We start from the raw sequence: 54838 nt of genomic DNA, 5'->3' as shown, positions 1-54838 counted from the left end.
CCTGGTACGAGCAGGAACGCGGGTTTGGAGAGAAAAACGCCGTCTTTGTGGAGGAGGCCCGTGCCCTGACCCTGCGCCTGGCGCGTGAGGCCTTGGCACGCGCTGAGCTGGCTCCTGCCGACGTGGACGCGGTCGTTCTCGTCAATACCAGCGGCATCAGCGCGCCCAGCCTTGACGCCTACCTGATCGAGACGCTGGGCCTCAACCGGCACGCGGCGCGGCTTCCGGTCTGGGGCCTGGGCTGCGCGGGAGGCGCGGCGGGTCTGGCGCGAGCGGCCGACCTGGTGCGCGCGGGGCACCGCCGCGTGCTGTACGTGGCGGTGGAGCTGTGTAGCGTCACGCTGGTCAAGGGTGACGAAACCAAGAGCAACTTTGTGGGGACGGCGCTGTTTTCTGACGGGGGAGCCGCCCTGGTGGTCACCGCTCCCGACGTGCCGGGTCCGCCGCCCCTGCTCGCCCTGCACGGCGGCTACTCCACCCTGATTGAGGCTTCTGAAGACATCATGGGTTGGGACGTGGTGGACGAGGGGCTCAAGGTGCGCTTTTCCCGCGACATTCCCACGCTTGTTCGCTCGATGATGCGGGAAAACGTCGAGGCGGCGCTCACGGCGTTCGGGTGGCAGCTGGAAGAGGTGGGCACCTTTGTCGTTCATCCCGGCGGCGTGAAGGTGCTGGCCGCCTACGAGGCCGCCCTTGACCTGCCCCCCGGTGCCCTGGACGCGAGCCGCCGGGTGCTTGCCGCGCACGGGAACATGAGCAGTGTGACCGTCCTGTTCGTGTTGGAAGAGACCCTGCGTGCCTCCCCGCAGGGCCGCGGCCTTCTCAGCGCGATGGGGCCCGGCTTCAGTGCCGAGCATGTGCTCGTTGGGTTTCCTGGCCTGTGAGGAGCTTTCCTTTGAGCCGGGCCGGTTGCGCCCGGAGTCAGCTGCTTGCTTCCCCGTCCGCCGTGCGGTCTGGGTCCGTGGTGGCGCCGCTCGCGGGAAGGCCCCCCTGGAGTCCGCCGTAGGTGCTGGGGTTACGGTCGTGTTCGCCCTGCACGCTGGGGGCGGGAGGGTTGGGAGTGCCGGTCACCGGCGTCTCTGTCCCCGCGTCCCGGTGGTCGTCGCTGACCTGGTTCCAGTGGTGGTCCTGCTGTTCCTGACTGGGGGTCTTCTCGCCGCCCGTGTCCCAGTTGGGGTTGGTCTTGATGCTCTCCTGGGGCACGTTGTCCTGCGGGCCGGTGCCATTACTCATCTGGGGCCTCCCTGTCTTCTGCCTGCGGTTCGGGTGTGCTTACCAAGAGCGTAGGCCGGAAAGGGGAGAGGAGGTAGGGGGCCCTGTTGGGAAATCCTAAAGACCGCTGTCCCCCGAGGTCACAAAAGATCAGCCACGGCGCTCACCGGAAGGTCATGGTCCTGCGCCAGGGCCAGCCAGTGTGCGCTGGGCCGAGCACGCACCGCCGCCTCTGGATCCGGCCCGGTGAGTTCCTGCCAGCGCCGGGCGAAATGCGCCTCGAGCGCGGCCACCGCGATGGTGCCGTCCGCCGTGGCATACAGGCGGTAGGTGGGCTGTGTGCCAGACAGCAGGCCGCCCGGCGCGGTGACCCCGTACTCCAGGGGAAGGGCGGCTTGGGCAGCGGCTTGGCGCAGGCCGACCACCCGTTCCCGTTCCGGGGAGCCGCGCTCGCGTCCCAGCAGCAGGGCGAGCGCCGCAGCGTACGCGGTCTGCCCGCCGAGCAGGTCGGCAATCAAGGTGCGCGGCATGACGGGCTGTTTCGGGTCCAGGAGCCCCGACTCCGCCTGGTACGTCAGGTCATGCCCGGGCACCTCCGGGCGCTGCGCGTCACCCACAATCCGCACCCGGCAGAGCTGCGGGGCGCTGGACGCCAGGGTGTGGCCATCCAGCCCCAGCCGGGCGAGGGCGGCGGGGCGACTGCTGGTTAGCAGCAGGTCCGTGGCAGCGAGCAGGGCGTGCAGTTCCCGCTGCCCCTGCGGGGTCTTGAGGTCGAGCGTGTGGATCTCTACCCCCCGTGTCAGCGCTGCGTACCACTCGGGCGCGAGACGTGCGAGGGGATCCCCGCTGGGTGGCTCGATTTTCACGGGGCGGGCTCCCTCGTCCCGCAGGGCCGCGACCGCCAGCGGGCCAGGGAGATTCAGGGCAAGACTGAGAACCGTGAGACCAGACAGAGGTGCGGACATACACCATCTTCGCCTTGATCTTTGTTGTTCCTAAAGTGGTAACACAGTGCCTGGGACAGTAACGGGGGTGCTGAGGGGCGGGGCGGCTTATGATGAACACGTCAATCCCGCTTCGCGGGCAAGGAGGAACCCAGATATGGCGATGAACCTGTTCGGTGCGCGCGACGTGCTCACCACCAAGGCTGGACAGAAGCTGTACTACTACAACCTGAACAGGCTTCAGGTCCCCGGCGCGGACATCAGCCGCCTGCCTTTTTCCATCAAGGTGCTGCTCGAAAGCGTGTTGCGCGAGGCCAACAACTATGACGTGCGCGAGGAGGACGTGCGGGCCGTTGCGAACTGGAAGCCCGTGAATGAGGAAGTCGAGATCCCCTTTAAGCCCGCTCGGGTGATTCTGCAGGACTTCACCGGCGTGCCCGCCGTTGTGGACCTCGCCTCCATGCGCGCGGCGATGGTGAAGCTGGGCGGCGACCCCAAAAAGATCAACCCGCTGATTCCTGTTGACCTGGTGATCGACCACTCCGTGCAGGTGGATGAGTTCGGCACCGAGCTGGCGCTGCAACACAACATGGAGCTGGAGTTCGAGCGCAACCGCGAGCGCTACGAGTTCCTCCGGTGGGGTCAGCAGGCCTTTGACAACTTCGGGGTGGTGCCCCCCGCCAGCGGCATCGTGCACCAGGTGAACCTGGAATACCTCGCCAAGGGGGTGCAGAGCCGCCCCGAGGATGACGGCGTGGTCGTGTACCCCGACTCCCTCGTCGGGACCGATTCTCATACCACCATGATCAACGGCTTGGGGATCGTGGGCTGGGGAGTGGGCGGCATCGAGGCAGAAGCCGTCATGCTGGGCCAGCCCATCTACATGCTGATGCCCGAAGTGATCGGCTTTAAGATCACGGGTGCGCTGCCCGAGGGCGCGACCGCTACCGACCTCGCGCTGCGCGTCACCCAGATGCTGCGTGAAAAGGGCGTGGTGGGCAAATTCGTCGAGTTCTACGGTGCGGGTCTTTCCAACATGACCCTGCCCGACCGAGCGACCATCGCCAATATGGCCCCCGAGTACGGCGCGACGATGGGCTTTTTCCCGGTGGATGAGGAGGCGCTGCGCTACCTGCGCCGCACCGGTCGCCTGGAAGACGAGATCGAGTTGGTGGAGATGTACTACAAGGCGCAGGGCATGTTCCGCACCGACGAGACGCCCGACCCCGTCTTCACCGACACCATCGAACTCGACCTCTCCACCGTCGTGCCCAGCCTTGCCGGGCCCAAGCGCCCGCAGGACCGTGTGAACCTCACGGACATGCACACGGTGTTTGCCGAGGCCCTCACGGCGCCCATCAAGCAGCGCGGCTTTGAGCTGCCTGCAGAGAAGCTCAACGCCCGGGGCACCATCGGCGGCACCAATATTCAAATTGGACACGGTGCGGTGACCCTCGCCTCCATCACCTCCTGCACGAACACCTCCAACCCCAGCGTGCTGATCGCGGCGGGGCTCGTCGCGAAGAAGGCCGTTCTGCGCGGCCTGAAGCCCAAGCCCTGGGTCAAGACCAGCCTGGCGCCCGGCTCCCGGGTGGTCACCGAGTACCTCGAAGCCGCCGGGTTGCAGGACTACCTCGATCAAATCGGCTTCAACACGGTGGGGTACGGCTGCATGACCTGCATCGGCAACTCCGGGCCACTGCCCGAACCCGTCGTGCAGGCCATTCAGGAAGGGGACCTGGTCGTCGCCTCCGTGCTTTCGGGGAACCGGAACTTCGAGGGCCGCGTGAACCCGCACATCAAGGCGAACTACCTCGCCTCGCCCCCCCTGGTCGTCGCCTACGCTCTGGCGGGCACGGTGGTCAACGACATCGTGAATGAGCCCCTGGCTGTAGACAAGGACGGCCAGCCCGTGTACCTGCGCGACCTGTGGCCGACGGGCGCTGAGATCCAGGCCATCATGGACCAGGCGATCAACGCCGAGATGTTTAAGCGCGTGTATGACGGGATCGAGAAGAGTAACGAGCGTTGGAACGCGATTCCGGTGACGGGTGGCGATCTGTACGACTGGAATCCCGACTCCACCTACATCCAAAACCCGCCCTTCTTCGAGAACCTGGCGGGTGGCCCCTCTGAGATCACTTCTATTCAGGGGGCGCGTGCGCTGGTGAAAGTCGGTGACTCGGTCACGACCGACCACATCAGCCCCGCCGGTTCCTTTAAGGCGGATACTCCAGCGGGCAAGTACCTGATGGAGCACGGCGTTGCTCCAAAGGACTTCAACTCCTACGGCTCGCGGCGCGGCGCGCACGAGGTGATGATGCGCGGCACCTTTGCCAATATCCGCCTCAAGAACCAGCTCGCGCCCGGCACCGAGGGCGGCTTCACCACCGACTTCACCACTGGCCAGGTCACGAGCATCTATGACGCCGCGATGAACTACAAGGCGCAGAACATCCCGCTGCTCGTCTTTGCGGGCAAGGACTACGGCATGGGCTCCAGCCGTGACTGGGCGGCCAAGGGCACCTTCCTGCTGGGGGTCAAGGCCGTCATCGCGGAGAGCTTCGAGCGTATCCACCGTTCTAACCTTGTCGGCATGGGCGTCCTGCCACTGCAGTTCAAGAACGGCGAGACGGCCGACAGCCTAGGGATCCGGGGCGATGAGACCTTTGACATTCTTCTTCCCCAGGACCTGAAGCCCCGTCAGGACGTGACCCTGCGTGTGACCGGCCAGGACGGCACGGTACGCGAAGTCACCCTGCAGTGCCGCATCGACACACCCGTCGAGATCGACTACTACAAGAATGGCGGCATCCTCCAGACGGTGCTGCGCTCCATCCTCGAGCGCAGTGGGCAGGAAGCCGGCGCGCAGGCCTAAGGCGAGCGCTCTGGCTCAGGAGAAGGCCCCCGCCCGGTGGCTGGGTGGGGGCCTTTAAGCTTGTGGTCGTCAAGCCGACCAGACAACGCGGCCCGGGGATGGACCCGGGCCGCGCTCGTCTCCCCTCCTGCTCCTACTCTTGCCGGACCCGTTCGGGGGCGAGTTCACGCTTGGGGGTTTGCAGGCCGTGCAGCAGCAGGGCGAACACAACCAGAGCGTGCACGGCGAGCAGGCCAAAGAGGGCGGCACCCGGCTGAACGCTGTAGCCGTACCCGCCCACCAGCTGGAACAGGATCACGGTGAGCAGGACGTTGGGGCGCCGCGCCGGAAACCGCAGGTAGGCGTAGGTGCCGACCAGCATGCTGAACAGCAGCGGCAGAGCGAGGATGTTGAGCATTTCTTGGCTCATGGCTCATTCTTACGGGAGCGCGCGGGGGACAATTGTGCCGTCGCCCAGACAGGCTTGGCCAAGGTCGGCCGTCACAACCGGTACCGTTCGAGTTTTGCCGGGTCCAGCTCGGCTCCCCGCAGGGCCGCTACGTCCAGCCAGCCGTCCTGAAAGGTGATGTCCCGGTTCAGCAGGTCATCTTTCAGTTTCAGCACGAAGCTGAGCTCACACGGCTCGCTCACCTCGGGCTGGGTAGCGAGGAGGGCGGCGTGCAGCGTGCCCAGGCCGGTGCTCGCCTGCGAGCCGACCATACCGCGCTTGCCGTGCGCGGCAGCGGTACGGAGCATTCCCAGGCCGTCGGTAAAGCCGTTGCGGGCGGTTTTGACATTCAGGATGTCGAAGGTATCAAAGTCGAGCTCGCGGTCGAGGTCGGCGGGCGTGAAGCAGGAATCGTCCGCGACGATGGGCAGGATGGCGCGGGCATGCAGGGCGGCGCGGGCACGCAGCTGACGCACGGGGAGCGGCTCCTCCACGTAGGTCAGCCCTGCGTCGCGCATGGCGGCGAGGGCGGCAGGGGCCTGCTCGGGGCTCAGCGTCTCGTTGCTGTCGGCATAGAGCTGCACGGCCTCCCCAAAGGTGCGGCGCAGCTCCGCAAGCACGCGCAGGTCACGGGTGTGGTCGCGGCCCACCTTCACCTTCAGGCAGCGCACCCCCGCCCCGACCACCCGCTCGGCTTCTGCCAGCATCCCGGCGGGCGTGTCAATCCCCAGGATGAAACTGACCCGTACGCGCGTCTTCGTCCCAAGGAGCGTGTCCCACAGCGTGAGCCCCTGCGCTCGGGCACGCGCGTCGTGCAGGGCCATGTCCAGTGCCCCCCGCGCCGTGTGGTTGTTCGCTACGCTGTTGCGCCCCTGGGTTAAGGCGGCCTCGTCGGTGATCTCCAGCCCGGTCAGCGCCGCTTCGAGGTGCCGCAGGATGGCGACGACGCTCGTGGAGGTCTCGCCGTAGATGGTCGGGCGCGGGGTGGCTTCTGCGGTGCCGACCGTGCCGTCGTCCAGGGTGACCCGCACGAGTACGTGCTCGGCGGCACGGAGGGCGCTGCTTGCCCCCCAGGCCAGGGTTCCCTTCAGCGGCAGGCGGTAGGGGAGACCCTCGACCCGCACGACTCGCGGCGCACTCATGCCCACTCCCGAATGGCGGCGGCCACCTCTGCGGGCGAGAGGGCCACCGTGTTCAGAATCAGCGCACGCCGGGGCGGGAGGGTGCGCAAGAAGGCCGCCGCTGCGTCCGGGTCGTAGTGCTGGCGCTCCGTCACGACGATGCGGGTCTTGGCGAGGATGTCCTCGGGTGCGAAGCCCTCCGCCTCCAGTGCCGCAAGGCCACTGAGTTCGCTGGCTGTAAAGACCTGCGCGGCTCCGGGCAGGGCGGCGAGGTCAGCCCGGAGGTCGGAACTCGTGCTGGGCCGGTCCAGTCGGTCAAAGGCGTCGGCGCGGCCCAGCAACCGGCGCACACGAACCGCGTCGGGGGCCAGCAGGGCCACGAAGCGCCAGGCGGGAAAATGCTCCGCCGCGTACGCCACCTCCTCCCGTCCGCGCAGCCCGTCAAAGAGGAGCTGCGTGCCCCAGTGGCGCGTGTCGGCACTCAGGGTGCCCAGCGCGTGGGCCATGCCGCCGGGGTGCTCCTCGCGGTAAAGGGCGGTCAGCCGAAAGCGTTCGGCGCGGTCGGTGACGGGGCGGCCCGCTCGCGGCAGGATCATCACCTCGTCGGTGAGGGCGCGGCGGTCGGGCAAGACACGCACCCCCGGGTCGGCCGCCCGCAGGGCCGCGAGGGCTGTACTTTTGCCCACGCCGGTCACGCCGACAAGCACGGTGAGCGGCAACTGGGCCAGGGGAAGCTCATACGGCGTTTGGGGAGAAGACGTGTGGAGGTGGGGAAGGGCCATGCCCGGAAGTGTAGGGCGCAGGACTGCCTTAAGGCTGACGTAAGGTTCAGTCAACCTGGCGTGAGCGGGGATCCCGCACTTTGTGCGGACGCCCTTTCTAGACTCGAACGTGGAGGATTTATTTATGGCCCGATTGCAAGGCAGCGGCGGCAGTGGCGGCAAGACCGCGCTTCTCATCATCCTGATCCTGATCGTGCTCTTCCTGCTCGCCTATTTTCTGTACCTCAAGCCGCAAGGGCTCCTGAATCTGGGGTTCTGAAGTTGCCGGTAACGTCTTAAGGTCATTCCAAACCTCGTCCCCAACGGAGTACAACCTATGATCAAAGGCAAGGAACTGCTTGGACAGCCCATCGTCGCCCTCAGTACCGGCGAGCGTGTGGACAATGTACGTGACCTGGTGTTTGACCACCAGGCCAACCAACTGCTGGGCCTCCTCGTGGATGAGGGCGGCTGGTTTCGTGCGGCGCGCGTGGTGCCCTTTGAGGCGATTCGCTCGATCGGAGAGGACGCCATCATGGTGGATAGCCCCGAGTCGATCACCAGCACCCGCGAGGACGGGCGGCTGGCCGAGGTGCTGGACTCCAAGGTCAGCCTGGTTGGCATGACCCTGCTCACCACCGATGGACAGAACCTGGGCAAGATCGCCGACGTCTTTTTTGACGAGCACACCGGTCGGGTGGAGGGCTACGAGGCGACCGGAGGCATCTTCAGCGATCTCAGCAGTGGCCGGACCTTTGTGCCGGCGCCGGAAAGCGTGCAGATCGGCGCAGATGCGGCCATCGTTCCGGTCAGCGTCGCCGCGGCGATGGAGGAACAGGAGCCGGGCGGCCTCAAGGGAGCTTTGCAGACGGCGGGGCAGAACCTCAGCGAGGCCTATCAGAACGCGGCCAGCAACGTCAAGGAAAGCTACGAGAACATCGCTACGGCCACCAAGGAACGCCAAAAGGAGTACGTGATCGGCAAGACGGCGGGTGCCGACGTGACTCTAGAAGACGGCACCGTGATCGTCCACAAGGGGGACACCATTACCGCCGAGCAGGCCGAGCAGGCTGACCGCGCCGGGAAACTGACGGCGCTGGCGACGGCGGCCACCGGGGGCGTGCTGAGCGAGACCTACGGCACCGTGCGTGACCGGGTGCAGAGCAGCTATGAGGAGATGCGCAACGCGGCGCCGGCCCGGCAGCGTGAGTACGTGGAAGGCAAGATCGCTGCGCACGACGTGACGGTCGAGGTGGCCGACGGTGTTCAGGAGGTGATTGTTCACCGTGGTGAGCCCATCACCGCCTTTCAGATCGCACGTGCCGAGGAGGTGGGCAAGCTGGGCGAGCTCGTGGCGGCTGCCAGCGGCGGAACCGGCCCGGGAGCAACGGGAGCGTCTGCAGCCGCCCCCACAGTCGAGGCCACCATCGGCCGCCGGGTCCGAACGGACGTGCGCGCGCCTGGGGCGGGCATCGTCGCTGCGCAGGGCCAGATCGTCACGCCCGCGATCGCGGAGCGTGCTCGCCGCCTGGGTGCCGAACAGGCCCTGATCAATGCCACCATGGGCAGCACGGGGGGGGCGCAGGGGGCGACCGCCGCGCTTTCCAGCGGCGTTGCCAGCGTCAGCGAGGGGGCCAGCAGCCTGCTGGACCGCGCCAAAGCCTGGTTCAGCGACAAACGCGAGGAAGCCGGGCAGGCACTGGAACAGCGGCAGGAGGAACTGCAGGAAAAACGTATCCGTGACGCGCTGGGCCGTCCCGTCACCCGGGTCATCCTGGCCCCTGATGACAGCATCATCCTGAATGTGGGTGAGATCATTACCCACAAGGCGGTTGAAGCGGCGCGAGCCGGGGACGTGCTCGATATCCTGCTCGACAGCGTGAGCAAGGAAGAAGTCAGCATCGATCCCCTCGCGGCTCGCCCCCACGAGACCGGCACCGCGGCCCTAGAAGGCCAGCCGGACCTCAGCGCCGAGCCGGCCCGGCAGGATGAGGACGAGCGGCCCACCCAGAGCCGCATCATCACCGACCCCGATCAGCGCTGAGGAAGCTGAGGAAACAGGGACCGGGTGGGCCTTCTCCGCGAGGAGGCCCACCCTTAATTCCTGAAAATGACCTCTTCGCGCCCGAACGACCGCAGCGCCAGCAGTCCAATGAGGAGCGCCCCGCACAGATTGGCGGCGATAGCGGTCAGGGCGTGAGCGGCCGTGAGGTTCCCGCGCACCGTGTTGAGGATGGCCACCATGCTGCCGAAGAGGGGAATGGTGTAGATGCCGTCACTCAGGGTGAGGAAGTCACTAAATTGCAGCATGACCGCGGGAAAGACGATCACCAGGCTCAGGGGCGTGACGTAGGTTTGTGCCTCCTTGTAGGAGCGGGCGTAGATGCTCAGGGCGATCAGGACGGCGCTGATGAGGAGCGCGGCGCTGACGACGGTGCCCAGCAGGGCCAGCGCGCTGGCAGGGGTGAGGGTGAGCTGACCCCCAAAGGCCTGGGTGAGTTCGGCGGGTGTCCCCTCTGTAGCGAGCACAGCCCGCGCGAGCATGCCGCTCAGGAGAAAGCCCAACACACTGCAAAGAGCGGTGGTGAGGGCGGTGAGGGTGGTCGCGAGAAGTTTTCCGGCCACGACCTCGCTGCGGCGCACTGGGGACACAAGCAGGCTTTCCAGGGTGCCGCGTTCCTTTTCGCCCGCAGTGGCGTCTAGCGCAGTCGCCATCGCGCCGGTCAGGATGAAATTCAGCATCAGAAGCGGAATCAAAAAGGCCAGTTGTCCGCTGCGCCGCTCCTGCTCGGGGCTGGCATCGATGGGGGCAAGCGTGACGGGCGTGAGGGTCTGCGCGCCCAGCCCCAGCGTGCCCAGGCGCTGCACCGCCAGCTCCCGGTTGTACGCTTCCACCACGCTCTGCACCTTGGCAAAGGCGCCCGTCTGGGCCCGCAGGTTCCCCAGCTTGGCGTACACCTCCAGCGTGCCGGTGCCGTCGCCCGCGCGGGCGGGCAGGGGCGAGGGCGCGCGCAGGGCGGCGTCCACTTCTCCGGACTGCACCGCGGCCCTGGGGTCGGTGACGGGCACGAGTTCTACCCCGGCGCGCGTCACCGTGCCGTTGGGCAGCTTCTCGTCGCGAGTCAGGGCCGTGCGCAGCGACTCGGGCAGCGTGCCCACCACCCCCACCTTTTGCCGCTCCTGCGCCTGCCCGCCGATAAAGCGGCCCAGCAGCAGTGGGAGCCCCAGTGTGAAGAGCGGGATCAGCAGCAGCGGAATCAGGATGGTGCTCGTGATGGTGCGCCGGTCGCGTAGAGTGGAGAGCAGGTCGCGCGCGGCGACACGCCAGATGAACTCAGGACGCACGTGCCACCTCCTGCCCCCGAACCAGGGCGAAAAAGGCCCGTTCCAGATTGCGCTCGCCGGTGCTGGCGAGGATGTCGGGAATGCTGCCTACCGTCACGAGTTCTCCCTTGTGGAGAATCGCGACTCGGTCACAGACCTCCTCGGCCTCGCTCATCACGTGCGTCGAGTAGAGGGTGAGCTTTCCCGGCTGCCGCGCTGCCGCGACGAAGTCCAGCAGCGTCCGGCGCGCGAAGATGTCCAGGCCGCTGGCCGCCTCGTCGAGAATCAGCACCTGTGGGTCGTGGAGAACGGCGCGGGCGATCACGACCTTCTGCTTCATACCGGTGGAGTACTCTCCCGCACGGACGTCCAGCGTGCGGCCCAGGTCCAGCGCCGCGTCCAGCTCATGAATGCGGGCGTCCGCCTGCGCCCGGTTCAAACCGTACAGCCCCGCAAAGGAGCGCAGCACCTCCCGCCCCGTTAACCGGGCGGGCAGGCCCATCCCGCCGTTGACGACCCCGATGGCCCGCCGCACCGCCTCCGGTTCGCGCCCCACGTCGTGCCCAGCCAGAACCGCTGTCCCCGCAGTGGGCCTGAGCAGCGTGGCGATGATTCGCAGCAGGGTCGTCTTGCCCGCGCCGTTTGGGCCAAGCAGGCCAAAGACTTCGCCCTCTCGGGCGCTGAGGGTCACGTTCCGCAGCGCCGCGTGCCTGCCGTAGGTCTTACTGAGGTTGTGAATGTCGAGCATGCCACCTCCACGGGTGAGGGTACGCGAAGACGGGGCCAAGCGTTGCCGGAGCGCTCCGAAAGGCGGCTCGGCTTACGGTACCTCCCGTCTGAACCGCTTACCATGGGTCAACCTCCCTTGGGCTGTTGTTCCGCCCCTCTCCTGTAGACCTCCATTGACACGGTGTCAGGTTGCTCATGCAAAACGCATGGAGACCTGTCACAATAGGAAAGTTGCGCTTCCAGGCGCACTTGTACCCAGTTCACGCTCTGACCGGAGCCGCCCACAGCCGCTCCTGGTTTTCCCGGAGGATAGCGCATGTTTAATCCCCCTACTCTGGAAGATCTGCAAGAAACTCGGCGCGCCAACGAGAAGCTGGTGCTCAAGGCGCTGGAAAGCAAGCCCGAATGGGTTGAAACCGAACTCGCCAAGACGACCGGCCTGGCCCTCTCGCACCTGCGCGCCGCGTTGGCCAGTCTGCTCGATCAAGGCCGGGTGCGCCGTCTGCCCGGCACGGGGACCCGTGCGGTGTACGGCCTCGCTGATCCTGGCCTGGCCGACGTGCCCGCAACCCCCCTCACTGAGGATGCCAAGCGGGTGCGCGACTACCTCGAAGGCCGTGCGGACAGTGCCCTGTACATGAGTGAGCAGCTGCGTATGAGCCGTGAGGACGTGATGAAGGCGCTCTCGCTGCTCAATGCCCACGGCATGATCACCTGCACCTTTGTGGGCAGCCTGGTGATTTTCCGCCTCAAGGAGACGCAGGCCATCGGACAAGAGCAGGCGCCCGCGCAGAGCGGCAAGAAGAAGCAGGTCGCGTAGGTTCTCTCGCCCAACCCAGCCCCCACCGTGGGGGCTTTTTTCGTTACCTGACCCGCTGACCGGCTCCTTACACCCCCTCTGCTATCCTGAGCTTCATGAAGCTGGTTCTCGCCGTGATTCAGGATGCTGACGCCGCAGGCCTGGTGCGCGTGCTGTCGGAAAACGCCTTTGAGGTCACCAAGCTCGCCAGCACCGGCGGCTTTCTGCGCGAGGGCAACACGACCCTGATGATCGGTGTCGCGGACGATCGCCTCGCCGAACTCAAGCGCCACGTCCAGCAGACCTGCCGCACCCGCACCCGGTTGGTCACCCCCAACATTCCGTTGGGTGAGCAGGGCGAGGGGTTGAGTGCCGATCCCGTTGAGGTGGCGGTGGGTGGAGCCGTGATGTTCGTGCTGGGCGTGCAGGAATTCGTGAAGGTCTGACCCCTGGAGGGGAGCCGCGCTTCGCAGCTTCCCCAAGCTGGGGCAGCCCCTGCCCCCTCACTTCGTGTCGTACCAGTTCGGTCCAATACCGACCTCGACCGCGAGGGGCACGCTGAGCTGAGCTGCCCCCTCCATCACCTCGCGGGTCAGGGCCGCTACGCGGTCGGCCTCTTCCTCCGGCGCCTCGATCAAGAGTTCGTCATGGACCTGTAGCAGGAGGTGGGCGCCCCGCGCTGCCAACTCGTGGTCCAGGCGCACCATCGCGATCTTGATGATGTCGGCGGCGGTGCCCTGGACGGGCATGTTGTACGCCAGCCGCTCGCCCGCCTCGCGTACCGTGCGGTTTTGCGCCTTGAGTTCCGGCACGTAGCGGCGGCGACCGTAGAGCGTTTCGACGTAGCCGCGTTCGCGCCCAAAGGCGAGCGTCTGCTCGATGTACCGGCGAATCCCGGGATACGTGTTGAAATACGTCTCGATAAAACCCGCCGCCTCGGTGTAGGGAATGCCCAATTCATTGGACAGGCGGTGGGCGCTCATGCCGTAGAGCACGCCAAAATTGACCGTCTTCGCGGCGCGGCGCTGCTGGGGCGTGATCTGCGCCTCTTCCTGCCCCAGCACCTGCGCGGCGGTGCGGCGGTGAATGTCCGCACCCTCGCGAAACGCCTGCTGCATCAGCTCGTCGCCCGTCATGTGCGCGAGCAGCCGCAGCTCGATCTGTGAGTAGTCGGCGCTGATCAGGCAAAACCCCTCCTCCGCGATAAAGCCCTTGCGGATCTCGCGGCCCAGGTCCGAACGGATGGGGATGTTTTGGAGGTTGGGGTTGAGACTGCTCAGGCGGCCGGTGGCGGCGGTCGTCTGGCTGAAGGTGGTGTGCAGGCGGCCGGTACGGGGGTTAACCAGGTTGGGCAGCGGCTCCAGGTACGTGCCCCGCAGCTTCTCCAGCTCACGGTACTCCAGCAGCGCGGGGATGATGGGATGCTCGTCCCGCAGCGGTTCCAGGGCCGAGACCGCCGTGCTGCGCTTCCCGGTCAGCTTGGTCTTTTTGCCGCTGGCAAGCCCGAGTTCGTCGAACAGCACCGTTTCGAGCTGGTCGCGGCTGCGAATGGCAAACTCACGCCCCGCCAGGCGGTGAATCTCGGCTTCCAGCATGGCGATGCGGCCCGCTGTGGCTTCCGACAGGCCGCGCAGATAGGCGCTGTCGAGGCGTACCCCGCGCACCTCCATTCGCTTCAGCACCGCCGAGAGCGGCTTTTCTACGTCCTCGTACAGCCGGCGCCGGGCCTCATCGAGCTGAGGGGGCAGGTCTTGCAGCAGCCGGTAGGCGATGGCGGCGCGGGTGGCGGCCTCGTCTGGCCAGGCCGTCCTCAGGTAGCGTTCTGCGACGGCGGGCATGTTCGTGTTCGCCGGGTCGAGCAGGTACGCGACGAGGAGGGGATCATCTCCCGGCTCGACCACGGTGCCCCGCACGCTGAGGTGAGCGGCGAGCGCCTTGGCTCCCGCTGCCGTCACCGTCCGCTGTCCAACGAACTCCGCCTCGCTGACGACGGGAGGAAAGAGGGCCGCACGGCGCTCGGCGGCCTTTTGCTCCCTCTTGCTGAGCTTCTTGGGTGCCTCCTCACCCGCCACGCCCATCAGCGGGAGCTCCTGGACGGCGCTTCCTTCTGCACGCTCCTCGACCGGGGCGACCCGCGCGACCTTTCCGTCGAATGTCGCCGCCGCGGTCAGATCGGCGGTCAGGTCGTCCTCGCGCGACAGGACGTAGCCCCAGGTCACGCCTTCCGCGGGCGTCTGCCACTCGGCGATGGGTGGCGGTCCGAAATCCGCTGGAGGGGCCTCTTCCGGGGCTGGTGCCCCCCGGCTCAGGCCCAGCACCTCCCGCTTGACCGAGGCGAGTTCGAGCTCGTCGAGCAGGGCGGCCAGCCGTTCCGGGTCGCCCGCGCCGCGCGGCACTCCCAGCTCCACCTTGAGGGGCAGGTCAGTCACCATCCGCGACAGCTCACGGCTGAACAGCACCTCCTGTTCGGCGGCCAGCAGCTTCTCGCGGGTTCCTTTCGGCTGTAACGTGCCTGCTTTGGCTGCAGCGAGCACGGCGTCCAGCGTGCCGTACTCCTGCAGGAGTTTGGCCGCCGTCTTGGGGCCGATGCCCTTGGCACCGGGAATGTTGTCGCTGGCGTCACCGGTCAGGGCCCGGTAGTCCACCCACTGCCCCACCGTCACGCCGTACTTCTCCCTCACCTCGTCGGGGCCGACCAGGGAGAAGTCGCTACTCAGCACGCGCACATGGTCGTCGAGGAGCTGGTAGGCATCGCGGTCGCTGGTCACGATACGGACCTCGTAGCCCCGGCCCTCGGCGAGCTTGGTGACCGTGGCGATCACGTCATCGGCTTCAAAGCCGGGTTCCTCCAGCCGGGGCAGGCCCAGAGCGTCCACGATGGCCCGAATTCGGTCGATCTGGCCCGGCAGGTCGCTCGGCGTCTCGGCGCGGCCCGACTTGTACCCGTCATACTGCTCGTGGCGAAAGGTCTTGACCGGCGGGTCAAACACCACGATCACCTGGTTGGATGCCTGGCGCATCAGCCGCAGGGTCAGCCGCAAGAACCCCAGCACCGCGTGCGTCGCCTCGCCCCGGCTGTTGTGGAGCGGTGGAAGCGCGAAGTAGGAACGGTACGCCAGCGCGTGCCCGTCGATCAGCACCAGCGTGTTAGGCGAGGCGGCAGTCATGCGGGCATTCTACTGTGGGCGTAACGCTCCGCCGGGAAAGGACTCGCGGTCTTCAGTGGGTGGGGTCGGTGATGCCCTCGGGCGTGATCAGACGCTCCCGGATCTCCATCCCGCCTTCTTGCGCAGCGGTCTGGGGAATGCTGTAGGTGTCGGCTGCCCCGTAGTTCACGCTGTAGCCTAGGTCAGCGAGTGCCCCCAGCGTCATCCTGCTCAGCGGCATCGTGCCCCGCTGGGCAAAGCCGGTCATCAGCTCCGACTGAAAGACCGATTCCTTCCAGTGCCCGCACTTCGTGCCCGTCCCGTACCCGTCCTCGACCGGCACGCCCGCCGCCTGCCCTCCCAGGTTCCGGTACTCGCGTAGGCCATTCGTGCCGCTGTACTGCACCTTTGTCGCGCTGACGCAGGAGCTGGCATTCGCGTTGAGAAACTCGTCCCACAGCGTTCCGATGCCCAGCACGTGGCCCATCTCGTGCAGGATGACGCCCTGAAGGCTGCCGTTCGCCTCCATGCTGGCCAGGTCGGCGGCATCAAACTGCATCTCGCCCCACAGCGGGAGGGAGGTGCCGCTGCGAACCTGCCGCGGCCCCGCCTGCCCCAGCACCTGGCCCGGGCCGTCGATCGTCACGCCGCTGGCCACGATCGCCACGTCGTCCACCGTGACGGTCTGGCCGGTGGAGAGGCGGACATTGGCCACGTCCGGCAGTCCAGCGGCAATCACCCGTGACCAGCGGCTGGCGGCGGCAGTGAAGGCGGCCTGCTGCTCCGCCGTGAGCATGCTGTTGGCTGGAAAGATCACGGTGATGTTGAAGGCGTCTGCAGTCGGTGTGGGGGTGGGTGGAGCGGCCGGAGGGGTGACGGTCACACTGAGGCTGGCCTTTTGGGACGTGTCCTGCACGCTGGTGGCCGTGATGATGGCGCTGCCCGCCGCCACACCGGTCACGCGTCCCACGCTATCCACCCGGGCAATCCCACTGTGACTGCTGCTCCAGGTGACGGCCTGACTGACGCTGCCGCTGCCCTGGACGGTCGCAGTCACGGTTTGGCTGCTTCCCGCGGTGAGGCTCAGGCTTTTCGCGCTCAGGGTCACGGCGGTGACGGCTGGGGCCGGGGCCGTGCCGGCGAACACGGTCACCTTCAGCTCAGCCGAGCGGCCGCCGGAAGACCCACGGACATAGGCGGTGCCCGCCGAGACACCGGTGACCATGAACCGGCCGTCCGTGCTCGAGACGACGCTCGCAACCGCCGGATGGCTGCTCGTCCAGGTCGCTCCGGCCGTATAGGTGCCGCTGACGCGCTCACCCACAGCCAGGCTGAGGTTGTACCCGTCATAGCGGTAGGTGGCCGTCGTGGCGGGGGTGAGGGTGAGCTCGCTGCTGGTTTCCTCTCGGGGGGCAGTGCCGCATGCCACGAGGCCCAGGGTCAGGGCCAGGCAGAGGCCAAAAAGAGGGGTATGGTGGGGCATGAAACTCTCAAGGAGAAGAAGGAAGAGGCTCGAAGGGGGAACAGGAGGCTATATCGTGAAGATAGGATGAAGCTGCCCGCCGATTATAAGGGATTCATTAGGAAGATGATCTAATCCTCATGAAGTTGCAGAAAAACCGCACGGTTCCACAGGGGCACTGTGCGGTTTTTCACGTGAATTTCGCTCGTTTTTCTTCCTTCTCCCGGCGCGAGGGCGGACTCATGCTGTCCTGTGCGCTTTTCCTAGTCGTGCCCCAGAGTACACATTTTTCTCATTCTTTGGGCTGGAAGAGGGAAGGGGAGAGCGGCTAAATGAGAAAGGTGAGGAGGGGAACAGGTCCCCGTGCTCGCGAGTGGGCCAGGCGCGTCGCTCCCCGGAGCGGGGTTTAGGCACCCACCCGGCCCCGTTCCTCTACCACCTGGGCGAGGTGTTGGGCCACCTCATGAATCTCGGCCTCGTCGGGGCCTTCGACCATCACCCGAATCAGGTTCTCGGTGCCGCTTGGGCGCAGGTTCACCCGGCCACGGCCCCGCAGGCGGGCTTCTGCCTGCCGCACCGCCAGCTGCACGGCCTCGTCACGGGCAATGGCCTTTTTGTCGCCCACCCGCACGTTGACCAGGGTCTGCGGAAACATCACCAGCTCGTCGAAGAGGGCGTCGAGGGTGGTGCCGAGCTGCTGCATCGCCCGCAGGGTCAGCAGGGCGGTGAGGACACCGTCGCCCGTCGGGCTCTTGTCGAGGAAGAGGATGTGACCGCTCTGCTCGCCGCCCAGGGTGAGGGCCTGCTGCTGCAGACGCTCGTGTACGTACCGGTCGCCGACGGCGGTGCGTTCCAGCGGAATGCCTGCCTCGCGCAGCTTCACCTCCAGCGCCATATTCGCCATGAGGGTGGTCACCACCGCACGGTCTCCCCGAGCGCGGGCGTTGAGCAGAAGCATGTGGTCACCGTGCACGACGTTGCCGCGCGAGTCTACGAAGAGGGCCCGGTCGGCGTCGCCGTCAAAGGCCACACCCAGGTCGTAGTCTCCCTCGCGCACGATCCGTTGCAGATGCTCCAGGTGCGTGCTGCCACAGCCCCGGTTGATGTTCCGTCCGTCTGGTGTGGTGTACACCGCGAACACGTCCGCTCCTGCGGCCTGAAAGACCTTGGGGCCCACTCGGTAGGCCGCGCCGTTCGCGCAGTCCATCGCCACCTTCAGCCCACTCAGGTCCGGAGCCTGCTCGAGCAGAAACTGCACGTACAGGCGCTCGGCCTCGGTGTAGTTGGTCACCGACCCCAGCTTCACCCCGGTCACCGGAGCACGCTGGGCCGCGTCTTCAAGGGCCGCCTCGATCTCCAGTTCGGTGGCGTCGCTGAGTTTCTGGCCGTCCCGCCCGAAGAACTTGATGCCGTTGTCCTCGTAGGGGTTGTGCGAGGCGCTGATCACCACACCCGCATTCGCCCCCAGGTGCCGCGTGAGATAACTGACCCCCGGGGTGGGGAGGACACCCAGGTGAATCACGGTCACCCCCCGGCTGGTCAGACCCGCCGCCAGAGCGGCTTCCAGCATGTCACCGCTCTGGCGCGTGTCCTTGCCGATCACCACGCTGGGCCGGTCGTGTTCCCGTTTCAGGACCTCGGCCGCCGCTGCCCCGAGCTGCATCACCCACCCGGCGGTGAGCGGAAACTCGCCTGCGACCGCGCGGACGCCGTCCGTCCCGAAATACTTCCGTTCGCTCATGACCTCGCCATCATACCCCCGGGCGTCCGGTGGGCAGGACCTCTTCCCGTCCGGGAACCCGCTGGCCCCGGCTCGCGTACCCTGAGGCATGAGCGGCTTTTCTGGAGGGTCTTTCTCGTTCGGTCATAGCCATAGCCACGGGCACCGGGGGTACGGATACCGGGGGCACAGCCACAGCAGCGGTCACGGGGCCGGGTTTCTGGGCGGCGTGCTGGGGCACAGCAGCGGTCACCGTGGTCACTACAGCCGCGGCGGTCACTACCGGCAGGTGGCCCGGTCACGGCGGATGGGCTGCCTGGGGGCCTTGTTGATCGGGGCCGCGCTCGCGGGCGGTTCGGCTGCCGTGTTCTCCCTGATCGCTTGAGGCCGGGCTGGCTCGCGGGCGGCCCCGCCGTCAGCTCACGGTTCTGGCCGCCCGAGCTGCGCCGCGCCTTTCCTGGGCCCCGCCGTCGCCTGGAAGCGTGGGTGGGAGAGGGGGCCGCCTTTGCCCGCTACGCTACCGCCCATGGCCCCCTCTTCCTGAAGTACCTCCCGGCGGGTTGGCGGGACGAGCGGGCCTACCACCGGTTGGCGCGGGAGGCGGCCTACCTGCGCGATCTCGCGCCCCGCTCGCCGGTGCCGCACGCCCCGCTGCTGCATGCTGCGCTTGACCCTGTTCGCTGGCGCGCGCACCTGGTGACGCGGGACCTGACGGACACGACGACCGGTTGGGGTGCGTTCCAGACGGATCAGCAGCGTGAGACGGCCCTGCTGGAGGTCGTGCGGCTGCTCGCCCGCCACCACGCCTTTTGGTATGGCCGCTCGGAACTCACGGGCGAGTGGGGCTGGGACGCGGGGCGGGTGCTTCGCCGGGCAGAGCGCGTGACTCCTGCCCCCGACTGGACACCGGGGGAGGTCGCCGCGGTGCGCGGGGCTGTCCGAGCTCTTCCCACCCTGCTCGGAGCCGTGCGGGGCGTGACCCTCGCCCATGGGGACATTCACGCTGGGCAGGTGCTGTGGCCGCTGGGGGGCGGCTTTCCCATCCTCATCGACTACGGGCAGGCCCACGCGGCACCCCTGGGCGAGGACCTGGCCCACCTGCTGTACGTGCGCCTAGACGCCCAGGACCGCGCCCGCCTTGGCCCCGCCCTACGGGAGGCGTACCGCGAAGAACTGGCCGCTCGGGGTCAGACCCTTACTCCCGCTGGGCTCGCTGCCGAGGAACGTGCGGGGCTGGCCCTGAATGTGCTCACGACGGCGCGGCAGGTCGGGCGCGAGGGGACAAGCGGCGTGCGGGACGCGCTGCGGCGGGTGGCTCAGGCGTGGAGGGAGGAAGAAATCAGCCGTTAGCCGTTGCCGGTCTAGCCCTCAACGGCCGGCACGCTCCAGTTCTGCGGCCAGCCCTTGGCGCAGCTGGCCACCTTCACGGCTCCCGCGCCAATTCCATGCTGGGCACCCCCGGTGACACCCAGGGATTCGCGCGCAGCAGGAACCGCCAGGGGAGCGTGCGGCCTTCCTTGAGGCCAACCCGGGCCGTGATGGCGACCGCCTCGTCGGGCAGGGGGGCGGCGGGGGCCAGGAGGTGCAGGGCCGGACTGTCCACCCGTGTGCCCGCCACTTCCGCCGGGTTGAGACCCAGCGCGTAGACGAGCTTGGCCGGGCCACTCGTCAGGTCACGTTCACGGGTCACCGGGCGGTGCACGAGCATGGTGCTCAGGCCCGTCAGGGGTTCCAGCGCGCGGATCAGGATGCTCGCCGGAATGCCTTCTTCTCGGCAGGACACCTGGAGGAGGGGGTGCCCGTGCGCCATCCAGAAGAGCCAGTGGCCCGGCGCGATCTTCATGGCTGCGGTGCGGGCAGCGTGAAAGCGGCCGGCGGCACAGGCCGGGTCGCGCGGGCAGTCGTAGGCTTCGGCCTCCACCACCCGGCCCGACAGCACCTCGCCGCCGGGGAGGACACGGACCAGCGTGCTCCCCAGGACTTCCCGGGCCACACGCACGGGATCACGGCCGAAGAAGCTGGGGGGAAGGAGGGCAGACATGGAGGTTAGTGGGAACGCCGACGGTCCACGACAAGCCAGACCAGGAGGCCGATCAACACCAGCGAAAACCCGGCATCCCAGCGGTCTACGGGGCGGCCCAGCGTGAGGTCGGAGACGAGCCCCGCCGTTTCCCGGAGCCACAGAGCCACGCCGTACACGACCCAGGTCACAGTCCTGTCCTGGCCCCGGCGGCCCGCTCTCCACCACCCCACCCAGCCGAACAGCAGGACGGGCAGGGTCAGCAGAAACAGGGCCTGTCCCGCTGCACTGAACTCGGGGAGGTCGTCCAGGTCCAGCAGCAGCGAGAAGGTCGCCAGCGCCAGCACCAGGGCGCTCAGGTTGGAGTTCCCTCGCCGCGCGTCCTGCCGGTTCGTGTCGTTGCTCGGCCCCAGGGACCGCTGCTCACTCATGCCTCAGGGTACGGCCCCGGGCTGCAAGAGGTTCCCCTCGTAAATCCGCCGGATGGTGGCCTCGATGTCCGGTTCGCGTACGGTGATGTCCCGCACCGGCGCATGGGCGGTAGCGAGGGCGATGGGCTGCGCCGCCGCGCCGGTGAAGGCATAGGTGACGCGGGGGCCCTCTACACTCACGAGGTCCAGGCCGGGCACCCGGGGGTTGGCGGGCGGAACCTCAAAGTCCACCACAAGCTGACGCGCACTGCCGAAGCGGGTCTGAAGGGCGGGCAGGGTGCCGTCATACAGCAGCGCCCCACGGTCGATGATCATCACCCGCCGGGCCAGGCGCTCCACGTCTGTCAGGTCGTGGGTGGTGAGCAGCACGGTCACCTCCCGCGTGCGGTTGACGTGCCGCACGAACTCGCGAATGCGTTCCTTGGCCACCACGTCCAGACCCACGGTCGGCTCGTCCAGAAACAGGAGGTCGGGGTCGTGCAGCATCGCCGCCGCCAGGTCTGCCCGCATCCGCTGCCCCAGCGAAAGAGCGCGGGCCGGAGTGCCTAAAAAGGGCCCCAACTCCAGCAGTTCGCTCAGTGTCCGGAGGTTCTCCCGGAAGCGAGCGGGGGGAACGCGGTACACGTCGCGCAGGAGGTCCAGTGAGTCGCGCACGGGCAGGTCCCACCACAGCGTCGTCCTTTGCCCAAAGACCGCGCCCAGCCGCGCCACGTGCCGCCGCCGGTCCCGCCAGGGGACCCGCCCCGCCACCTCCACCCGCCCCGAGGTCGGCACCAGCAGTCCGGTCAGCACCTTGATGGTCGTGCTTTTTCCCGCGCCGTTCGGTCCCAGGTACCCCACCACCTCTCCCCGCTCGACACGGAAACTCACGTCCCGCACGGCCTCGACGGTTCGCCGCGTGCCGCGCAGCAACCCACCGCTGCGGGTCTGAAAGGATTTGCGGAGGTGTTCGACTTCGATCATGGCAACTCCTTTACGAGCCCGTTCCGTGGTACCGCCGCACCCCCACCCGCCAGAAGGCGAAAGCGGCGGCCAGCATCAGGGAGCCAAGGACGGGGGAGAGGAACGCGGCCCAACTGGGCAGGCCGTCTGGAAGGGGCCGTCCCAGGACGTGCAGGACGGGAAAGGCACTCAGGAACGCGGCGGGAACCAGGTACGTGAAGACGCGGCGCAGCCAGGTCGCGTAGATGTCCATGGGAAAGGAGATCAGCGTACGGCTGCCGTAGGTGAGGACATTCATGGCCTCGACGCTCTCCACCGTCCAAAAGGTCAGGGTGCCACCCACCACGAAGAGCCCCCCAAAAAAGGCGATCATGCCCAACACGCTGCCCGCGAGCAGGAGCGTCTTCTCTAGGCTCCACGTCACGTCCACCCTCAAGACGCCGTACGCGACGATCCCCGCCGCGAGCAGGACCCGGGTGAGGCGGCGCAGGGCGAAATCCGACCCGAACACCTGCACCGGGAGTGGAACGGGCCGCAGCAGGAACGTGCTGAAGCTGCCGCTGCGGACATGTGCCCCCAGGTTCGGCGCGTCGAAGCCGCCAAACAGGACGTCCATCAGCACGAACGCGAGTTCTGCCAGGCCGTACAGCAGCGCCACCTCGCCCAATGTCCAGCCGTGCAGGCTGCCGAAGCGGGGCAGCACCAGCGCAAAGGCTGCGAACTCCGCCGCCGTCACCAGGGCGGCCGCGAGAGCGTCGAGCACAAAGGCGGTGGGCGAGGCGAGCTGCGAACGCGCCTGTGCCTCCAGCAGACGGAAATAAAGATGAAGCAGGCGAACGGCCGGGAGCAGTGGGCCTCCTGCTCTTCGCCTATCCACCGGCCACCTCCAGCCGCCGCAGGCCGCGGGCCAGCACGAACTGCGCGAGTCCCAGCAGGGCGACGGTCCAGGCAGCCTGAACACCCAGCACGCGTAGGGCCTCCTCGCCCCGCTTGACACCCAGCCACAGTTCCACCGGGCTATTCAGCATGCTGGGAAAGGGGGTCCAGGCGAGGAGGAACTGGAACCACGGCGGAAAAAAGGCCAGCGGCATCAGAAAGCCGCAGGCGAGGCCCAGCAGCGCCCAGGCAAAGCGGCCGATGCCCACCGCGTCGGGCGTCCAGAACGCCGCACAGTTCACCAGGAAGCGGAAGGCAAACCCGCACGCCCAGGCGAGCCCCACGCTGAGTGCCGTCAAGGTCCACCCCTCTACTCCCTGGGGAAGCTTGAGGCCCCAGAGCAGGGCATACAGGGCCAGGATCGTCACGCCCCGCAGCAGAAACTGTGCGGCGGCCCGGCCAGCGTCCTGGGCGAGCCAGAACCCCAGGAAACTGTGCGGGCGCAGCAGCTCGGTCGCAACCTCGCCCCGCTGAACGCTCCGCATCAGGTCGTACCACCCAAAGAGGCTATAGGCCATCAGAAATGCCTGCGTCAGGCCCGTGTACGTGACGGCGTCCTGTGGCGTGTAGCCCGCCACCTGCGGGTTGAGACCGAAGAGGGCGAGCAGCACCGCCAGCCGCAACGCGCCGAAAAACAGGTTGGTCGTGAGGCCCCAAAACGTCGCCGCCGGGTACGCGAACTGCCGCCGGAAACTCAGCCGGGCCGCGCTCAGATACGGGCGGACGTGTCCTCTCCCCGCCTGCCTCATCCCGACGTGCTCTGACTCCAGAACACCCGGGAGAGCACCCTAGGGTCTGCCTTCAAACTTCCTTCGGTGGGGTTGGTCTGCGACTCACCGCAAGCTCGTATCAGAGGTGCTGCGTTCAAGGTTCCTCCCCTCTCCAGTTGCCGAACCGGGAATGCGGAGGATAAGGGTCGTGCTCTGGGGAGCACATGCGCCGGATGGCGGAGGAGCAAACGTCAGGGAAGCCTCAATGCCTTCCGCTCCGCGGCTCACCGGGCTTGGGTACGTTGGGCGTGAAGTTTTGCTTTCCCCCAGGAGGAACGCACCATGATGGATATCTTGAACACGCTGGGCGGGCTGGGACAGGCGCAACAGACAGTCAGCCGTCAGCTTGGAACCTCGCCCCAACAGACGGAAGCTGCCCTGGAAGCGGCGCTGCCGCTGCTGCTCGGTGCGATGACCCGCAACGCTCAGGACCCCGCGGGGGCGCAGGCTCTGTCGGGCGCCCTGGACGAGCACGACGGGCGTGCCCTGGACCTGTTTGGGCAGGGGCAGACGCCGGACCTGGGAGAAGGCCGCAAGATCCTGGGGCACGTGTTTGGGAGCCAGCAGCAGGCCGCTGCGAACGCCGTGAGCCGCCGTGCCGGAATCGATCCGCAGCTTGCCATGCAGCTTCTCTCCATGCTTGCTCCGCTTGTGCTCGCGTACCTCAGCCGCCGCCGTCAGGGCCAGATGGGCGGCAGCTGGGGTGGTCAGACCGGAGGAACAGGCGGAATTGACCTGGGCGGCCTGCTTGGCGGTCTGTTGGGGGGGATGCCGCCGCAACCGCAGGGGGGTGTGCTGGGCGGCGGGCCCGTGATTCCCGGCTACACCCACCCACCGGCCCAACAGCCCCTGGGGCATCCCGGACACCACGGGACAGGTCAGATGGGCCAGATGGGGAACCTAGGCGGGATGATCGGCACCCTCAACAGCGTCCTTGACCGCGACGGTGACGGGAATGCCCTGGATGACCTGATCGGCATGTTCGGCGGGCGGCGGCGGTAGGAAACGCCGGTCAGGCTGTTTCCGCTGCGGCTTCCAGCTTCTCGCGCGAGTAGGGTTGGTAGCCCTTGGGGGTCCCGGTCCGCGTCTCGTCGAAGAGGCTGGTTGTCAGGTAGCGGGTGCCGGTGTCCACCGCGATGGTCGCCACCCGCCGTCCGGGGCCGAGGCGGCGAGCGACGGCGAGCGCGGCCCAGATCATGGCGCCGCTGCTCATGCCCACAAAGATGCCTTCCTCACGGGCGAGGCGGCGGGCGAGGGGATAGGCATCCTCCTCCCAGACGGGAATCACCTCGTCAATCACCGAGCGGTCGAGGTTCTCGGGGATAAAGCCCGGCCCCATGCCCTGAAAGCCGTGTTCGCCGCGCTCACCGCCCGAGAGGACGTTGCTGCGAGCAGGTTCCACCGCAATCACCCGCACAGCGGGATTCTGCCGCTTTAAAAAGCGGCCCACGCCGCTGATGGTGCCGCCGGTCCCGGACCCGTACACAAACGCGTCCAGGCGTCCTTCCATCTGCTTCCACAACTCAGGACCGGTGGTGCGCTCGTGCATGGCGGGATTGGCGGGATTGGTGAACTGGCCCAGCAGGACGGCGCCCTCTTCCCGCGCGATGCGCTCGGCCTCCTCGATGGCCGCGAGCATCCGCTGCTCGGGATCGGTGAGGACCAGCTGGGCGCCGTAGGCCGTCAGGGTGCGTTTGCGTTCCTCGCTCATCTGGGCCGGCATGCACAGGATCAGCCGGTAGCCTTTTGCCGCGGCGATCTGCGCCAGCCCAATGCCGGTGTTCCCGCTGGTCGGCTCCACGATGGTGCTGCCGGGCTTCAGCAGGCCGCGGCGCTCGGCGTCCTCGATCAGCCCCAGCGCGGTGCGGTCCTTGATGCTGCCTCCCGGATTCAGGCCCTCCAGCTTGACAAACACGTCCGCCATTCCCGGCTCGACCACCCGACGAAGCTGCACCAGGGGCGTGTTGCCTACAAGCGCGTCAATCATACTTTGAAGTGTAAAGCGGTGCGGCCTCCAGCACTGCAACCGGTCCTAGAATGCCGAGCGTGCGTGCCGCCCTGATCGCTGACATTCACGGCAATGCCGACGCCCTGCGGGCAGTGTTGGCCGATGCGGAGGCACAGGGCGCAGAACGCGTCATCGTGAATGGGGACGTGGTCAACCGGGGGCCGGACTCCGTAGAGGCGCTTGCCCTGCTGCTCGCGCGGGAGGGCGTGACGTTCACGCTGGGAAACCACGACGACCTGGTGCGGTTGTGGCACAGCCGCAGCGACGCGCTGCCCAGGAGCTGGTTCACCGACCCCTTTTGGGGCGCGACCGCCTGGAGCGCCGAGGAGCTTGACCGTGCGGGCCTGTTGCACGTCCCGGCAACCTGGCCCACGACGGTGACGCTCGCCGTTCCTGGCCTGCCGGAAGTGCGCGTCGCCCACGGCACCCCTGCCCATTACCGCGAGGGCCTCAGCGAGCGCACCCCGCCGGAACGGGTCGCGGAACTGGCGGGTGAAGCGGGCGTGCTTGTTGGCTCGCACATTCACCGTCCGGCTCAGGCGACCCGAAACGGCGTGCTGGTGCTGAATACCGGTGCCGTCGGTGCACCTGCCAACGGCGACCCGCGCGCCCAGTACCTGTTGCTGACGGCGACACCGGGAGGGTGGGTGCCCGAGTTCCGGGCTGTGCCCTACGACCGTACAGGTGTGCTGAAGCGTTTTGAGACCAGCGGGCTACTGGAGACGGGCCTCAGCGCTGAGATCTTCCGTGACGAGCTTCGCACGGCCCGCAGCCTCTACACGCCCTACTGGCTGTGGACCGAAACCCACGGCTATCCCCGCGACGCTCGTACTTGGGCGGCCTTTTTGCAGCAGCACCCACCGCAACCCGCTTGAACAAACCGCCCGCGCGAAGCGGACGGCTTGCCAGAAGGAAGAGTGGGTGTTTAGCGAGCGGGCGGCAGCAGCACGGTATCGATCACGTACACCGCGCCGTTGCTGGGCGTGTTGATCGCCTCGCTCACGTTGGCGCTCCCCACCACCTGCGTGCTGCCGTTGCGGCTTAGGGGGAGCGTTCCGCTCTCCAGCGAGGTGAGTTGTGTGCCCGCCGCGAGTTGCTCGGGCGTCTGACGGCCCTGAACCACGTGATACAGCAGCACCGCGCGCAGGCGGGCGGGATCGGCGGTGATCGCCGCGAGGTCGGTGGCGGGCAGCTTGGCAAACGCCTCGTTCGTCGGGGCGAAGATGGTGAATTCGCCACTGGCCAGCTGATCGGCCAGCCCCGCCTGCCGAATCAGCCCGGCGAGCGTGGTGAAGCGCGGGTCCGTGGTGATCAGCGTGACGACGGTGTTGCTGCTCGGAGCCGTCCCGGTCGTGGCGGTGCCCGTTGTGGTGGTGCCGGTCGCTGCCGTACTCGTTGGGGCGGTTCCGGTATCGGTCGTCCCCGTCGTCTCGGTGGTCTCGGCGGGTGCGGGGATCGTCAGGCCGGGGGGCAGCAGCACCTGGTTAATCACGTAGATGTTGCCATTGCTGGCCGTGGTGACGTTGTCTGTCACGCTGGCCGGGCCGACCATCTGCATGCTGCCATTCACACTCAGGGTCAGCGTGCCGCCAGCAACCGCGTTGAGGGAGGTGCTCGTGGCGAGCTGTTCGGGGGTGAGGCGGCCCTGGACGAGGTGATAGGAGAGCACCTGCCGCAGCAGCTCGGGGTTGGAGGACAAAACAGCCAGCGTGTCGGCCGGAAGCGCTGCAAACGCCTCGTTGGTGGGCGCAAAGAGGGTGTATTCGCCGCTGAGGAGGGTCTCGGTCAGCCCCGCGTCGCTGAGCAGGTCGAGCAGGGTGCTGAAGCGGTCGTCGGCGACGATCACGTCGTAGAGCGTGTTCGAGTCGGTCGCCGCGCTCTCGGTTTCGGTGGTCGTGGTGTCCGAGCCCGTCGCCGTGGTGTCGGTGGTCGTCTCAGTGGTCGTTTCGGTGGTCGTCGTCTCGGTCGTGGTGGTGGTCTCGGTGGTTGTGGTGGTGGCCGTGTCCGTTGTGGTGGTGCCGCTTGGGTTGACGGTCGCCCCGCTGAGCGGCAGGGCGGGGATCTTGGTGACGTCAAAGGCGGTGGCTGGCGCGGCGGGCGTGCTCGCTGCCGGAGCCGCCGGGGCCGCCGGCGTGCTCGGTGCTGGGGCTGGAGTGGCCGCCTGCGTACCGGCCAGCACGGGGGGCAGCAGGACGGTATCGATCACGTGAATCACGCCGTTACAGGCCGGCACATCCGCACGGGTCACCGTGGCGTTGTTGACCCGCACGCGGCCATTGGCGCTGCTGATCGCGACGTTTGCCCCCTGAGCTGTCTTGATGCTCCTCAGGCTCGCGACCTGGGCCCCGCTGACCTTGCCGGGCAGCACGTGGTACAGCAGCACGCTTCCGAGCAGGTCTGGGTCGTTCAGCACCGTGGCCAGGGTATCGCTGGGCAGCTTGGCAAAGGCCGCGTTGGTCGGGGCAAAAACCGTGTACTGCCCGGTCATCAGCGTCTGATTCAGCCCCGCCGCCTCGATGGCGGTGCGCAGGGTGCTGAACTGCGGATCGCTCATCACGATCTGGGCGATGCTCTGGCAGGCCGCAGGGGTGGCGGGCCGCGTGACGGGCGCACCGGCCCCGCCGGCCAGGGCAGGTGTGGCGAGCAACAGGCTGAGCGTGATCAGGCTGGTCTGCTTGTTCATGGGTTCACCTCTGGAAAGACGGTCACCTTCCAATGTTCACCACCCCTCCTGCAAAAAGCAACTTCGGTGATGTTTCTAACAGGACGTCTAAACAAAACAGCGGGGAGCCCTGACTATTTTTTCATAATAGGCTCATCTTGCCGCTTCGTCCACGGATGGGCTGGGAAGCGGCCATGCAGGAACGAAGCGGGCTCCTCAGCGCCCGAAATACTCCGGCAGGTCGGCTTCGGTGATCAGCACCTCACGGGGCTTGCTGCCCTGGTGCTTGGAGACGATGCCCATCGCTTCGAGCATGTCCATCAGCTTGCCGGCGCGGGCATGGCCCACCGAGAGGCGGCGCTGGAGCCGGGACACGCTGCCCTGACCTTCCTCGATGCAGATGGCCGCCGCCTGACGCAGCAGGGGATCGCTGAAATCCATGTTCGCCTTGTCCACACTGGGGCCGCTCGCCTCGACGGTGCCGTCGAAGTCTGTGCCGTAGGCTTCGGCAAAGGCGTCGTCAAAGACCTGGCGCCGCAGTTCATCGGTGATGCGGGCCGTCTCGGTCTCGCTGATGTACGGTCCCTGGAGGCGCACCGGTTTGATCAGGCCGGGCTGATAAAACAGCATGTCGCCCATTCCGGTGAGGCGCTCGGCGCCCACGCTGTCGAGAATGGTGCGCGAGTCGTGGCTGCTGGACACCGCAAAGGCAATGCGAGCGGGCACGTTCACCTTGATCAGCGAGGTGAGGATATCCACGCTGGGCCGCTGGGTGGCGAGGACGAGGTGCATGCCGGTCGCGCGCGCCATCTGCGCGAGGCGCATGATCGCGGCCTCCACCTCCTTGGGAGAAGTGATCATCAGGTCGGCCAACTCGTCGATGATGATGACGAGGTGCGGCAATTCGGGTTCCCCGACCTGGCGCATCTTGGCATTGAACTGCTCCAGGTTCTTGGCACCCACCTGACTCATCATCTTGTAGCGGCGCTCCATGTGGGCCACCGCCCCCAGCAGCACGCCCGCCGCGTCCATCGGATTGGTGACCACGCCGCGCACCAGGTGCGGAATCCCGTCGTAGGGCGTGAGTTCCACCATCTTGGGGTCCACCATCAGGAAGCGCAGCTCGGTGGGCAGGTAGCGGTACAGCAGCGAGGTGATCAGGGTGTTGACGCACACCGACTTGCCCGAACCGGTCGAACCGGCAATGAGGAGGTGCGGCATCTTGGCGAGGTCGCCCACGAGCAGTTCGCCGTCGATGCTCTTGCCCAGAATGACCGGGAGGCGCGCGCGCGAGTGACGGAACGCAGGCGTCGCAGCCGCCTGATGAAAGGTCACCGGCTCGCGCTCGGCGTTGGGGACCTCCAGGCCGATCACGCTTTTCCCGGGAACCGGTGCTTCGACGCGCACGCCGCCCACAGCCAGCGCCCGCGCCAGGTCATTTGAGAGGGAGGCGATGCGGCTGATTTTCTCGCCGGGCGCGGGTTCGATCTCATAACGGGTCACCGTCGGCCCCCGCGCGAAATCCACCACCTTCGCCTGCAGGCCGAAGTGCCGCAGGGTCTGGTCGATCACCGCCGCCCGTTGCCGCGCAGCCACGTCGAGCTGCGCGGTATTCACCGCCAAGGTGGGCACCGGATCGAGCAGGTCGTACCCCGGCAGGGCCAGGTGGGACGCGCCCGCCGTAGGACGGCGCCGCTCGGGTTGCGCGCTCTCCCAAGGGGCCGCGCTGTCTTCTTCCTGCAGCTCCAGCGTGGCCTGGGTCGTGGGGGCGGGAGCGCTGCTCGGCCCCGCCAGCGGTTCGGCCCCCCGTGGCGAAGCTGCGGTGAAGACGGTGGCGGCAGGAGCTGGGGCAAGAGCCGGCGCGGGTTCGCCGTCTGGTTCTGCGGCCATCGCGGTGAAGTCGAAGTCGAGGGTCGGGGCGAGCTCTTCACGGGGAACAGAAACCGTGGCCTGAACCGCCATCGCCTGCGCCCGTTCCAGCGCCTCCTGCTGGGCGCGTTCCAGCCGGGCGCGCCACTCCTCCTGGGCGCTGAGGGTGCCGTCGGGATCGGCGGCAAGCGCCTCGGCCAGGGCAGCAGCGAGTTCGGTGGGCGCGCGGTCAAATGCCGCGGCGAGGTTAGGCCAGCCGGGGTAATGCCGCTCGCGCTCGCGCCACGCGGCGAAGTCTTCGGCGAGCTCGCGCCACGCCGCCGCCCGCTCACGCTGGGCCGGGTATTCGCGCAGGAGAACGCCCACATCCGCTTTGACCAACGCTTTTTCAGCGGCCTGCCGTTCCCGTTCCAGCTTTCCGGCGCGCTGAGACAGGCGTTGCAGGTCGGCGATCATGCCGCGGCGCAGCCGTTCCAGCGCCGCGCTCGCCAGCGTGCTGGGCAGCTCCACCCGCAGTTCGTGCCGCCCGGCGCGCACCTCCTCCAGGGTCACTTCGGCGTCTGCGCCCGCTGCCGGAGCCTCGCTGGCGACCGCCTCGCGCAGATCGCGGGTCGCGTGGCCCACAAAGGTCTTGAGTCCCTCCTGCCAGGCAGCCAGGTCCCGTTCCAGGCCCTGCAGGTCCGACTCTTCACGGCTCCGCGGTTTGCGCCCGGCCGCCCGGACCTCCTCGTACTGGGCCTTGAGCTCGCGGGCCTGCGGATAGAGTTTGCGCAGGCCCTCCAGATCACGGGTATGGGCCGCGAGGCGCTGCCGCAGCTCTGCTCGGAGACGTGCCGCCTCACGCCCACTTTGCCGGGCCTCGATCACGCTCTGCACCTGGCTGGTCGCGCCGCCCAGCGCGACGCTCAGAACCCGGAAAAACCCTTTGAGCAACGTTAGGGGTGGGTAGCGCAGCATAATCTCCAGCCCCAGCGTGAGGGTGACCAGCGGGAGCAGCGCCGCCGCGTAGCTCAGGGTGGTGGTGAGCGGTGCCATCGCGCGCCTGGCCACCTCGCCCGCCGCGCCGGGTACCAGCACCTCGTGCAGGGCGAGCAGGGAGAGCACCACCAGCGCTCCGCCCAGCACGCGCCGGGTCAGGCCCGACAGGTCACGTCCCAGGAACACGAGCACCCCGTAGGCGACGGGCACCACCGGCAGCAGGTAGGCCCCCCACCCCAGTCCGCCGAGCAGCGCGGCGTGGGCCTGCGTCATAAAGCCGCCCTCGGCCATCTGCGGCAGGGCCAACGTGACTCCCAGGAAGATGCCCAGCGCGAACAGCACCAGCCCCAGCGCCTCCCCATCGAAGCGGTTCACGGGTGGAGCTACTTTTGCACGAGCCTTCGCCATGCCGCCCAGTGTACCCCAGCCGGAGCGGAGTCTTGGTCCTTTGGTGCTGCGCCTGGCGCACTTTTTTAGAGGTACGGTTTCATGAGCGCCGTGGGGCTCCGGCCGTCCGGGTGTCAAGGGCGCGTCAAGGTCCTCCCGCCCCTGCCCACCCCGATAATGCCCCTGTGGCCTTGATCCTGCCCCCCGTTCTGGCCGCGGCCCTGTGGGCGCACGCCGACCGTGCTGCCCCCCACGAGTGTGTAGGGGCCATCGGCGGGGACGTGCGGGGGAACGTTGCGGAGGCGGTCGCCCTGTACCCCCTGGCCAACATATCGCCCGACCCGCAGCGCACCTATCTGGCTGATCCCGGCCACCTGCTGCGCGCGCTGCGGGCGATGCAGGCGGGCGGCCTCACCCTCGTCGCCCTGTACCATAGCCACCCGCAGGGGCCCGCTCGGCCCAGCGGTACGGACACCCGGCTCGCCGCCTATTCGGTGCCCTACGTGATCGCCGACCTCTCCACCCGCACGCTGGCCGCTTTTCTGCTTCCGCAGGGTATCCCCGTTCCGCTGCGCATAGAGAACTGCCGTGCCTGAAGCCGGCAGCCACGCCCCATACGCCTTGATCGGCGGCGGCAAGACCACCTTCGTGCTCAAAGGCTGGCGAAGAGCCTCCTAGGGCAGCCGTGCCAGCCGCTCGGCAAGCAGCTCGAAGAACGCGACGTCGTCCACCGAGACGGCCACCTGCGCATTGGCGGGCTGGCCGGTCACGCCGTACAGGTCACAGACGGTGCGCCCGCAGTTCAGGCCTTCCTGCGTCTCGACCTGCACGTTCATCGGCTGCATTCGGCAAAGGTCCGGCCGCAGGACGGCGGCGACTGCGAGGGGGTCGTGGAGGGCGCCACCCGGGAGGCCGTAGCGTTCGCGGTACACCCCGGCGTAGAAGGTGAGGAGTTCAGCGCTGACCACACCCGCCCGGTTTCCCAGGCTTCGCAGGCGCTCCACCCGTTCGGGCGTCGCCACGGCCCGCATGGTCACGTTCAGGCCGAAGATCCGCAGCCGCGCTCCCGACTCCAGCACGATCTTTGCGGCGTGCGGGTCGGCCAGCGCGTTGAATTCGGCGGCGGGTGTGCGGTTCCCCTGCTGGGTACTGCCGCCCATCCACACGACCTCCCGCACCAGGCCCGGCAGGTCGGGGGCTAGGCGGAAGGCGAGGGCCAGGTTGGTCAGCGGGCCGGTCGCCACCAGCGTGAGCTCGCCCGGCCGTTCGCGCACCACCTTCACGATGAAGTTCACGGCATGCTCTGCCTCCGGTCCGCGCCGGGGCCTGGGCAGATGACGGGCGGGCAGGCCGCTTTCGCCATGCACCTGCGCCGCTGTCAGGGCCGGACGAACGAGGGGGCGGTCGGCCCCGGCGTACACGGGCACGTCTGCCCCGGCCAGCGCAAGCGTCACCCCGGCATTGTGGGTGGTGAGGTCTAGGCCTACGTTGCCGTGGACGGTGGTGAGGGCCAACACGTCCAGCTCGTCTGGGCTGGCGAAAGCAAGCAGCCAGGCGACTGCGTCGTCAAGGCCGGGGTCGCCGTCCAGAATCACGGGCAGGGAAGAGGCCATGGGGGCATTCTAGGGCGGTGTCCGGGCCAAACGCCCTGTAAATTGAGCTTCACGCCGAACACACGCGGCCCACCTCGGGGGCGCCTACGCTGCGTGCCATGACCGGACGCCGTGACGACGACCAAACCGATGTCCCGCTGCCCCAGCGCGCCACCACCTCTGAGAGCGCCACCGAGTTTCCTGCTCCGCCATCCGGCGTGGTGCAGGACAGTCCCGGTAGCCCCGAGGTGGACCTCGAGGGTGGCCGTCTGCTCGACGACCAGGGAAACTACCGGCGCGAAAATGACGAAAATGATGTGGTAGACGGCCAGGCTGAGGGCGGCCCCACCTGACGCTGGCCCCCCTGTCAGCGCACGTCGAGCAGTTCCACGTCGAAAATCAGGGTGGCGTTGGGAGGAATCACCCCGGGAACGCCCGCCGCGCCGTAGGCGAGGTGGCCGGGGATCGTCAGGCGAGCCTTGTCGCCCACGCGCAGCTGCGCGATCCCCTGGTCCCAGCCGGGGATCACGTACCCTACGCCCAGCGGAAACTCGATCGGCTCGCCGCGGTCACGGCTGGAGTCGAACTTCTGCCCGTTTTCCAGGGTACCGGTGTAGTGCACCCGCACCCGCTTTCCAGCTTGGGCAGGCGCGCCGCTTCCCTCGTGGTATTTCTCGACGATCAGTTCCTGTGCGGCCATGCGGGTTAGGGTAAGCCCCATTGCCGGTTTCTCCCCACACTCTGAAGAGCTCATGAAGGTCATCCGGCTGCGGTTTGGGGTTGCTAGGATGCGCCGCGTGACGTCTGTCTTCACCGAGCAGCCCGGTCCCGGCGGTCTTCGGGCCTTTTGGCGGACCTGGGTGCTGGGAGCGCTCCTGCCCGTGTGGCTGGTGACGACCTTTGGAGCCACCTTCGCGCGGGTGGACGGGAACAGCATGAATCCGACCCTGCACCACGGAGACCTGCTGCTGCTGCTCAAGTACCCGCGCTGGCTGCACGCCTGGGGCCTTGCTACGCCCTACCCCCGGCGGGGTGACCTGCTGATCTTCAAGGCTCCGGCCGAGAGCCCCTACAGCTACGAGACGCTGCTTGGCGTGCGCCACCGTCCCTACAACGTCAAGCGGGTCGTGGCTCTCCCCGGCGAGACCGTCGCCATCGAGGACGGTCACGTCCTGGTGAATGGGCAGCTTCTCACGGAGAGGTACGTCAATGACGGCGTCCTCAGCGACCAGCCGCCGCAGCGCGTGCCGCCGGGCAAGGTCTGGGTGCTGGGTGACAACCGCCTCGTTGGCGAAAGCCTCGATTCGCGGGCCTACGGTCCGGTCGCGCTGCGCGACGTGGCGGGCCCGGCCAACCTGCGGTTATGGCCCCGCCCGGGCTGGGTGAGCCGCTAGCCTGCCGGCAGCCTTTCTCCCGCCCGCACCGGCAGCGTGAGCCAGTTTTCCCGAGGGGGCAGAGGACAGGTCCAGCCCTCGCTGTAGGCGCAGTAGGGGTGGTAGGCAAGATTGAAATCCAGCTGCACTTCCCACCCCTGTGCGGTCTGTGTCAGGGGCGCGTCCAGGTAACGGCCCGCACCGTACGTTTCCGTGCCGCTGGTCGCGTCGCGGAAGGGGACAAAGGCGCGAGCCGGAGCCTCGTCACCGGGAGGAGCGTATAGGGTGAGGGTCTGGGGTCCGGTGGGCAGCGCCACCGTTGCGGTACCGAAGCGGGCCATCACCCGCGGCTCACCGGTGTTCGTGTTCAGAATGACCTCCGCGCCGTCTGTCCGCTCTACCGGCACGGTAAAGACCCACTGCGCCGCGGGGGGGTAGTAGCTCAGGCCGCGAAAGCCTCGCAGCGCCTCTCCCTGAAGCGGTCCGCGCCCCGCCGCCCAGTGCTCATCCTTGCGCCGCCGGAAGTCGAGGACCGTCTCGACGTACCCCGAACTGCTCACCACTCCACCCGCACGCGCTCGCCCGCGTACTCCACCACGTCCCCCCGCCGCAGCTTCTTGCGCCGCCGCGTCTCCACCGCGCCGTTGACCCGTACCTCGCCGCTCTGCACCCGGAACTTCGCCTCGCCGCCGGTATCCACCAGGCCGCGCAGCTTCAGGAAGTCCTGAAGGTCGATGGTGTCTTGCTCTTCCCTGGTCATGGGGGCAGGGTAGCGCCTTACGGGGTGTTCGAAGGAGGGGACGCCGCTTCCCTACGGCCGGTACTGGGTGCTGAAGAGCCGCACGTCGGCGTCATCTACCCGGCGGTCCTGGTTGAGGTCGCCCACCGTCACGCCGCTTTTGCCGTAGTTATTCATGAGCAGGGCGAGGTCCGTGAGGTCGATCACGCCGTCACCGTTCAGATCGGCTCCGCTGAAGCGGATGCGGGCGGCCTCTGGGGTCCACGCCTTGAGGCCGAGTTCCTCGAGCAGGGCGGCGCGCACAGCCTGAGCCAGCGGCAGCGGTCCCTGCGGGTTGAACTCGATGCGGCGTTCTGTACCGGTGCTGACGCTCCGAGCGACCACGTCCGGGTTAAACGGCACGGCCGTTCCTCCGCTCCCCCCCAGCGTGAGAAGCGGCCCACCGCTGGGATCGAGCGTCACCGGCGTCTCCTTGGTGCTCAGGGCCGCCAGGGCGTCCTGGACCGCCCGGGTGAGTTCGGGGCCCTGGGGCCGCAGCTTGATGGTCGCGGCCTGCGTTCCTCCCACCAGGAGCAAGAGAGCCAGCAGCCCGCCGCGCTGCGCCCCCTTCACTGGGCCCCCCGTGCGGCGCGCAGGGCGTCACGGAACCTGGCCGGATCGCGTTCAATCGCGTTGGGATCGGTGGCCGAAGGGGCCGGGGGGGGTGCCGTTCCGGCGGGCAGCGTAGGAGAAGAGGCACCGGGTGTGGCGGAAGCCCCCGCAGCAGGCGGGGTGGCTGCGGCATCAGCAGGGGTGGTTGGTGTGGCGGAACCCGCCGTGTTCGTGCCTGCCGCTGGGTCGGGGGCTGTGTTCGCCGTCTCGCCCAGGCGAGTGACTCGGCCGTTTTCAATGGGGTAAACGCCCTGCGAAAAGCCCACGATGGGGCTGTCCATCCGCCGGCTGTACAGCAGCCAGAACGCCTCCTGTCCGGCGCGCAGCTCGGGGAGGTCTTCGACGCCCGCGAGCATGTACAGCGCCGGCTTGCCCTCCAGTTGGGGAAGGCTGGCGGGGTCTCCCGCGATCGTCTCTACGACCGTCAGGGGATAGACCAGCCAGGTGACCTCACCTTCCTTGACCCGTGTGGGCGGGCCGAGGGTAGCGCGCACGATCACATCCGCCCTTTTCGCCTGCTGGGTCAGCGTGAGGAGCGGGACATACGTCGCCTGGGCACCGGGAGAAGCCCCTCCCAGCACAAGCGCCGTGAGCAGCGTGAGCGCGCGCCTCACGGCTGGCCTCCGCTGCCCGGCGAGGTGGTGTCTCCCGCGGGGGGCCGGATGTTGGGCGCGCCCGCAGGGGTGCTGGAGGTGGCCGGTGTCGGCGTGCCGCTGCTCGCCGGGGGCGCAGGCTTGGGTGCTTCGGGCATCTTCACCTCGGCGAGCACCTTGCCCGTGCCGTCCCGGGCCTCGTACGCGAAACGGGCGGTGTCCAGGGTGACCACCTTCTGCGGTTTGAGGCCGACCAGCGCGACCCGTGCTCCCGAGCGCGGCACGTTCTTGAACCCTACGTCCAGCGTCAGGGTGCGGCCCGACTGCTTCCAGAACAGCACGCCGCCCGCTTCGGCCGTCTGAACGCGCGTGACCGTCACGCCCTCCGGCAGGTCCCACACGACCCGCGCGGCGCGGACCGTCCGCGGAGCGGTGATGCTCAGCGGAATGCGCGTCTCGCCGCGCAGCTCACCGGTGGGCAACTGGGGCTTGAGGGCCAGGGGGGGCAATTCATTCACGTTCAGGGTGTACTGCTGCACGCGGGTGCTCAGGTTGGCGTCGGACGCCTCGAGCGTGAAGGTGTAGGTGCCGGTCTTGCTCGGCGTGCCGGTCAGCTGCAGGTTGCGCAGCGTGAGGCCGGGCGGCAGCGTGCCGGCAGCGACCCGCAGGCTGTAGGGGCCCGCGCCGCCGGCGACGGTCAGGGGTGCCTCGTAGCTCTCACCCACGTAGCCGACAGGCACCGAGGTGGTGGAAAAGTACAGGGCGTCGCGCACGCTGGTCGTGCCGCTTGTGCTCGCGGGATTGCTGCCACACGAGACAAGGAGCGCCCCGCACGCCAGCAGTGTCCACCCGGGGATGGCTTGTCGCATAGCCAGCAGTCTAGCGGCCTCTCATGAGGAGCTTTCAGCTCTGCCGCAGGCGGCGAATCTCCCAAAGTGGCTGGCCTCCCGGCGCTAGACTTCCCCCCATGACCACAACGGAACGCCTGCCTGCCTTGCCCGCCCCCGGTGACCGCCTGGGGCGCTACACCGTCGAGCGCGTCGAGGACCTCCCCGAAATGCAGGGCACGCTGGTGCTGCTGCGCCACGACCTGGGTGCGCGGCATGCCCATGTCGCCCGCGACGACGACAACCTCGCCTTTGGGGTGACCTTTCCGACGGTGCCCAAGGACTCCACCGGCGTCGCGCATATCCTCGAACACGTCGTGCTGATGGGCAGCCAGAAGTACCCGGTGCCCGACCCCTTCTTCGCCATGATTCCGCGCTCGCTCAACACCTTTATGAACGCGATGACGGCGAGCGACTGGACGACCTATCCCTTCTCCACCCGCAACGAGAAGGACTTTTTCAACCTGCTGAGCGTATACCTTGACGCCACCTTCTTTCCTCTGCTGCGCTACGAGAGCTTCCGGCAAGACGGGCACCGCTTTGAGTTCGAGACGCCCGACGATCCCAGCACCCCGCTCAAGCTTCAGGGCGTCGTGTACAACGAGATGAAGGGCGCGATGGCCTCGCCCGGCTCGGTGATGTGGCGGGCTTTTGGCAAGGCGCTCTACCCGGACCTCACCTATGCCAACAACAGCGGCGGTTCCCCAGAAGACATCCCCAACCTCAGCTACGAGGCGCTGCGGGCCTTTCACGCCGCCCACTATCATCCCAGTAATGCCTTTTTCTATACCTACGGGCGGCTCGACCTCTCCCGCGTGCTGAGCGAGATCGAGGCGCAGGTGATGAGCCACTTCAGCCCGCAGACCCTGGACGTGAGCATTCCCGACCAGCCCAGCTTCGACGCGCCGCGCCGGGTGGAGGTGAGTTACCCCGGGACCGACGTGGAGCGCGGCGCGCAGGTCAGCGTGGCCTGGAAGCTCGGCCTTGCGACCGACCCCGACGAGAACCTGCGCTGGAGCGTGCTCTCGGACGTGCTGCTGGGGAACCCCGCCGCGCCGCTGACCCGGCCCCTCATCGAGTCGGGGCTGGGAAGTGCTCTGGCGGACCTCTCCGGCTACCGCGACAGCTTTCGCGAGGCCGCCTTTGCTGCTGGGCTCAAGGGGCTCAGCGCGAGCAAGGCGGACGCCGTCGAAACGCTTGTGCTCAACACCCTGCGTGAGATCGCCGAGCAGGGGATTGACCCGGCGCTCATCGAAAGTAGCCTCCATCAGTTTGAGATCCAGCAGCGCGAGGTGTCCAACAGCGGCTATCCCTACGGCCTGCAGGTTATGTTCCGCCTGCTGGGGCCGTGGCTGTACGGGGGCGACCCCGTCACGGGGCTGCGCCTAGACGCCGAGCTGAACCGCCTGCGGGAAGACCTGGAGCGGGGTCAGGTGTTTGAGCCCATGATCCGGGAAGGCCTGCTCGCCAATCCGCACCGCGTCACCCTGGTCCTGACGCCCGACCCCGAGCTGGCGGCCCGCACCGAGCAGGCCGAGCAGGCGTTGATCGCGCGCCTCAGCGCGAACTTCACCGACGAGGACCGGCTGAGGATCGTGCAGGAGAGCCTGCGCCTCAAAGAACTCCAGGGGCAGGCGCCTAACCCGGACGTGCTGCCCACCCTCACGCTGGCGGACGTGCCGCCCACCGTGGCCCGCGTGCCCTACACCACCGAGGAGGCAGGCCGGGCGCTGATCGGCCGCGTGCCGCAGCCCACCGGGGGCCTGACCTACCTCGACGTGCAGGTGAGGCTGCCGGAGGTGCCCGCGGAGCTGCTGGACATCCTGCCGCTGTACGCCTACGCGGTGACCCGTAGCGGCGCGGCCGGACAGGATTACGTGGGGCTCGCCCGCCGCATCGAGGCCGTCACGGGCGGCGTGAATGCCAGTGTGGGTGTGGGGGGCAGCCCGGACGACCTCGACAACCTGCGCCTGACGTTCACCTGGAGCGGCAAGGCGCTCGCGCGCAATGGCGCCGCGCTCGTGGAGGTCCTGCGGGACATCATCCAAGCTCCCGAATTCACCCGCGAGCGGCTGGAGCAACTGCTTCGGCAGCGCCTCGCCGGGCTCAAGGCCAGCGTCGTGAGCGCCGGGAGCGCCTACGCCGAGCGGCTGGCCGCTGCGCAGGTCAGCCCCGCTGGGTTTGTGGAGGAACGCTGGAACGGCCTGACGGCGCTGGCGTACCTGGAACGCGTGGTGGAGAGCGGCGAGGTGGACGCTCTGCTGGAACGCTTTGGCCGGGTGCGCGACCTGCTCCTTCAGGGCCAGCCGCTCCTGTGCCTGACCGCGACCGCAGAAGACCTGGGGCTCGACCTCACGCCGCTCACGCGCCAATTCAGGGGGCAGGCACCCGTTGGGCACCCCATGCCCGGCACCCGCCCGGGTGGTCCGCAGGCCCGCACCACCGATTCACCGGTGGCCTTTAATGCGGTGGCCTACCGCACCGTGCCCTACATCCATCCCGACAGCCCGGCCCTGCTTGTGCTCTCGCGCCTGCTGCGCAGCGAGTACCTGCTCAAGGAAATCCGCGAGAAGGGCGGCGCGTACGGCGGCGGAGCGGCCTTTGACGCGCGGGCGGGGGTATTCACCCTCAGCTCCTACCGCGATCCGAACATCGCCCGTACCTATGAGGTTTTCCGCCAGGCCCGGGCCTTTCTCGACACGGACCTCAGCGAACGCGAGCTGACGGAAGCGATTCTGGGCGCCAGCAAGGTCCTCGATCCCCTCACCAGCCCCGACACGGCGGGAAGGTTGCGCTTCTACAGCGACCAGGCCGGCTTTACCCCCGAGGTGCAGGAGACCTACAAGGCTCGCCTGCTCAAGGTCACGCTGGCTGACCTCAGGCGCGCCGCAGACACCTGGCTGACTCCGAACCGCGCTGGCTACGCCCTCGTCGCCGGACGCGACCCCAATGCCGAGACGAAAGCGCTGGGCCTGAGCTTCGAGGTGCAGCCGATCTAGCAGAAGGATATCGGGCGGTGTGGGATGCGCCGCCCGTCTCCTCCTGTGTGCCGTCTTTTGCGCTTCACATCTCCCTCGCATGAGCCTCACTCAGACTCGGGCCATGAGGCCACTCAAGGTCATGATGGCGCTCGCAGTCCTCGCGACGGGTGGGGCGGGTGCAGAGCGGTTTGGAGTGCAGGCGGGGCTCAGTGTAGGGGGCGGCTTTGGCCTGCACGCGGGCGCGTATGGCCGGGTCGCGGGCTTCGGTCCGGTGCAGATTGAGGGGCGCGGTACCGTGGACCTCCAGACGGGGAGGCAGATCGAGGTGGGTGCGGACGCGCTGCTGAGCGTCAACCTGCTGCTGCTGCGGCCCTACGCAGGTGTAGGCCTGGGCGTGCCCCTAGGGGGCGGCGGCACCGGCTTCCACACGACCCTCGGCGCTCGTTTCGGGCTGCCCGGCCCCTTCTCGGGCTTTGCGGAGGGGAACTTTGGAACGGGGAAGAACGTGTACCGAGCGGGGCTGCTGCTGCGCTTCTGAAGCGGCCTTTTCCCTCATCCCCGCCCACCCCCCCGGTGGTACGGTTCTCCCGCGCTGATGGTCGAAGCCCGGTACAGGGCCTCGAGAAGCACGATCATGGCGAGGTCGTGCGGCAAGGTGAGCTGCCCGAGACTCCACAGGCGGTGCGCCCCGGCGCGCAGGGCGTTCGTGTGGCCTTCGGGGCCGCCGACCGCAAAGGCGAGTTCACCCACACCAGCGAGGGCCTGAGCGTCGAGGTAGGCGCTCAGGCCCTCGCTGGTGAACTGCTCGCCGCGCGGGTCGAGCAGGATCAGGGGAGCGCGTCCCGCTGCACGGGCTATCGCCTCAGATTCCTGCGCCTGTGTTCGGCCTGCCACGCGCGTGACCTGCACCCGGTGGTAGCGCCGCAGCCGCTTCTCGTACTCTTCCCAGCCGGCGCGGGCATAGGCGAGCCTGGGTTCACCCACCGTGATCAGGTGTAGACGCATCAGAGGGAGGATAGGGCGTGGGCCGTGGACCCGCCGTTTTCCACTCTCCACTCCGCACGGGCTAAACTGTCCCCCATGCTTGCCGTCCTGCCGAGGTCCCGGTGAACTACGCGGCGACGCTGGCGGTGCTGGTGGTGCTGGCCTTTTGTTTTCCGCTGACGGTGCGCCTGGGCACACAGCTGGGGGTCCCCGCGGTGTACACGGCTTCTACCCTGGGCGCGCTGCTCACCTTTGCCCTGGCGACGTACCTCGTGCGCTGGCAGGTCAAACGCCACCGAGCCACCCTGGACCGCCTTGAGGCCGCGCGGGCACAGGTGGCGGCCGATCCCGAAAATCCCCGCGCGTACTTTGTGCGGGGTGAACATCTGGCGCTGATCCTGCTGCGCCTGGACCGCCGGCGCGAGGCCGCGGAGGTGATCGACCGCTACGCCCGGCTGGGTGGAGCGCGCGAGAGCGATATTGTGGCCCTGCGCGAGGCGCTCTCCAGAGCGGAGCGGCGGCAACGCCGGGCCCAGGGTGAGGAGGCGTGAGGTGCGCTGCCGTGCGGGTCCGCCGAGGAATAGAGTGGGGGGCGTATGAGGGCCTACAAGGGCATCGTGGAAAATGGTGTGGTGGTGCTGATCGGGGCGCGGCTCCCGGAAGGCACGGTCGTCACGGTGACCGTCGGTGAGGCAGAGCTGCTGCGGGCGCGGATCACCAGCGCCCTCACCCGTTCCCGCAAGGTGCGAATTCGCCTGAAACCCACGCCGGGCCTGGTGGCCGAGGCCGCAGCGCTCGGCAGCTCAGGTGAAGCGGGGAATGATTAGGGCAGAGTCGGTGTGCGCGCGGCCCCTGGAGGTCTCCTGTGACGGCTGAGGTGCCCACGCCCCGGGTGTGGCTGGTGCCCACCCCGGTTGGAAACCTCGGGGACCTCACCTTCCGGGCGGTGGAGGTGCTGCGGGCGTGTGACGCGGTGGCTTGCGAGGACACCCGGCGCACAGGAGCCCTGCTGGCCCACCTGGGCATCGGGAAGCCGCTGGTGCGCCTCGACGCCCATACCATGCACCGTGCCCCACAGGTGCTGGAGGCGTATCCTCGCCTCGCCTACGTCAGCGACGCGGGCACACCGGGCATCAGCGATCCGGGGGCAGAGCTGGTGCGGGCAGCGGTGGCGGCGGGCATGGCGGTGGAGGTTCTGCCCGGCCCGACCGCCTTTGTCCCCGCGTTGGTCCTGTCGGGGTTGCCCAGTGCCCGCTTCACCTTCGAGGGCTTCTTGCCCCGCTCGGGCCGGGAACGCAAGGAACGTCTCTTGGCCGTCGCGGCTCGTCCTGAGACGACCGTGCTGTACGAGAGCCCACACCGCCTCTGCGCCACCCTGGCCGATCTGGCCAGCGTTTGTGGGGGCACGCGGCCGGCGAGCGTCACCCGCGAACTCTCCAAGAAGTTCGAGGAGACGGTTCGCGGAACGCTGGCGGAACTGGCGGCCCACTTCGCAGCGGGTGTGCGCGGCGAGCTGGTGGTGGTGGTCGCGGGTCGTTCGCCGGGTGAGGCCACGCCTGGCGAAGAGGCGCCCAACCACGCGGCGCTGGCGCGCGGCTGGGCGGAAGAGGGCAAGAGTGCCCGCGAAATCCGGGAATTGCTGATCGCGCACGGTTTGCGTAAGAATGACGCTTATGCGCTGGCCCTCCAGGTCACGCAGGCAAGATGACGTCCTCACTCTTTCCCAAGGATCCCCTGTGACCGACATTCCTCACCTGACTCCTCACCCCAATCCGGCCGGGATCAAGCGGCTCGCTGTCCTCACCAGCGGCGGCGACGCGCCCGGCATGAACGCCGCGATTCGCGCGGTGGTCCGCACCGCCACCTTTCAGGGCATTGAGGTGGTGGGCGTGCGCCGCGGCTTTTCAGGGCTACACCGCGGCGACCTGCGTCTGATCGGCCCCCGAGACGTGGCGAACACCATTCAGCGCGGCGGCACCCTCCTGCTCACGGCCCGCAGCGCGACCTGGCGCACCCCGGAGGGCCGGGCGAAGGGCGCGGCCCACCTGCGCGCGTGGGAGGTCGACGGTCTGATCGTGATTGGCGGTGACGGCAGTTTTCATGGCGCGCACTTCCTCCAGGAAGAACACGGCATTCCCGTGATCGGCATTCCCGGCACCATCGACAATGACCTGTACGGCACGGACCACACCATCGGCTACTTCACGGCGGTCGAGACGGCCCTGGATGCGGTCGACAAACTGCGCGATACCGGGGCCTCGCACGAGCGCATCTTCGTGATCGAGGTGATGGGCCGTCATGCCGGACATATCGCGCTGGAGGTGGCCGTCTCCGGCGGCGCAGAGGAAGTCTTTATCCCCGAGGATCCCCGGCCGGTGGAAGGTGTGGTCCAGATCGTGCAAGACAGCGTCGCCAAGGGCAAGGCCAGCTCCATCATCATCGTCGCGGAGGGGTATCCCGGGGGTGCGGAGGGGGTCGCGCGGGCGATCGAGGCGGGCACCGGGCTGGAAACCCGGGTCAGTATTCTGGGGCACATCCAGCGCGGGGGCGCGCCGGTCAGCAGTGACCGGGTGCTGGCGAGCCGCCTGGGTGAAGCCGCAGTGTACGCGCTGATGGAGGGCCGCAAGGGCGTGATGGTGGGCCGAGTGAACGGTGAGACCACGTACACGCCCCTGCCCGAAACCTGGGAGAAACGCAAGGACGTGAGCCGCGACCTCTACCGCTGCGCGAAGATGCTCAGCGTCTGAACCCAGAAGCGGCCTCCCTGGGCGGCGAGCTGCGCCGGAAAGCCGAGACGAAAGGGGCCTCGAGCGGCGGCTCTGGCCCCCTGGCGCTCTTCCGTCCCGCTTAGTCGCGCCCGACGTTCCGCAGGAAGGCGGGAATGTCGTAGTCCTTGGGGTCGTACGCGCTCGCACCGGACTGCCCACGAACGGGGCGTACGATGGTATCGATGCTGGTGCCGCGGCTCCCCGTCTTGCCCAGGGTGAGGCCCGCCGGCAAAGAGCCCTCGTTGAAGCCGGTCGCGATGACGGTCACCCGCACCTCGTCCCCGGCGGCCTCGTCGGGCGTGATGCCAAAGAGGATATCGGGGTCCTCGAAGCCGGTCGCGTCCCGAATCTTTTCTACGATCTCGTTCGCGTCCGTCATGGAGAGGTCGTAGCCGCCCGTCACGTTGATCAGGATGCGCCGAGCGCCCTCGATGCCGCGCTCAAGCAGGGGCGAATGGATCGCGCTCATCGCCGCTTCCTCGGCCACCTTCTCGCCGCGGCCCGCGCCGATGCCCATCAGCACCGTGCCGGAGTTGGAGAGCATGTTGCGCACGTCCGCGAAGTCAAGGTTGATCATGCCCTCGACATTGATCACGTCGCTGATGCCCTTAACGCCGTAGTACAGCACCCGGTCAGCGATCAGAAAGGCCTCGCGGAACGAGACCTTTTTGTCCACCGCGGTGAGCAGCTTTTCGTTGTTCACCACGATCATGCCGTCGACGCGCTCGGTGAGCTTGGCGATGCCTTCTTCAGCCACCCGTGCCCGCTTGGGCCCCTCAAACCGAAAAGGCCGAGTCACGATGGCGACCGTTAAGATCCCCATCTCGCGGGCGATCTCGGCCACCACCGGCGCGGAGCCCGTCCCGGTGCCGCCGCCCATTCCGGCCGTGATAAACAGCATGTCGGTGCCGTCAATGTATTCCTTGATTCGCTCGCGGTCCTCGAGGGCCGCCTTTTCCCCCACCTCGGGATCAGCGCCCGCGCCCAGGCCGCGGGTCAGGCGGTCGCCGAGTTGAATGCGAACCTCGGCATGGCTCTTGGCGAGCACCTGCGCGTCCGTATTCCCGGCGATGAACTCGACGCCCTCGAGTCCCGATTCGATCATGCGGTTCACGGCGTTGTTTCCCGCCCCGCCCAAGCCAATCACGCGAATTCTGGCCGCTTGCATCATGTCTCCTTCGGAAGCGGCCGGCCTTTTTTGCGGGCAGCCACTGTCATGCGCTGTAGTTTACTGTAGCCGTCAGTTCGGTTGGGGTACAGCTTACAACCAGTCCTTGAAGATGCTTCGTACCCGGTCCATAAAGTTGCCCTTGTCCTTCTCCTTTTTGGCAGGAGGACTCGGCGGCGGGGGCGTCACCACCGTGACTTCGCTGGCCTGGGACTGGGCGGCACCTTTGGCGCCACTGGCCGCGGCCTTGGGTGCGGGGGCCGGCTCCGGTTCGTCGCGGAACACCGAGAGCGGCACCTTGCCGTCCTGCCCGATGCCGTACAGCACCAGACCCACGCCGGTCGAGTGCGCGGGACCGCTCACGATATCGGTCAGGCCCCCGATGCCGCGCGGACGGCCCAGCCGAACGGGGAGCCGGAAGCGGTCGCGAGCGAGTTCGCTGGTGCCGCGCAGCTGGCTCGCGCCTCCGGTGAGCACCACGCTCTGCGCGACAAGCTCGACCGGCCCCAGCCCCTGATCAATCTCGTCGCGGACCATGCCGAAAATCTCCGAGAGCCGCGGCTTGATGATGCGCGAGAGCTCAAAGGCGCTGATCGCGTGCGTGCTGCCGCCCGCCGTCGTGATCTCCAGCGTGAGATCCTGGTCGGCGAGTTCCGGCAGCGCCGCGCCGTACCGCCGCTTCACGTTCTCGGCTTCCTCGTGCGGAATCTTGAGCAGCTGGGCGAGGTCGCCGGTCACGTGGTCTCCGCCGATGGGAATGCAGGCCGAGTGGGCCAGGTTGCCACGCTTGAAGACGCCCACGTCGGTGGTGCCGCCGCCCATGTCAATCACAATGACCGTCTGGGCCTGTTCGGCCGCCTCCAATGTGGCGAGGCCAGAGGCCAGGGCCTGCAACACGAAGCCTTCGACCTTGAGGCCAGCCTCCTGCACGCAGCGGCGCAGGTTCAGGAGCGGCCCGGCCGTCCCGGCCACGATGTGCACGTCCACCTCCAGCCGAACGCCGTGCATGCCGACCGGGTTCTTGATGCCTTCCTGGCCGTCCACCACGTATTCCTGCGGCAGGGTGTGGATGATCTCCAGGTTGGGGTCGAGCGGCACCGCGCGGGCATTTTCGATGGCGCGGTCCACGTCCGACTGAGCGATCTCCTGGTTGCGGCGAATAGCGGCCAGGCCGTGGCTGGTGATCGCCTTGACGTGGTTGCCGGCGACCGACACGAACACGCTCTCAACACGCACGCCGCTGACGCGTTCGGCATTCTGCACCGACTGGCGAATGGCGTGCGTGGCGCGCTCCAGATTCACCACCGCTCCGCGCTTCATGCCCTCGCTGGGCACACTGCCCTCGCCGATGATGTCAACGGTCCCGTTCGGGGCGACCTCGCCGATCACGGTGGTGATTTTGGTGGTGCCGATGTCCAGCCCCACAATAATCGGGTTGTCCTTCATTACTGGACGCTCACCCCCCAGGGGTAGATGTGGATTTGCTGTTCAGGGAATTGCACGATAGCCCCAGCATACTTCAGCAGGGTGTTCAGGTCGCCACTCCACAGCGAGCCGGTGGCTGTTTTCACCGTCAGGCCGGATGGGGTGTACGCAACCGACTGCACATTGTAGCGCTGCAATGCGCGCAGGGCGAACAGGGCGTCTCGCACCCGGTTCGGTCCCCAACCGCTGAGCAGTGGCAGCGCCCCGACGTTCCGTGCCCCGGGCAACACCCTGCCGTCTTCCGCCAGCGTCACCACCTGCCCGTCGGGCCGTACCCAGCGCGCAAAGGGCACCCGCTCCACCACCTGTACCGTCACCGTGTCCGGAAAGCGGCGCGTCACCACCGCCGAGCGGATCCAGGGGCTCTCGCGCAGACCCTGGGCGCGCCAGGTTCCGTAGTAGGGCCAGGCAAACCCTGGGGTGAGTCCCGCCAGCCGCCGTACCTGCGCGTCCGAGAGCCGGACGTTTCCCAGTACCTTCACCGTGCGAATCGGAAACGCGAACCAACTGCCCACCAAGGCCCCGGCGACCAAGACGGCGACCAGAGACCACCCTACCCGTGCCCAGCGCCTTTTTGGGGGCTGCGGAGGCTCCTGGGCGGGTGGGACGGCAGGTGGAGCGGAGGCACTGGAAAGAGGTTCCGGCACCTCGGCGACCGCGGTGATGCGGCGATTCCGGGCGCGCGGCTGCGGGTCAGTCATGGCGCCTATCCTGCCACGCTGGGCACCAGCAGGACCACCCGCCCTCAGCCCTCTTCCGGCCAGAGTTCGTATTCGAGTTCCAAGGGCACGCCCACACGCTCCCGAATCAGGTTCAGCAGGGCGTGGACGTCGGCGCTGCTCGCCCCGCCAAGGTTGACAATGAAGTTACCGTGCTCGGGGGCGATCATGGCGTTGCCGATCCGGGTTCCCTTGAGGCCCGCCTCGTCGATGAGTTTTCCGGCGCTGACGCCGCCCGGGTTCTTAAAGGCGCAGCCGGGTGTCTTCATCTTGGGCTGACCCTTGCGGGCTTGGTCGGCCAGGTCCATCCTCGCCCGCACCTCTTCTGGGGTGGAGGAGCGCAACTTCAGGCGCACGCGGGTGACCACGTGGCCGCGGGGAATGCCGCTACGGCGGTACCCCCAGTCGAGGTCCAGGGGAGTTACCTGCCGCACGCCCTGCGGCGTCACGAGCTCCAGGGTGTGCAGGCCGTCGAACATCTCCCCGAAGCGGGTGCCCGCGTTCATCCACACCGCACCGCCCACCTGAGCGGGAATCCCCACGGTGCCCTCCAGGTTGCCCAGGCCCAGCTTCTGAAGCCGGCGAATGAGGCCGGGAAGGGGCATGCCGCCCCCCACCCAGCCGGTCACCACCGTCGGTGGGTCGCTGAGGGCCGGATCAGGTACGAGATCGGCCTCCGCAAAGGGCCCGGTGAGGCGAATCACCCGCTCGGGCACCCCCTCGTCGGCCACGACCAGGTTGCTGCCGCCACCCAGGACGCGGTACGGCGCCTCCATCGCCTCCGCGAGCTGCTCATGGGTGCCCACGAACCACACCTCGGCCTCGCCGCCCACGCCCAGCGTGGTGAAGCGCGAGAGCGGCAGACGTTCGACCCGCGCGCCCGTGCGGCTCCTGGTGACGGGAGAGGCCGTCATGCTTCCACCAGTTCCCGTGAGAGCTTCCACACATCCCCCGCGCCCATCGTCACGATGACGTCTCCTGGCCCTGCCGTCTCGCGCAGGTACCGCACCACCTCCGCTCGGTCCGGCAGGTACCGCGCCGCGCGGTGCCCGCCCCGGGTCATTCGGTCGCTGACAAGCGTGGCGTGAATCCCAGGGATGGGGGCTTCCGAGGCCGCCGCGATATCCAGCACCAGCACCTCGTCGGCGGCCATCAGGGCGTCGGCCAGGCGCGGCCACGACTGCTGGGTGCGGAGGTAGCGGTGCGGCTGAAACACCACCCGCACGCGGCGTCCGGTCTGCCGCGCGGCCTGTACCGCCGCTGCGACCTTGGTGGCGTTGTGCGCGTAGTCATCGATAATCAGCGCTCCATTGAGCTCTCCGACGCGCTGCCAGCGGCGGCCCGGTCCCCGGAAGGCGGCAAGCGCGGCGGCGGCGGCCCCGAAGTCTCCGCCGTACAGGTCGGTGACGGCCAGGGCCGCGAGGGCATTCAGCACGTTGTGGGTGCCGGGCAGGCCAACGCGCGCCTCACCCAGCACCTCGCCCCAGCGCGTGACGGTGAAGTGCGTGCCCTCTGCGTCTGGACGGAGCCTCACCGCGCGGTAGGTGGCCTCCTCGGCCTGCCCGTAGCTCAGGCGTTCCCCGGCGCGCCTGACCAGCGTCTCCAGCCCCGGCCAGTCGGCACAGTACAGCACCCGGCGCGCCTGGCCCACGAAGCGCGCAAAGGCGGCGTGCTGCTGCTCCACCGTCTCCCAATAGGTCGCCTGATTGCCGCCTACGTGGTCGTCCTCGGCGTTTGTGAAGACCGCCGTCTCGCACGCCAGAGCCGCAAAGCCCCGGTCGGACTCGTCCACTTCGGCCACGAAGGGCCCCGTTCCCAGGCGGGCATTGGCGCCGAACTCGGGCACGATGCCACCCACGAAGGCCGCCGGGTCCAGCCCCGCGCCCTGCATCGCCACCGCGATCATAGAGGTCGTGGTGGTCTTGCCGTGCGTGCCGATCACGCCCACCGAGGGACCTGCGCGCAGCAGCTCGTCCAGCAGAGCCATTCGGGGCCGGACCTCCACGCCTGCCGCCCGCGCGGCGACAAGCTCCGGGTGGTCCTTGGGCACCGCTTCGGAGGCGATGAGCACATCTACTCCCCGCAGGTGGGCGGGGTTATGGCCGAGCGTGACCTCGATGCCCTCGCGCGCGAGCTGCTCGGTGAGTTCGGACAGGTGCGTGTCACACCCGCTGACCCGGATGCCACGGGCGGCCAGGAGCCTGGCAAAGGCGCTGACGCCGATGCCGCCGATGCCCATCAGGTGGTAATGCAGGGGTGGGGACTGGAGAGAAGCCGAATCACTGGAGCGGGGGGGAGAGTCAGTCATGGTGGGAAAGGGGAAAGGGCGCGTTGTCAGCGCAGGTGCCGCTCCACCAGATCGGCGAAACGGCCTGCCGCGCCCGCCGGGGAGCGCCCGAGGGCCGCTTCCCGCATCGCCGCGCGCGTGCCCGACGCCGCACACTCTAGCACCGCCTTCCCCAGCGTTTCTGCCAGGTCCGCTTGCTCCACCACGCGGCCCGCCCCGGCCGCCTGCACCTGGCGCGCGTTGTGAAGCTGATGGTTTTCTGCCGACTCGGGCAGCGGGACCATCACCAGCGGTACGCCGTGAAAGGCTGCCTCCGCGAGGGTGCCGGTCCCCGCCCGCGTGATGGCCAGGTCCGCCGCCGACCACGCCGCGACCGCATCGACGTAGCTCACCGCGTGGTACCAGGGGAGGTCCGCCACGCGCGGGGCGACCTCCGAAAGCCAGCGCGGCCCGGTCGAGTGCAGCACCTGCACCGGCCCTTCCGGCGTGCGGCCTTCCGCCCCGAAGATGCGCCTCAGCATGTCCGGCACCGCACGGTTCAGGGCCAGCGATCCCTGCGAGCCGCCCATCACCAGCAGGGTGAGGGAACCCGCTCGCAGCCCCAGCCGCGCAAGGGCTTCTGCCCGCGGCTGGCGTTCCTCGCGCACCGGCATGCCGACCAGGGTCGCCTTGCTCTTGGGCAGGCCGACCACCTGCGGGTAGGCCGTGCCCACGGCGCGTGCTCGGCCCACCGCCAGCCGTTGCGTGAGGCCCAGCCGGGCGTTTTGCTCGTGCAGTACGGTCGGCAGGCCCAGGCTCTGCGCGGCCAGCACGCCGGGCAGGCTGGCAAAGCCGCCGTAGCCCACCACTGCACCGGGCTGCATCTCCCTCAAAAAGGCCCGCGCCTGTGCCAGGCCCCGCACCGCCCGCAGCAGCTCGCGGGGATCGGGGCGGCCCTGCCCGCTGCGCGCAAGTTTTCCCGCGTCCACGCCACGAAAGCGCAGGCCCGCCTCAGCAGCCACCCGTTCCTCCATTCCGCCCCGCTGCCCCAGCAGCAGCGCGTCGTGCCCGCGCCCCATCAGCTCAAACGCGGTCGCGACCGCCGGATAGATGTGCCCTCCCGTGCCCCCCGTTGCCATCACCACCAGACTCATCGGGGGGAGTGTACCGCCCCGGCCAGGACGGGGGAGAGGGCAGGAGGAACGCGAAGGCGGCACCTGCCACCCCAGACTTCCTTTAGGATGAGGAGGTCATGAAAAACCTTCTGTCTCTGCTGCTGCTCGCCTCCTTCTCCAGTGCTGCGGCGCTGAGCCTGAAGGATGTCCACCCCGATGACCTGTGCACGCCGACTGCGCTCGTGTACGTGGACGGCAAGGCGAATGCGGCCTTGGCCCGCGATATGACGGCCGCCCTCCAGCGCGCCCTTCAGGCCCGGGGCGTGAAGTGGTCTACCGACAAGAGCTGCGCGATCACCCTCACGTACGGCCTAGAGGTGCTGAGCTCCAACGGAGCCTATCTCAGCACCCTCGAACTCGCGGCGAACGGTGCCCACATCGATACGGTCAAGACGCTCCTGGGCGAGACGTTGGAAGCCGACCTCGATGAGGACTACCTGATTCTGGATCAGGACGTGGAGTACGGCCGGACAGCCACCGACCAGCTCGGCAGAACAGGTCAGGAAGCCATCGCCGGGCACGTGAAGTCCATGCTGCGCTGAGGAGGGCCGCCCTCCGCGACGCTCAGTCGAACAGGTCCCCGATGCTGCGGCCGATCCCGCCGCCGTGGCTCTCGTCCCCGCCGAACCCCTGCTCGAACTCCTCGTAGGGCTGCACGACCACGAAGCCGTCCCCCTGAAAAACCATCTGGTACGTCTCGCCGCCGCCGCGCCCGAAGATAGAGCGCAGCGAGGCGTCCATGCGCAGTTGCGGCTGGAGGTTCCCGCTCCAGGCAACCGTCGCGTTGGGGTCGGTGAAGATCGGTTCGTGCGGCGTCACCCGCAGCGTGAGCGGCTTGCCGTGGCTGAGAATCGCCACCAGCCCGTGTCCCTGGAGCCGCACGCTGAAAAGACCACCCGCCGCCATGCCCGCCGCGCGGCGCTGCATGGTGATGTCGTAGCTCACGCTGTCCTCGAAGGCGAGCAGGTCGTTGCCATTCACGTTGAGGGCGTCTCCCGCCAGGCGCAGAATCTGGATCTCCTTGCCCTGGTCGGCCAGGTACGCCACGCCACGGCCCTCGATCTTGGCCAGGGGGCTCAGCTCCTGGCTCACCGCGCGCTTCAGCGCCTTCATCAGGCCGCCCTCCAGCGTGCCCTCGCGCCTAAAGGAGAGGTTCCCCTTGTAGGCCACCATCGCGCCCAGCTTGCTCCAGATGCGGCCATTGACCCGGACCTCCAACATCTTGCTGCTCTCCAGCTCGAACACCTCGCCGGGGTTGTCGCGTTCGGCGGTCTGGGCCAGGAAATCGCGGAGACTGTAACTGCCGTCAGGGTTGGTCATGCTGCCGGGTACGGGAACAGATACGGAAAAGTTCCCGCGCGGCGCTTTGGCCTACCCTGTGGACATGACGGTCCTCTCCGCACCGCTCGACCTGCTCACGACGATCCGCGAACGCCGCACGGTAGAGCTCAAAGACCTCAAGCCTGATCCGATTCCCCACGAGGTGCTGCTGACGCTGCTCGAGGCCGCCAATTGGGCTCCCAGCCACGGAAAAACCGAACCCTGGCGCTTTGTGGTGTTCACGGGAGAAGGCCGAATGCGGCTGGCGGGGGTGCTTGCCGCGTCGCTGGCCCGGCTGAAGGGCGAGGCGGCCCCTGATCCGGAGGTCTTGCGGGCCCAGCGCGAGCGGCAGCGCCTCGCGCCCGTCTGGCTGGCGGTGGCCGTAGAACCCGCCCAAAAGCCGCAGATGCCGCTGCACGAGGAGCAGTGGGCGGTTGCCTGCGCGGTGCAGAACCTGATGCTTGCGGCCCGCTCGCTGGGGATCGCCAGCAAGTGGATCACCAACGCCGCCAGCCTGCATCCGCAGACGCGCGAGGCGCTGGGCTTCGGAGAACGGGCGAGCATGATGGGCCTGGTGTATCTGGGCTACCCGCGGGGCGAGTGGCCTGCCGGGGAACGCCGCCCCGTCGAGGACAAGGTGCGTTGGGTCGAGTCGGAAGATTGATGGACGCACAGAAGCGCCGCGTCAGGCCCCCACCACGGCACCAAGACGCCGCAACACCTCCTCGATGCTCTCCAGGCTGGTGGCGTAGCTCAGGCGCACCCGGCCGGGCGCGGCGAAGTCGGTGCCGGGAACAACGGCGATCCGAGCCTCGTCGAGCAGGCGGCGGGCAGCCTCCAATTCGTTCGGGTGAATCCGGGTGGTGTCGGCCAGGACATAAAAGGCCCCCTGCGGCATGGGGGTGGGCAGGCCCAGCGCGTTCAGCCCGGCCACGATCCGGTCCCGGCGCTCGCGGTAGGCGCACCGAGCCTGTGCGGTAAAGCGCGCCGTCTCCTCGTGCTTCGTCAGGGCGGCGAGGGCGGCGTACTGACTGATACTGCTCGCGTTGCTGGTGCTCTGGGATTGCAGGGCGTTCATCGCGGCGATCACGTCCCGCGGTCCACCCGCGTACCCGATGCGCCAGCCGGTCATCGCGTACGCCTTGCTCGCGCCATTGACCGTGAGGGTATGTTCCGGCGCGTACCGCCCGATGCTGACCTGCTCGGCGTCGTAGACGAGGTGCTCGTACATCTCGTCGGTCACGATCACCAGGTTGTGACGCTGCGCAACCTCTGCCACCGCCGCGAGCACCTCCGGCGGAAACACCGCGCCCGTGGGGTTGCCGGGGCTGTTGAGCACGATCATCCGCGTGCGCGGCGTCACACGGGCCTCCAGCTCCTGTGGATCGAGCAGGAAGCCCGTTTCGGGCGCTGTCGGCACGGCGACCGGTACCGCCCCGGTGAGGGCCACCATCTCCGGGTAGCTCACCCAATACGGCGCGGGAATCAGCACCTCGTCTCCGGGATTAAGCAGGGCGAAAAAGGCGTTAAAAAGGGCCTGCTTCCCGCCGCTTGTCACCGTCACGGCGTCGGGGGCGTAGCTGAGGCCATTTTCCCGTTCGAACTTCGCGCTGATCGCCTCGCGCAGCTCGGGAAGGCCGTTGACGGGCGTGTACTTGGTTTTCCCCGCCTCGATGGCCTGAAGTGCGGCGGCCTTGATGTGCGGCGGCGTATCGAAGTCGGGCTCGCCCACGCTCATCGAGAGCACGTCCACGCCAGCTCGCCGCAGCTCCAGCGCGCGGGACGTGACGGCCACCGTCGCCGAGGGATTGAGGCTGAGGGCACGCGCGGAGAGCCGGAAAGGGGAGGGAAGAGAGGAGGGGCCGCTCATACCGCAGAGGGTACAGGTGGCCTGGGGAGAGGTGGGCCGGGCGGGCTAGAAGCGGTACGGGAGGCCAAACCCCAGGCCCGGCGGCGTGGACCACGGCTCCCGGTCGCCTCATCTGAGGAACAGTGCCCTCAGGCTGGCACGCCGGACAGGGACGCCGTCAGGGCTGTGCGCAGGGGAAGGGTGTGCCTTGACCGCGGTCCATTCGCGCAGTGGCGGCACGTCGTTCCCGCTTCACCCCAACAGGCCGATGCTGCGCGCGCGGCTGACGGCTTCGGTGCGGTCCCCGGCGTCGAGTTTGGCGTACAGCCGCGCCAGGTGGTCCTTGACGGTGTCGGGGCTTACACCCAGGTTCTTGGCAATCTCTTTGTTGGAGTAGCCCTGGGCGAGCAGGGGCAGCACCTCCGACTCACGCGGCGTCAGCCGGGGCACCTCCACCTGTGGAAGGCGGTCCACCTCCGGATGGGCGATGATGTCGCGCAGGTGCTGCGCGAGCTGCTCGGGGTCCATCTCCTTGCTGACGTATCCGCGCGCCCCGGCACCGCGCGCTGCCTGGATGATCGCCGGCTCGGCGAAGGTGGTGATGAGCACGCTGACAATCTGCGGGTGGGTGAGCCGCAGCCGCTCGCACACCTCGATACCGGTCAGGCCGGGCATCTTCACGTCGAGGAGGGCGGCATCCGGCTGGAGCGCACGGCAGGCCTCTAGGGCTTGCAGGCCGTCGGCAGCCTCAGCCACCACGTC

General features: G+C 68.1%; 56 protein-coding genes (2 of these 56 running past the window's edge). 21 read left to right on the top strand and 35 right to left on the bottom strand.

All coding sequences use genetic code 11. The annotated features are described in order from the left end of the window. Nucleotides 1–884 carry the 3' portion of a type III polyketide synthase gene (locus EI73_RS06225; protein ID WP_034385182.1) on the top strand. 178 nt of this gene lie to the left of the window's left edge, so only the last 884 of its 1062 coding nucleotides appear in the window; the start codon falls outside the window, past its left edge; it ends in the stop codon at nucleotides 882–884. A gap of 37 nt (nucleotides 885–921) precedes the next feature. Here EI73_RS06225 and EI73_RS06220 read toward each other — a convergent pair whose 3' ends face one another. Next, the gene (locus tag EI73_RS06220; RefSeq protein ID WP_034385179.1) at nucleotides 922–1233 is read right to left on the bottom strand and encodes a hypothetical protein; all 312 of its coding nucleotides are present in this window, start codon (nucleotides 1231–1233) and stop codon (nucleotides 922–924) included. Between the two features lie 119 nt (nucleotides 1234–1352). Beyond that, nucleotides 1353–2177 (bottom strand): CoA transferase, encoded by an 825-nt coding sequence (locus EI73_RS06215; protein WP_034385178.1) that lies wholly within the window; start codon nucleotides 2175–2177, stop codon nucleotides 1353–1355. Between the two features lie 136 nt (nucleotides 2178–2313). Here EI73_RS06215 and acnA point away from each other — a divergent pair, with 136 nt between their 5' ends. Next, on the top strand, nucleotides 2314–5034 hold the full coding sequence (gene acnA, locus EI73_RS06210; protein ID WP_034385176.1) for an aconitate hydratase AcnA: 2721 nt from the start codon (nucleotides 2314–2316) through the stop codon (nucleotides 5032–5034). A gap of 133 nt (nucleotides 5035–5167) precedes the next feature. Here the strand turns inward: acnA and EI73_RS06205 are convergent, their stop codons facing one another. The 3 genes from EI73_RS06205 to EI73_RS06195 all read right to left on the bottom strand — a co-directional run bounded on the left by EI73_RS06205 (nucleotide 5168) and on the right by EI73_RS06195 (nucleotide 7364). Next, nucleotides 5168–5443, bottom strand: a complete 276-nt coding sequence (locus tag EI73_RS06205; protein WP_034385174.1) for a hypothetical protein — start codon at nucleotides 5441–5443, stop codon at nucleotides 5168–5170. Between the two features lie 71 nt (nucleotides 5444–5514). Then, nucleotides 5515–6603, bottom strand: coding sequence for an enolase C-terminal domain-like protein (locus EI73_RS06200; protein ID WP_034385172.1), 1089 nt, complete (start codon nucleotides 6601–6603; stop codon nucleotides 5515–5517). Continuing rightward, the gene (locus EI73_RS06195) at nucleotides 6600–7364 is read right to left on the bottom strand and encodes a hypothetical protein (RefSeq protein ID WP_034385170.1); all 765 of its coding nucleotides are present in this window, start codon (nucleotides 7362–7364) and stop codon (nucleotides 6600–6602) included. The genes EI73_RS06200 and EI73_RS06195 overlap by 4 nt, the downstream gene beginning before the upstream one ends. A gap of 124 nt (nucleotides 7365–7488) precedes the next feature. Between EI73_RS06195 and EI73_RS16825 the strand changes: the two genes are divergently transcribed. Together EI73_RS16825 and EI73_RS06190 are read left to right on the top strand one after the other, a co-directional pair. Further along, entirely contained in the window at nucleotides 7489–7623 is a 135-nt protein-coding gene (locus tag EI73_RS16825; RefSeq protein WP_255344497.1) for a hypothetical protein, read from the top strand. 57 nt (nucleotides 7624–7680) lie between these two features. After that, nucleotides 7681–9387, top strand: a complete 1707-nt coding sequence (locus EI73_RS06190) for a PRC-barrel domain-containing protein (RefSeq protein ID WP_034385168.1) — start codon at nucleotides 7681–7683, stop codon at nucleotides 9385–9387. A gap of 53 nt (nucleotides 9388–9440) precedes the next feature. On the opposite strand, the gene EI73_RS06185 is transcribed toward EI73_RS06190, so the two are convergent. After that, nucleotides 9441–10688 carry an ABC transporter permease gene (locus tag EI73_RS06185; protein WP_051935432.1) on the bottom strand — a complete coding sequence of 416 codons (1248 nt, stop codon included), beginning with the start codon at nucleotides 10686–10688 and terminating at the stop codon, nucleotides 9441–9443. After that, complete coding sequence (locus tag EI73_RS06180) at nucleotides 10678–11415, bottom strand: ATP-binding cassette domain-containing protein (RefSeq protein ID WP_034385165.1); 738 nt, start codon at nucleotides 11413–11415, stop codon at nucleotides 10678–10680. Before EI73_RS06180 ends, EI73_RS06185 begins: the two co-directional genes overlap by 11 nt. A gap of 297 nt (nucleotides 11416–11712) precedes the next feature. On the opposite strand from EI73_RS06180, the gene EI73_RS06175 reads away from it, so the two are divergent. Continuing rightward, entirely contained in the window at nucleotides 11713–12216 is a 504-nt protein-coding gene (locus EI73_RS06175; protein ID WP_034385163.1) for a transcriptional regulator, read from the top strand. A gap of 95 nt (nucleotides 12217–12311) precedes the next feature. Then, nucleotides 12312–12641, top strand: a complete 330-nt coding sequence (locus tag EI73_RS06170; protein WP_034385161.1) for a cyclic-di-AMP receptor — start codon at nucleotides 12312–12314, stop codon at nucleotides 12639–12641. A 57-nt stretch (nucleotides 12642–12698) separates the two neighbouring features. On the opposite strand, the gene polA is transcribed toward EI73_RS06170, so the two are convergent. The 3 genes from polA to glmM all read right to left on the bottom strand — a co-directional run bounded on the left by polA (nucleotide 12699) and on the right by glmM (nucleotide 18544). Continuing rightward, nucleotides 12699–15362, bottom strand: a complete 2664-nt coding sequence (gene polA / locus EI73_RS06165; protein ID WP_034385160.1) for a DNA polymerase I — start codon at nucleotides 15360–15362, stop codon at nucleotides 12699–12701. Between the two features lie 52 nt (nucleotides 15363–15414). Next, complete coding sequence (locus tag EI73_RS15615) at nucleotides 15415–16824, bottom strand: Ig-like domain-containing protein (RefSeq protein ID WP_051935431.1); 1410 nt, start codon at nucleotides 16822–16824, stop codon at nucleotides 15415–15417. Between the two features lie 385 nt (nucleotides 16825–17209). After that, on the bottom strand, nucleotides 17210–18544 hold the full coding sequence (glmM, locus tag EI73_RS06155) for a phosphoglucosamine mutase (RefSeq protein ID WP_034385157.1): 1335 nt from the start codon (nucleotides 18542–18544) through the stop codon (nucleotides 17210–17212). Nucleotides 18545–18632: 88 nt separating this feature from the next. Here glmM and EI73_RS15870 point away from each other — a divergent pair, with 88 nt between their 5' ends. Beyond that, a complete protein-coding gene (locus EI73_RS15870; protein ID WP_081908969.1) occupies nucleotides 18633–18908 on the top strand; it encodes a hypothetical protein in 276 nt (91 codons plus the stop codon). Then, a complete protein-coding gene (locus EI73_RS06150) occupies nucleotides 18905–19873 on the top strand; it encodes a phosphotransferase family protein (protein ID WP_231557296.1) in 969 nt (322 codons plus the stop codon). Before EI73_RS15870 ends, EI73_RS06150 begins: the two co-directional genes overlap by 4 nt. Nucleotides 19874–19946: 73 nt before the next feature. Here EI73_RS06150 and EI73_RS06145 read toward each other — a convergent pair whose 3' ends face one another. The 5 genes from EI73_RS06145 to EI73_RS06125 are packed head-to-tail and all read right to left on the bottom strand — an operon-like array spanning nucleotide 19947 to nucleotide 23601. Further along, nucleotides 19947–20564 carry a DNA-3-methyladenine glycosylase gene (locus EI73_RS06145; RefSeq protein ID WP_034385153.1) on the bottom strand — a complete coding sequence of 206 codons (618 nt, stop codon included), beginning with the start codon at nucleotides 20562–20564 and terminating at the stop codon, nucleotides 19947–19949. A gap of 5 nt (nucleotides 20565–20569) precedes the next feature. After that, nucleotides 20570–20974, bottom strand: a complete 405-nt coding sequence (locus tag EI73_RS06140) for a hypothetical protein (protein ID WP_034385151.1) — start codon at nucleotides 20972–20974, stop codon at nucleotides 20570–20572. Between the two features lie 3 nt (nucleotides 20975–20977). Further along, on the bottom strand, nucleotides 20978–21937 hold the full coding sequence (locus tag EI73_RS06135; RefSeq protein ID WP_034385148.1) for an ATP-binding cassette domain-containing protein: 960 nt from the start codon (nucleotides 21935–21937) through the stop codon (nucleotides 20978–20980). Nucleotides 21938–21947: 10 nt separating this feature from the next. Further along, a complete protein-coding gene (locus tag EI73_RS06130) occupies nucleotides 21948–22793 on the bottom strand; it encodes an ABC transporter permease (protein ID WP_051935430.1) in 846 nt (281 codons plus the stop codon). Continuing rightward, on the bottom strand, nucleotides 22786–23601 hold the full coding sequence (locus EI73_RS06125; RefSeq protein WP_034385145.1) for an ABC-2 family transporter protein: 816 nt from the start codon (nucleotides 23599–23601) through the stop codon (nucleotides 22786–22788). The genes EI73_RS06130 and EI73_RS06125 overlap by 8 nt, the downstream gene beginning before the upstream one ends. Nucleotides 23602–23904: 303 nt before the next feature. Here EI73_RS06125 and EI73_RS06120 point away from each other — a divergent pair, with 303 nt between their 5' ends. Then, entirely contained in the window at nucleotides 23905–24624 is a 720-nt protein-coding gene (locus EI73_RS06120) for a DUF937 domain-containing protein (protein ID WP_034385143.1), read from the top strand. Between the two features lie 10 nt (nucleotides 24625–24634). Here the strand turns inward: EI73_RS06120 and cysK are convergent, their stop codons facing one another. Further along, complete coding sequence (gene cysK, locus EI73_RS06115) at nucleotides 24635–25609, bottom strand: cysteine synthase A (protein ID WP_034385140.1); 975 nt, start codon at nucleotides 25607–25609, stop codon at nucleotides 24635–24637. Nucleotides 25610–25659: 50 nt separating this feature from the next. Between cysK and EI73_RS06110 the strand changes: the two genes are divergently transcribed. Beyond that, nucleotides 25660–26505 (top strand): metallophosphoesterase, encoded by an 846-nt coding sequence (locus EI73_RS06110; protein WP_034385138.1) that lies wholly within the window; start codon nucleotides 25660–25662, stop codon nucleotides 26503–26505. A 50-nt stretch (nucleotides 26506–26555) separates the two neighbouring features. Here EI73_RS06110 and EI73_RS06105 read toward each other — a convergent pair whose 3' ends face one another. Then, the gene (locus EI73_RS06105) at nucleotides 26556–28313 is read right to left on the bottom strand and encodes a fasciclin domain-containing protein (protein WP_034385135.1); all 1758 of its coding nucleotides are present in this window, start codon (nucleotides 28311–28313) and stop codon (nucleotides 26556–26558) included. A gap of 195 nt (nucleotides 28314–28508) precedes the next feature. Then, nucleotides 28509–31547: a DNA translocase FtsK gene (locus tag EI73_RS06100; protein ID WP_034385132.1), complete on the bottom strand. Its 3039-nt coding sequence runs from the start codon at nucleotides 31545–31547 to the stop codon at nucleotides 28509–28511. A 164-nt stretch (nucleotides 31548–31711) separates the two neighbouring features. Here EI73_RS06100 and EI73_RS06095 point away from each other — a divergent pair, with 164 nt between their 5' ends. Continuing rightward, a complete protein-coding gene (locus EI73_RS06095) occupies nucleotides 31712–32122 on the top strand; it encodes a Mov34/MPN/PAD-1 family protein (protein WP_034385128.1) in 411 nt (136 codons plus the stop codon). Nucleotides 32123–32200: 78 nt separating this feature from the next. On the opposite strand, the gene EI73_RS06090 is transcribed toward EI73_RS06095, so the two are convergent. After that, nucleotides 32201–33139 (bottom strand): nucleoside hydrolase, encoded by a 939-nt coding sequence (locus tag EI73_RS06090; protein WP_034385125.1) that lies wholly within the window; start codon nucleotides 33137–33139, stop codon nucleotides 32201–32203. 98 nt (nucleotides 33140–33237) lie between these two features. Between EI73_RS06090 and EI73_RS06085 the strand changes: the two genes are divergently transcribed. Next, nucleotides 33238–33471 (top strand): hypothetical protein, encoded by a 234-nt coding sequence (locus tag EI73_RS06085; RefSeq protein ID WP_034385122.1) that lies wholly within the window; start codon nucleotides 33238–33240, stop codon nucleotides 33469–33471. Between the two features lie 14 nt (nucleotides 33472–33485). Here EI73_RS06085 and EI73_RS06080 read toward each other — a convergent pair whose 3' ends face one another. Then, complete coding sequence (locus tag EI73_RS06080) at nucleotides 33486–33818, bottom strand: FKBP-type peptidyl-prolyl cis-trans isomerase (RefSeq protein ID WP_034387842.1); 333 nt, start codon at nucleotides 33816–33818, stop codon at nucleotides 33486–33488. Nucleotides 33819–33906: 88 nt separating this feature from the next. Between EI73_RS06080 and lepB the strand changes: the two genes are divergently transcribed. Then, nucleotides 33907–34512 (top strand): signal peptidase I, encoded by a 606-nt coding sequence (gene lepB, locus EI73_RS06075; RefSeq protein WP_034387839.1) that lies wholly within the window; start codon nucleotides 33907–33909, stop codon nucleotides 34510–34512. Here the strand turns inward: lepB and EI73_RS06070 are convergent. From EI73_RS06070 to EI73_RS06050, 5 genes are read right to left on the bottom strand one after another with little or no spacing between them, the layout of a single operon-like run. Further along, nucleotides 34509–35051, bottom strand: coding sequence for a DUF1684 domain-containing protein (locus tag EI73_RS06070; protein ID WP_034387836.1), 543 nt, complete (start codon nucleotides 35049–35051; stop codon nucleotides 34509–34511). The two genes, lepB and EI73_RS06070, sit on opposite strands and share 4 nt — an antisense overlap. Beyond that, on the bottom strand, nucleotides 35048–35251 hold the full coding sequence (locus tag EI73_RS06065) for an RNA-binding S4 domain-containing protein (protein WP_034385119.1): 204 nt from the start codon (nucleotides 35249–35251) through the stop codon (nucleotides 35048–35050). Before EI73_RS06065 ends, EI73_RS06070 begins: the two co-directional genes overlap by 4 nt. A 51-nt stretch (nucleotides 35252–35302) precedes the next feature. Then, nucleotides 35303–35842 carry a hypothetical protein gene (locus EI73_RS06060; RefSeq protein WP_034385116.1) on the bottom strand — a complete coding sequence of 180 codons (540 nt, stop codon included), beginning with the start codon at nucleotides 35840–35842 and terminating at the stop codon, nucleotides 35303–35305. Further along, nucleotides 35839–36495: a hypothetical protein gene (locus tag EI73_RS06055; RefSeq protein ID WP_034385113.1), complete on the bottom strand. Its 657-nt coding sequence runs from the start codon at nucleotides 36493–36495 to the stop codon at nucleotides 35839–35841. The genes EI73_RS06060 and EI73_RS06055 overlap by 4 nt, the downstream gene beginning before the upstream one ends. Next, nucleotides 36492–37343 (bottom strand): Ig domain-containing protein, encoded by an 852-nt coding sequence (locus EI73_RS06050; RefSeq protein ID WP_051935429.1) that lies wholly within the window; start codon nucleotides 37341–37343, stop codon nucleotides 36492–36494. Before EI73_RS06050 ends, EI73_RS06055 begins: the two co-directional genes overlap by 4 nt. Nucleotides 37344–37441: 98 nt before the next feature. Here EI73_RS06050 and EI73_RS06045 point away from each other — a divergent pair, with 98 nt between their 5' ends. Both EI73_RS06045 and EI73_RS06040 read left to right on the top strand, forming a co-directional pair. Then, nucleotides 37442–40360, top strand: coding sequence for an insulinase family protein (locus EI73_RS06045; protein WP_034385111.1), 2919 nt, complete (start codon nucleotides 37442–37444; stop codon nucleotides 40358–40360). Nucleotides 40361–40463: 103 nt separating this feature from the next. Beyond that, the gene (locus EI73_RS06040) at nucleotides 40464–40880 is read left to right on the top strand and encodes a hypothetical protein (protein ID WP_231557295.1); all 417 of its coding nucleotides are present in this window, start codon (nucleotides 40464–40466) and stop codon (nucleotides 40878–40880) included. A gap of 14 nt (nucleotides 40881–40894) precedes the next feature. On the opposite strand, the gene EI73_RS06035 is transcribed toward EI73_RS06040, so the two are convergent. Next, complete coding sequence (locus tag EI73_RS06035) at nucleotides 40895–41347, bottom strand: 23S rRNA (pseudouridine(1915)-N(3))-methyltransferase RlmH (protein WP_034387831.1); 453 nt, start codon at nucleotides 41345–41347, stop codon at nucleotides 40895–40897. Nucleotides 41348–41448: 101 nt separating this feature from the next. Between EI73_RS06035 and EI73_RS06030 the strand changes: the two genes are divergently transcribed. The 4 genes from EI73_RS06030 to pfkA are packed head-to-tail and all read left to right on the top strand — an operon-like array spanning nucleotide 41449 to nucleotide 44073. Continuing rightward, on the top strand, nucleotides 41449–41877 hold the full coding sequence (locus tag EI73_RS06030) for a hypothetical protein (RefSeq protein WP_034385109.1): 429 nt from the start codon (nucleotides 41449–41451) through the stop codon (nucleotides 41875–41877). A 45-nt stretch (nucleotides 41878–41922) separates the two neighbouring features. Beyond that, on the top strand, nucleotides 41923–42153 hold the full coding sequence (locus EI73_RS06025; protein WP_034385106.1) for a hypothetical protein: 231 nt from the start codon (nucleotides 41923–41925) through the stop codon (nucleotides 42151–42153). 38 nt (nucleotides 42154–42191) lie between these two features. Then, entirely contained in the window at nucleotides 42192–43034 is an 843-nt protein-coding gene (gene rsmI, locus EI73_RS06020) for a 16S rRNA (cytidine(1402)-2'-O)-methyltransferase (protein ID WP_034385104.1), read from the top strand. Between the two features lie 28 nt (nucleotides 43035–43062). After that, nucleotides 43063–44073 (top strand): 6-phosphofructokinase, encoded by a 1011-nt coding sequence (gene pfkA, locus EI73_RS06015; protein ID WP_034385102.1) that lies wholly within the window; start codon nucleotides 43063–43065, stop codon nucleotides 44071–44073. A gap of 100 nt (nucleotides 44074–44173) precedes the next feature. Here the strand turns inward: pfkA and ftsZ are convergent, their stop codons facing one another. The 6 genes from ftsZ to murG all read right to left on the bottom strand — a co-directional run bounded on the left by ftsZ (nucleotide 44174) and on the right by murG (nucleotide 50886). Continuing rightward, nucleotides 44174–45262 (bottom strand): cell division protein FtsZ, encoded by a 1089-nt coding sequence (gene ftsZ / locus EI73_RS06010; protein WP_034387829.1) that lies wholly within the window; start codon nucleotides 45260–45262, stop codon nucleotides 44174–44176. 93 nt (nucleotides 45263–45355) lie between these two features. Beyond that, nucleotides 45356–46708 carry a cell division protein FtsA gene (gene ftsA / locus EI73_RS06005; protein WP_034385100.1) on the bottom strand — a complete coding sequence of 451 codons (1353 nt, stop codon included), beginning with the start codon at nucleotides 46706–46708 and terminating at the stop codon, nucleotides 45356–45358. Then, a complete protein-coding gene (locus EI73_RS06000; RefSeq protein WP_034385097.1) occupies nucleotides 46708–47448 on the bottom strand; it encodes a cell division protein FtsQ/DivIB in 741 nt (246 codons plus the stop codon). The genes ftsA and EI73_RS06000 overlap by 1 nt, the downstream gene beginning before the upstream one ends. Before the next feature lie 44 nt (nucleotides 47449–47492). Continuing rightward, nucleotides 47493–48380, bottom strand: coding sequence for a UDP-N-acetylmuramate dehydrogenase (locus EI73_RS05995; RefSeq protein ID WP_034385094.1), 888 nt, complete (start codon nucleotides 48378–48380; stop codon nucleotides 47493–47495). Continuing rightward, nucleotides 48377–49774, bottom strand: a complete 1398-nt coding sequence (murC, locus tag EI73_RS05990) for a UDP-N-acetylmuramate--L-alanine ligase (RefSeq protein ID WP_034385091.1) — start codon at nucleotides 49772–49774, stop codon at nucleotides 48377–48379. The genes EI73_RS05995 and murC overlap by 4 nt, the downstream gene beginning before the upstream one ends. Before the next feature lie 26 nt (nucleotides 49775–49800). Next, nucleotides 49801–50886, bottom strand: a complete 1086-nt coding sequence (murG, locus tag EI73_RS05985) for an undecaprenyldiphospho-muramoylpentapeptide beta-N-acetylglucosaminyltransferase (protein ID WP_034385088.1) — start codon at nucleotides 50884–50886, stop codon at nucleotides 49801–49803. A gap of 98 nt (nucleotides 50887–50984) precedes the next feature. On the opposite strand from murG, the gene EI73_RS05980 reads away from it, so the two are divergent. Next, nucleotides 50985–51449, top strand: coding sequence for a hypothetical protein (locus EI73_RS05980; RefSeq protein WP_034385086.1), 465 nt, complete (start codon nucleotides 50985–50987; stop codon nucleotides 51447–51449). A 22-nt stretch (nucleotides 51450–51471) separates the two neighbouring features. Here EI73_RS05980 and EI73_RS05975 read toward each other — a convergent pair whose 3' ends face one another. Then, nucleotides 51472–52227 (bottom strand): AIM24 family protein, encoded by a 756-nt coding sequence (locus EI73_RS05975; protein ID WP_034385084.1) that lies wholly within the window; start codon nucleotides 52225–52227, stop codon nucleotides 51472–51474. 64 nt (nucleotides 52228–52291) lie between these two features. On the opposite strand from EI73_RS05975, the gene EI73_RS05970 reads away from it, so the two are divergent. Then, on the top strand, nucleotides 52292–52891 hold the full coding sequence (locus EI73_RS05970) for a nitroreductase (protein ID WP_034387826.1): 600 nt from the start codon (nucleotides 52292–52294) through the stop codon (nucleotides 52889–52891). A gap of 21 nt (nucleotides 52892–52912) precedes the next feature. Here EI73_RS05970 and EI73_RS05965 read toward each other — a convergent pair whose 3' ends face one another. Then, nucleotides 52913–54097, bottom strand: a complete 1185-nt coding sequence (locus EI73_RS05965) for a pyridoxal phosphate-dependent aminotransferase (protein ID WP_034385082.1) — start codon at nucleotides 54095–54097, stop codon at nucleotides 52913–52915. 231 nt (nucleotides 54098–54328) lie between these two features. After that, nucleotides 54329–54838 carry the 3' portion of a response regulator gene (locus EI73_RS05960; RefSeq protein WP_034385080.1) on the bottom strand. It continues 75 nt past the right edge of the window, so the window shows 510 of its 585 coding nt (coding positions 76–585); its start codon lies off the right edge, out of view; it ends in the stop codon at nucleotides 54329–54331.

Source organism: Deinococcus sp. YIM 77859 (assembly GCF_000745175.1).
Lineage (GTDB): Bacteria > Deinococcota > Deinococci > Deinococcales > Deinococcaceae > Deinococcus.
The sequence above is the reverse complement of the archived record's forward strand: the minus strand, read 5'-3'. Positions and strand labels throughout refer to the sequence as shown.

Coding starts and splice junctions, on each gene's coding strand:
- EI73_RS06085 (WP_034385122.1), top strand. CDS start 33,238: ATGACCGGACGCCGTGACGACGACCAAACCGATGTCCCGCTGCCCCAG.
- lepB (WP_034387839.1), top strand. CDS start 33,907: ATGCGCCGCGTGACGTCTGTCTTCACCGAGCAGCCCGGTCCCGGCGGT.
- EI73_RS05970 (WP_034387826.1), top strand. CDS start 52,292: ATGACGGTCCTCTCCGCACCGCTCGACCTGCTCACGACGATCCGCGAA.
- glmM (WP_034385157.1), bottom strand. CDS start 18,544: ATGAGCGAACGGAAGTATTTCGGGACGGACGGCGTCCGCGCGGTCGCA.
- EI73_RS06110 (WP_034385138.1), top strand. CDS start 25,660: ATGCCGAGCGTGCGTGCCGCCCTGATCGCTGACATTCACGGCAATGCC.
- EI73_RS05965 (WP_034385082.1), bottom strand. CDS start 54,097: ATGAGCGGCCCCTCCTCTCTTCCCTCCCCTTTCCGGCTCTCCGCGCGT.
- EI73_RS16825 (WP_255344497.1), top strand. CDS start 7,489: ATGGCCCGATTGCAAGGCAGCGGCGGCAGTGGCGGCAAGACCGCGCTT.
- EI73_RS06025 (WP_034385106.1), top strand. CDS start 41,923: ATGAGGGCCTACAAGGGCATCGTGGAAAATGGTGTGGTGGTGCTGATC.
- polA (WP_034385160.1), bottom strand. CDS start 15,362: ATGACTGCCGCCTCGCCTAACACGCTGGTGCTGATCGACGGGCACGCG.
- EI73_RS06190 (WP_034385168.1), top strand. CDS start 7,681: ATGATCAAAGGCAAGGAACTGCTTGGACAGCCCATCGTCGCCCTCAGT.
- EI73_RS06220 (WP_034385179.1), bottom strand. CDS start 1,233: ATGAGTAATGGCACCGGCCCGCAGGACAACGTGCCCCAGGAGAGCATC.
- EI73_RS15615 (WP_051935431.1), bottom strand. CDS start 16,824: ATGCCCCACCATACCCCTCTTTTTGGCCTCTGCCTGGCCCTGACCCTG.
- EI73_RS06100 (WP_034385132.1), bottom strand. CDS start 31,547: ATGGCGAAGGCTCGTGCAAAAGTAGCTCCACCCGTGAACCGCTTCGAT.
- EI73_RS06035 (WP_034387831.1), bottom strand. CDS start 41,347: ATGCGTCTACACCTGATCACGGTGGGTGAACCCAGGCTCGCCTATGCC.
- murG (WP_034385088.1), bottom strand. CDS start 50,886: ATGAGTCTGGTGGTGATGGCAACGGGGGGCACGGGAGGGCACATCTAT.
- EI73_RS06040 (WP_231557295.1), top strand. CDS start 40,464: ATGAGGCCACTCAAGGTCATGATGGCGCTCGCAGTCCTCGCGACGGGT.
- cysK (WP_034385140.1), bottom strand. CDS start 25,609: ATGATTGACGCGCTTGTAGGCAACACGCCCCTGGTGCAGCTTCGTCGG.
- EI73_RS06045 (WP_034385111.1), top strand. CDS start 37,442: ATGACCACAACGGAACGCCTGCCTGCCTTGCCCGCCCCCGGTGACCGC.
- EI73_RS06145 (WP_034385153.1), bottom strand. CDS start 20,564: ATGTCTGCCCTCCTTCCCCCCAGCTTCTTCGGCCGTGATCCCGTGCGT.
- EI73_RS06180 (WP_034385165.1), bottom strand. CDS start 11,415: ATGCTCGACATTCACAACCTCAGTAAGACCTACGGCAGGCACGCGGCG.
- EI73_RS06065 (WP_034385119.1), bottom strand. CDS start 35,251: ATGACCAGGGAAGAGCAAGACACCATCGACCTTCAGGACTTCCTGAAG.
- EI73_RS15870 (WP_081908969.1), top strand. CDS start 18,633: ATGAGCGGCTTTTCTGGAGGGTCTTTCTCGTTCGGTCATAGCCATAGC.
- EI73_RS06195 (WP_034385170.1), bottom strand. CDS start 7,364: ATGGCCCTTCCCCACCTCCACACGTCTTCTCCCCAAACGCCGTATGAG.
- EI73_RS06135 (WP_034385148.1), bottom strand. CDS start 21,937: ATGATCGAAGTCGAACACCTCCGCAAATCCTTTCAGACCCGCAGCGGT.
- ftsA (WP_034385100.1), bottom strand. CDS start 46,708: ATGAAGGACAACCCGATTATTGTGGGGCTGGACATCGGCACCACCAAA.
- EI73_RS06090 (WP_034385125.1), bottom strand. CDS start 33,139: ATGGCCTCTTCCCTGCCCGTGATTCTGGACGGCGACCCCGGCCTTGAC.
- EI73_RS06175 (WP_034385163.1), top strand. CDS start 11,713: ATGTTTAATCCCCCTACTCTGGAAGATCTGCAAGAAACTCGGCGCGCC.
- EI73_RS06215 (WP_034385178.1), bottom strand. CDS start 2,177: ATGTCCGCACCTCTGTCTGGTCTCACGGTTCTCAGTCTTGCCCTGAAT.
- EI73_RS06120 (WP_034385143.1), top strand. CDS start 23,905: ATGATGGATATCTTGAACACGCTGGGCGGGCTGGGACAGGCGCAACAG.
- acnA (WP_034385176.1), top strand. CDS start 2,314: ATGGCGATGAACCTGTTCGGTGCGCGCGACGTGCTCACCACCAAGGCT.
- murC (WP_034385091.1), bottom strand. CDS start 49,774: ATGACTGACTCTCCCCCCCGCTCCAGTGATTCGGCTTCTCTCCAGTCC.
- EI73_RS06125 (WP_034385145.1), bottom strand. CDS start 23,601: ATGAGGCAGGCGGGGAGAGGACACGTCCGCCCGTATCTGAGCGCGGCC.
- EI73_RS06205 (WP_034385174.1), bottom strand. CDS start 5,443: ATGAGCCAAGAAATGCTCAACATCCTCGCTCTGCCGCTGCTGTTCAGC.
- EI73_RS06105 (WP_034385135.1), bottom strand. CDS start 28,313: ATGAACAAGCAGACCAGCCTGATCACGCTCAGCCTGTTGCTCGCCACA.
- EI73_RS06080 (WP_034387842.1), bottom strand. CDS start 33,818: ATGGCCGCACAGGAACTGATCGTCGAGAAATACCACGAGGGAAGCGGC.
- EI73_RS06000 (WP_034385097.1), bottom strand. CDS start 47,448: ATGACTGACCCGCAGCCGCGCGCCCGGAATCGCCGCATCACCGCGGTC.
- EI73_RS06200 (WP_034385172.1), bottom strand. CDS start 6,603: ATGAGTGCGCCGCGAGTCGTGCGGGTCGAGGGTCTCCCCTACCGCCTG.
- EI73_RS05995 (WP_034385094.1), bottom strand. CDS start 48,380: ATGACGGCCTCTCCCGTCACCAGGAGCCGCACGGGCGCGCGGGTCGAA.
- EI73_RS05980 (WP_034385086.1), top strand. CDS start 50,985: ATGAAAAACCTTCTGTCTCTGCTGCTGCTCGCCTCCTTCTCCAGTGCT.
- ftsZ (WP_034387829.1), bottom strand. CDS start 45,262: ATGCAAGCGGCCAGAATTCGCGTGATTGGCTTGGGCGGGGCGGGAAAC.
- EI73_RS06170 (WP_034385161.1), top strand. CDS start 12,312: ATGAAGCTGGTTCTCGCCGTGATTCAGGATGCTGACGCCGCAGGCCTG.
- EI73_RS06050 (WP_051935429.1), bottom strand. CDS start 37,343: ATGCGACAAGCCATCCCCGGGTGGACACTGCTGGCGTGCGGGGCGCTC.
- EI73_RS06140 (WP_034385151.1), bottom strand. CDS start 20,974: ATGAGTGAGCAGCGGTCCCTGGGGCCGAGCAACGACACGAACCGGCAG.
- EI73_RS05975 (WP_034385084.1), bottom strand. CDS start 52,227: ATGACCAACCCTGACGGCAGTTACAGTCTCCGCGATTTCCTGGCCCAG.